We start from the raw sequence: 56,288 nt of genomic DNA on the forward strand, positions 1-56,288 counted from the left end.
CAACCTGTTCAACGGTACCGGTACCGGCGGGCTGGCCGACCTCGATACCTACACCAACATCCAGGACGTCACCGGCGGTCTGGCCGACGACATCTTTGTCGCCAGCGCCGCAGCCAACAAATTCGATGGCGGCGGCGGCACCCACAACCAGGTCGACTATTCCAATTCGACGGCGGCAGTGAAGGTCGACCTGTACAACAGCACGGGGACGGGCGGCCTGGCCGATCTCGATACCTATACCAACATCCAGGACGTCATCGGCGGTGCGGCCGACGACATCTTTGTCGCCAGCGCGGCAGCCAATAAATTCGACGGCGGTGGCGGCACCCACAACCGCGTCGACTATTCGAATTCGACCGTTGCCGAAACCATTAACCTGTTCGACAACACCGGCAGCGGTGGCGCAGGCAGTCTGGCCGCGGGCGATACGTATCTCAACATCCAGGATGCCACCGGTGGCGCTGGCGACGATACCTTTGTCGCCAGCGCCGTGGCCAACAGGTTCGACGGTGGGGCCGGTTCAGATACGGTCAGCTACGCCTCCGCCAACGACGGCAACGGCGTGACCGTGAATCTGAATACCAACGTCGGCACCGGCGGCTTCGCCGCCAACGACGTCTACGTCAGCATCGAGAATGTCATCGGCACGCAGTATAACGACACCTTTGTGGGCAATGCTTCTGCCAATACGTTCAACGGCGGATTGGGTTCGGATACGGTCAGCTACACCGGTTCGAGTTCACCCGTCACCGTCAATCTGAGTGTGGGTGGCGGCGCCGGTTCCGGCGGCAATGCACAGGGTGATACCTACATCAGTATCGAGAACGTCATCGGCGGCAGCGGCGCAGATACGCTGACGGGCGCCACCACGGGGGCGACTGTGCTGACCGGCGCCGGCGGTGGCGACACCCTGGCCGGTGTAGCGTCGAACCGTGCCAATACCTATGCCAGCTACGCCGGATCCACGGCGGTGACCGTCAATCTGAATTTCACCGACGGCACCGGCACCAGCGGCGGCGACGCGGCGGGAGACAAACTCAGTTTCATCGACAATCTGATCGGTAGCGACAATGACGATATTTTCATCGTCAATGGTCAGGCCAACAATCTGAACGGCGGCGCCGGATTCGATACGGTGAGCTACGTCAGTTCGAATGGCGGTGTGACGGTCAATCTGAACACCGGGATTGGTTCAGGGTTTTTCGCAGACGGCGATGTTTATACCAGTATCGAGAACGTCATCGGCAGCAGCTCAGCCGATACGCTGACCGGCGCCGGCACCGGCAAGACCATCCTGACTGGCGGCGGCGGCGGCGATACCCTGACCGGTGTGACGGCCAATCGCGCCAACACTTATGCCAGCTATGCCGGCTCGACGACCGGCGTCACCGTCGACCTGAATGCGACGGACGGCACCGGCACCAGCGGCGGCGATGCGGCGGGCGACAAGCTCAGCTTCATCGACAACCTGATCGGCAGCAGCTTTAACGATACCTTCGTCGCCAACGGTCAGGCCAACATTTTCGACGGCGGCGCCGGTGGCGTCGACACCGTGAGCTATCTGGCATCAGGTTCAGGCGTTACCGTCGATCTTTCAAACACCGCCGGTACCGGCACCAGCGGCGGATTCGCGCAGGGTGATAAATTCATCGGTATCAGCAACCTGATCGGCAGCAATTTCGACGACGTGTTTTTCGCCAGTTCCGCCGCCAATGCCTTCGAGGGCAGCAGTCACGGCACCAACGGCGATACCGTCAACTATGCGCGTTCGGGCAATGCCGTAGTGGTCGATCTGTTCCATCACACGGGTTCGGCGGGCGTGGATGCGGCAGCCGGCGCCGGTGTCTCGTTCTCCACGGGCGACACCTACAGCAATATCCAGAACGTGGTCGGCAGCAGCTTCAACGACACGTTCTATGCCGACAGCGTCGCCAACAAGTTCGACGGCGCCGGCGGCACCAGCGATACGGTCAGCTACGAGTTCTCCAACGCCAACGGCGCCATCATCGCTAATCTCGGCACGCATGCGGGCACCGGCGGAGATGCCAACGGCGACACTTACACCAACATTGAAAACCTGACCGGCAGCGCCTTCCTCAACAGCACGCTGACCGGCGACGCCGGCGCCAATATCCTGACGGCCAAAGGAACGGCCACCACCAACGCGCTCAGCGGCGGTGGGGCGGCGAGCGGCACCGATGTCTTCAATGTGGTGGATGGCGGGACCAACAGCGTGACGGTCGGCACCGGCCTCAATACGATCAACGTCAGCGCCGGTTCGCATAGCTCGCTCGGTGCGCAGAGCGACATGGTCAACCAGACGACGGGGCAGTCAAACATCTCCACCATCAGCGGCGGCGCCGGCACGACGACCTTGCACTTCGCCGACCTGGGCAGTTCCATCACTCTGGCCAATTTCTCCAACAAGGTCACCGGCATCACTACCCTGGACATGACCAGCGGCAGCGGCACCAATATCGTGATCACCGCTGACGATGTCATCAAGATGGGCATGGCCAGCGGCGCCACGTCGCACATTCTGACGGTCAAAATGAGCAGTAACGAGAGCTTGCAGATTGCGGCCAACGGATCGGACCACTATGTCTACTTCCCCGGCACCACGGACTATGCGTTTTACAACGCGTCCAACGTGGAAGTTGCGCGGATTCATTTGGCCTGACGCTTGTTGCCGGTTTGTTGCCGGCTTGTTCCGCTACCTGAACTGATCAGGTAGCGGAAGTTTCAACGTCCCAGTTCTTCATCCAGAAAACGCCAGATCGCCGGGTCCGTCATACTGGCGACATTGATGCGCATCTTGGTCGACGGCAGCTGATTCGGCGAGAACAGGCTGCCCGGCGCCAGCAGGAATCCCTGCGCCATGGCTTTCTCGGTCAGCACGCTGGTGTCGCGGCCGGCATCGGCCCACACGAACATGCCGTTCGAGGTCGCCGTGCCGGTTCCGAGACCGACTCTTTCCAGTTGCCGCACCACCTTGTCGCGCACGCCATTGAGGCGATTGCGCAGCCGTTCGGTGTGTTTGCGGTAATGGCCTTCCGAGAGAATCTTGTAGACCACGCGCTCGCCGATTTCAGTGGTGGTCAGGGTCGACAGCATCTTGCGATCGGCCAGGTGGCGCGCCAGGTCCGGCGAAGTGGCGATGAAGCCGACGCGCAGGTTGGCCGACAAGGTCTTGGAAAATCCCCCCAGATAAATCACCCGGTGCAGCTGGTCCAGCGCCGCGATGCGCGTGGCCGCCTGGCCGCCTGCGCCCGCACCGGTGTTGCCGGCATGCATGTCGCAATAGATGTCGTCCTCGACGATGGTGAAGTCGTGTTCCTCGGCGATGCGCAGGATCTGGAACGCCTTGGCCGCCGACAACGAGGTCGAGGTCGGGTTGTGCAGCACCGAGTTGATGACATACAGGCGCGGCTTGTGCAGCGCCGCCAGTTCCGCCAGCTTGGCGATATCGGGACCGTCAGCCAGGCGCGGGATGCCGACCACCTTGGCGCCCATCGCGGCAAACGAACCGAACATCAGGAACCAGGCCGGATCGTCGACGAAGATCACGTCGCCGGGACGCAGGAAATGGCGCGCCACGATGTCCAGTCCCTGCGTCACGCCGGAGGTCATGAGGATCTGTTCGGGCGCCGCGGAGATTTCCAGCTCGGCCAGCTTCAGCTGCAATTGCTGGCGCAGCGGCAGGAAGCCTTGCGGCGTGCCGTAGCTGAGCAGCAGCGACTGGTTTTGCCGGCCCACTGCGCGCAGGCCGTTGGCGATCAGGTCGCCATCCAGCCAATCGGGCGGCAGCAGGCCGCCACCGGGCATTTTTTGCGCCGGCATCTGACGGAACATGTTGCGTACCAGCCAGACTACATCGAGCTGTTGTGGCAGCGATGCAGCGTCGCTGCCGGGATTGTGGCCTGCAGCCGACACAACTGTACCGGTCATTGACGGATTGGCAACAGGCGAGCGCTCGCGTACGAAAAAGCCGGAACCGCGCCGCGATTCCAGAAAGCCCTGGGCCACCAGGCGATCGTAGGCCTCAACAACGGTGAAGCGCGACACACTGTGCAGGTCGGCAAACTGGCGAATGGACGGCATCCGGGCACCGGTGCGCAACAGTTTGTCGTCGATGCGCGACTGCACCGTGCGCACGATCTGGTCGACCAGCGAATCGCCGCTCTCGCGCGACAGCAGGGGCAGGGTAGTCGGCACCGCGGCTGGTGGCAGATTTTTGATACGGGCTGTATTGGTCATTTTACCGTGACAATGTAAGCAGTTATTTGGTTAAGTGTACTGGTACTGTACTGGGGATGTCGATTAGGATAGACCCATGTCAAGAGCGGCGTCAATCGTGAAAATCGATCGGGCCCCGGCTCTTGTTCAATTGACCAGAAACAGAATCACCCAAAGGAGACTTTCATGACCCATTTGTTGCCAACGCATGCCGAGATCGAGCAAGCCGCCCAGGCCGTATACGCCGCGATGCCGGCGACGCCGCAATATGCGTGGCCGCTGCTGAGCGAAGCGCTCGGCGCCGAGGCCTGGGTCAAGCATGAGAACCATACGCCGACCGGCGCCTTCAAGATCCGTGGCGGTCTGGTCTACCTGCAGAACCTGGCGCAGCGTCCGCGCCAGCAACAGGTGCGCGGCGTGATTTCCGCCACGCGCGGCAATCACGGCCAGTCGGTCGGTTTCGCCGCACGCCGCTACGGCATCCCGGCCACCATCGTGGTCCCGCAAGGCAACAGCCGTGAAAAGAATGCCGCCATGCGCGCGCTGGGCGTTGAGCTGGTGGAGTTCGGCCGGGAGTTCCAGGAAAGCCGCGAGCACGCCGCCATGCTGGCGCAGCAACATCAACTGCACATGATTCCATCCTTCCACCGCGACCTCGTCAGCGGCGTGGCGACCTACTGGATGGAGTTGCTGCGCGCACAACCCGACCTCGACGTATTGTTCGTGCCGATCGGTCAAGGCTCGGGCGTATGCGCTGCGGCTGCGGCGCGGCGCGCGCTCAATGTGCGCACCCGCATCATCGGTGTGGTGTCGGCGCATGCGCTGGCTTACAAGCTGTCCTTCGACGGCCGCAGCAAGATTGAATCGCCGGTGACCACCGTGATTGCCGACGGCATGGCCTGTCGCGTGCCGGACGAGGCATCGCTGGAAGTGATCCTGAATGAAGTCGATGAAGTGATCGCCGTCAGCGACGATGAAGTGGCCGCCGCGATGAAGTTGTATTTCACCGCCACCCACAATGTCGCCGAAGGCGCGGGCGCCGCGGCGTTGGCGGCAGCGATGCAGATCCGCCATCGCTTGCAGGGACAACGCATCGGACTGACGCTGTCGGGCGGCAACGTCGACCACGACATGTTCGCGCAGATTCTGTCGCGCCCCGATCAGGATGCGCAACTGACTGACATCAATTCCGACCTCAGCCAACAGAGGAGGGTGGCATGACTGCACTGACACGCGAACATCATCATCTGCACCTGGGCGCCGGCGCGCTGGCGTCGGGCAAGTTCGAACGCAGCCGTTTGCTGCTGGTGCGGCGCGGCTATGTCTGGGTTACCCAGGAAGGCCGCCCTGAAGATTTCTGGCTGCACGCCGGCGACGCGCTGATCGTGCACCCCGATCGCACCATCGTGGTCGAGGCCGTCATCGCCAGTGAAATCTTCATGGAAAACCGCAGCAAGCCGGGCGCAGGCTTGTGGTTCAAGGTGCGTTGCTTTGCGGCGCGCGGCTTGTTGCAGCGTGGATTTGCCCGGCTTGCGCGGCTTTCGCACATGACTGTCCGCCAGGGAGGACATTGATGGAAGCCTTGTTGCCGCTGGCCTCGTTCGCCTTCGTGACGTCGATCACGCCGGGGCCGAACAACATCATGCTGACGTCGTCGGGCGTGTGGTTCGGCTTCCTGCGTTCGATTCCGCACATGCTCGGCATCACCTTCGGTTTTGTCGTGCTGCTGGCGATCTGCGCTGCCGGCATCGGCAGCCTGGTTATCGCCGTGCCGGCCATTCACGTGCTGCTGAAGATCGCCGGCTCCGGCTATCTGCTGTACCTTGCATGGAAACTGCGCAACATGCGCTTCAGCCAGGAAGACAGCGCGCATGTGCGGCCGATGTCGTTCATGGGCGCGGCGCTGTTCCAGTTCGCCAATCCCAAGGCCTGGGTGATGGCCATCACGGGCGCGTCCGCGTTCCTGCCGCTGGTGCAGCCGGTGTGGCTGGCCATCGCCATCTATTGCCTGGTGTTCGGCGTCATCAATCTGCCGTGCGTCGGCGTGTGGGCCGGCGCCGGCGCGATGTTGCGGCGCTACCTGACGCAACCGCTATGGCGCACCGTGTTCAGCACGGTGATGGTGCTGTTGACCATTTATTCCGCTGTGGCGATCTGGCTGTAATTTAAAAAATAAATATAAAAAAATATAAAAGGAAACTGATGAACAACGAATCAAAAGGGATGTGGCTGGGTTTTGTCGGTGTGGCGATATTCAGCCTGACGCTGCCGTTTACCCGTGTCGCCGTGGCCGAGCTGAATCCGGCCTTCGTCGCGTTCGGCCGCGCAGTGGTGGCGGCGGTCTGCGCGGTCGGCATGCTGTGGCATCTGAGGGCGCCGCTTCCGACCTGGCAACAATTGCGTGGATTGCTGATTACGTCGCTGGGCGTGGTGGTCGGCTTTCCCTTGTTCTCCTCGATCGCCATGCACTACGTACCAGCCTCGCACGGTGCGGTGGTGGTGGGCTTGTTGCCGCTGGCGACTGCCTTGTTCGGTGCGCTGCGTTTTGGCGAGCGTCCTTCGACCGGCTTCTGGATTGCGGCCCTGATCGGCAGCGTCATCGTGATCGCTTTTGCGTTGCGCCAAGGCGGCGGCAGTTTCCATACCGCCGACTTCGCGCTGTTCGCGGCGGTGGTGGCTGCGGCCATGGGCTATGCCGAGGGCGGTCGCCTGTCGCAGAGCATGGGCGGCCAGCAGGTGATCTGCTGGGCGCTGGTGCTGTCGATGCCGGTGTTGCTGCCCGCAACGATCTGGCTTGGCGCCCACTATGGCGTGGACGCATCGCCGCAGGCCTGGATGTCGTTCGCCTACGTCTCGTTTTTCTCGATGTTCATTGGTTTTTTCTTCTGGTACAAGGGCCTGGCCCTGGGTGGCATTGCGCGAGTCGGCCAGGTGCAATTACTGCAGCCGTTCATGACGCTGGTAGGCGCAGCGGTGATCGTCGGCGAAACCCTGGATGCGAGCCATCTGTTGTTTGCGACAGCGGTTATTGCCGTTGTGGCAATTGGACGGCGCATGGCGATCCGGCGGGCGCCCGTCATCGAGCCGCAACTGAACCGGCGCTAATTCAATCCAGACAACGGTTTTAGTGAGGTTGTCCGTCACAACTCTGCGATATTTGCGATAATGGCGGACTACATTTTGTTTTCATTTCGAAACGTGCTGCCTTGCCGGGCGTCAATACATTGACGACGGCAAGCCGGCCACAGCAAACAGGAGCACCGCATGTCCGTCTACGAAAAACTCAAAGCCCTGAATATCGAATTGCCAGCCGTGGCCGCACCAGCCGCCGCCTACGTCATGTACGCGCAAACCGGCAATACCGTATTCCTGTCCGGCCACCTGGCCAAGAAGGACGGCAAGGTATGGGTTGGTCAGCTCGGCAAGGACACGACGACGGAACAGGGCAAGCTGGCGGCCCGCGCGGTGGCGATTGATTTGCTGGCGACATTGCAAGCGGCTTGCGGCGGCGACCTCACACGGGTCAAGCGCATCGTCAAGCTGATGAGCCTGGTCAACTCGACCGGCGATTTCACTGAACAACATCTGGTGACCAACGGCGCTTCCGAACTGATCGGCGAATTGTTCGGCGAGCAGGGCAAGCATGCACGTTCGGCCTTCGGCGTGGCGCAGATTCCGATGGGCGCCTGCGTTGAGATCGAGCTAATCGCCGAGATCGCCTAAGTCAACCAACCAGACCACTTTGTTGCCGGCCCGGCGGATGACCGGTCCCGGCACGTAACACGACCCTATTTTTGGCAGGCATCATGAAAATCGAAAACCCCAATCCGCTTCAGTGGAATTTCTCCAAACGTTCGCAGCAGCTGCAAAGCTCGGCGATCCGCGAAATCCTGAAGATCACCATGCGTCCGGAAATCACCTCGTTCGCAGGCGGTCTGCCGTCGCCGGCGACCTTCCCGGTCGAGCGCATGAAGGCGGCGTTTGACACCGTCCTGACCAACCAGGGCAAGATCGCGCTGCAATACGGTCCGACCGACGGTTACGGCCCGCTGCGTGAATGGGTGGCCAATTCTCTGTCCACCGACGGCGCCCGTATCCTGCCGGAACAAGTGCTGATGGTGTCCGGCTCGCAACAAGGCCTGGACCTGCTGGGCAAAGTGCTGATTGACGAAGGCAGCAACGTGATGGTGGAGACACCGAGCTATCTGGGCGCGCTGCAGGCGTTCTCGATCTACGGTCCGAACTTCATCTCGGTGCCGAGCGACGAGCAGGGCCTGATTCCCGAGGCCGTCGAAGAACTGGGCAAGGGGGCGCGCCTGCTGTACTCGCTGCCGAACTTCCAGAACCCGACCGGACGCACGCTGCCGCTGGAGCGCCGCTTCGCGCTGGTGGAAGCCTGCGCCCGCCTGGGCTTGCCGCTGATCGAAGATGATCCGTACGGCGCCCTGAGCTATCGCAACGATCCGCTGCCGAAGATGCTCAACATGAATCCGGCCGGCGTGATTTACATGGGTTCGTTCTCGAAGGTGCTGACACCGGGCATCCGTCTCGGCTACGTGGTGGCGCCGACGCCGCTGATCCTGAAGATGGAACAGGCCAAGCAAGCGGCCGACCTGCACACCGCGCAGCTGACCCAGATGGTGGTGTACGAAGCGGTCAAGGACGGCTTCCTGCAAACGCACATTCCGACCATCCGCAAGCTGTACGCGGATCAATGCCAGGCCATGCTCGACGCGCTGCAGACTTACTTCCCGGCCGGCACCAGCTGGACCAAACCGGAAGGCGGCATGTTCATCTGGGTGACGCTGCCGAAGCACATCGACAGCGGCGCCCTGCTCAAGGAAGCGGTGGAGCAGCACGTCGCCTTCGTGCCGGGCGCACCGTTCTACGCCAACGAGCCGCAACACAACACGCTGCGCCTGAGCTTCGTCACCGTGCCACCGGAAAAAATCCGCGCCGGCATTGAGCGCCTCGGCAAGCTGATTGCCGCCAAGCTGTAATGGAAATCGGCAACCTGCCGTTCGGCACCACCGACTGGAACACTGTCGAGTGTACCGAGCACAAGGGCGACACGGGCATGGCCACCTGGCGCACGCGCCAGTTCGGCCCGATCCGGGTGCGCATGGTCGAGTACACGCCGGGCTACCTGGCTGATCACTGGTGCAAGAAAGGCCATGTGCTGCTGTGTCTGGAAGGGGAGTTGCACACCGAGCTGGACGATGGTCGCACTTTCCTGCTCAAGGCCGGCATGAGCTATCAGGTGGCCGACAATGCGGAAGCGCATCGGTCATCCACGTCGACGGGCGCGAAGCTGTTCATTGTCGATTAAGTTGCAGCGCTGAACGAGTTGTCCAAAGAATCGCAGGGAAAGAAATTTCCCTGCGATTTTTTTACGCGCAGATCAAATCAATCCAGTTTTATCGTCTCACCGTGTTTGAGCACGGTAAATTCCTTTGCCGGCAATCCGGCTTTCTTCACCGCCTCGGCCAGCAACTGCGGCGGTTCGTCGAGCGGCTCGTCGGCCAGTTCGAAGGTCCCCCAATGGATCCCGATCGAGCGCTTCGCATGGACGTCCTTGTGGATCTGCACGGCCTGTTCCGGATCCACGTGCTGGCCCTGCATGAACCAGCGCGGCGCGTAGGCACCGATGGGGATCAGCGCGAAGTCGAAGCTGCCAAACTTGCGGCCGATGTCCTGGAAGTCTTTTGAATAGCCGGTATCGCCCGCAAAGAACAGCGAGAACGGACGTGGAGCGCCTTCAGCAGTCTTGATCACCCAGCCGCCCCACAGCGTCTCGGAGCGGTCGGTCAGGCTGCGCGCCGACCAGTGCTGTGCCGGCACGAAGCTGATGTCGAGCTTGCCGGCGCTGGTCTTGTCCCACCAGTCCATTTCGCGCACGTTGGTGATGCCGACGCCGGCCATCCATTCCTTCACACCGAGCGGCACCAGGAACAACGGCGGCCCGCCGGCCTGGCTATTGAGTTTTTCCACGCTGACCTGGTCGAGATGGTCGTAGTGATTGTGTGAAATCACCACCACGTCGATATGCGGCAATTGTTCCGGTGCGATGTTGAGCGGCACCTTGCGTTTGGGACCGATGAAGCTGAACGGCGAGGCGCGCTCGGAGAAGATCGGATCGGTGATGACGTTCATGCCGTTGATCTGCAGCAGCGCCGTCGCATGGCTGATCCAGGTCACGCTGGTGACGCTCTTGTTGGCTTGCAGCCACGCGATCTCGGGCGTGGCCATGGGGAAGTTGTAGTTGTTGGCCGGCGCTTTCGGCAAGCCTTGCGTGAGGCGTTCCCACTGCCATTTCAGCAGTGACGCGCGCGGTTCCTGCGGATACGTATTGCGGAAGCCGGACGGCGTGCGATTGGGTTTTTCAGGGTCGTAATACTTGCTCGCCGCGGCGCAACCGGCGCTGACCAGCGCCAGCACGACGGCAATGCGACGCAGGATGCTGCGGGAAGTTGTGGGCTTGCTGCTGGTTGTCGGCATGGGGGGAAAGGATGGCAAGGCAAGTTGATCAGGCTTGCCATGCTATCAGCTATCCAGGGCCGGGGTCGGGATCGGGATCGACGTGCAGCTTACAACGCGTACTGCGCGAGCCCGTGGCCGAACGACCAGTTCTCCTTGTTCACTTCGACCAGGTTGATGAGGATGTCTTCCGGGCGGATGCCGGGTTGCAGATTCAGGCGCTCGACGATGCGCACGTATAGCGCCTTCTTCTGATCGATGGTGCGCGTGTTGTTTACGGTCAGCTGGATGATCACGAGCTTGTCGCTGCGGGCGATGTTCATGTAGGTCTTGCTGAAGACGAAGTTCTCCGGATCGTATTCATCGATCACCATGAACTTGTCGTCTTCCGGCACGTTGAAGGTTTCGATCATTGCCTCGTAGAGATTGTCGAGGATAGCCTGGCGGTATTCGCGGGTCTCGCCGCGGCGGATGACGACTCGGGCAAAAGGCATGGTGTTCTCCTTGCAAAAGTGATGAATCACGGTGGGTATGCAGGCATCTTAGATCAGGTGTATCATTTTTAAAATGCATCTATGTATATTTCAATGATATTCATTTGAAATGATTGATGCCCATCCATAAGCAATCTCAATCAGTCCAAAAAATGGAACCGACCCAACGCCCGCTTGACCTTGACGCCGTCCAGGCCTTCGTTTTAGTTGCCGATATGCAAAGTTTTACGCGTGCGGCCGAGGCGCTGTACACCACGCAGTCCGCTATCAGTCTCAAACTCAAGCGGCTCGAGGATCGCCTTGGTCGTCGCCTGCTGGAACGCACGCCGCGGCAGGTGCGCCTGTCTGCGGACGGACTCGGTTTCCTCGACGCCGCGCGCAATTTGCTGACGGCGCACGAGAGGGCGCTGGGGCGCATGGAGACGTCGACGGTGCGGTTAAGCCTGGGTATCAGCGATCACGTCGCCGGCGACGGTTTGCCGGCCATGCTGGCGCAGATCAATGCTTTCGATCCGGGCGTGGTGGTCGAAGTGCGCATCGGCGCCTCCCGCGACTTGCTCGCCATGTATGACCGGGGTGAGCTGGAAGCCGTCATCGTGCGCCGCGATGGCGAACGCAGCGACGGCGAACTGATTCAGGAAGAACGCATGGGCTGGTTCGCCGCGCCGCAATGGCAGCCGCGCGCCGGTGAGCCGCTCCGGCTGGCGACGTTTTCTCCCAGCTGCGGTATTCGCGAACTGGCGGTGCGACGTCTGGAAGACGCCGGCATCCCGTGGATCGAAGTGTTCGTCGGCGGCGGTGTGCACGCCGTCTCCGCTGCGGTCACGGCGGGCCTGGCGGTCACTGCCTTGTTGTATCGCGTCAAGCCGGCCGGCGCGATCGACGTCGGCAAGAGCTTGAAGCTGCCGTCCTTGCCGCTTGCCCAGGTAATGCTGCATACCAGCGTGCGTGATGCGCGCGCCCAAGGCGTCTTGCGTACGGTTGTTGCCGCGATGAAAAACGACGGTCGTTGAACTTCGGACTTGAAAAATCGGCCTTGAAAATCAAGAGGAAAATTGGACGCCAAAAAAATAATCAAGGCCATCAAAAAAATCTCTTGAAAAGAAAAAGTGTGCACGTATATCGGTAACAAGGCAGCGGGAAATCAGTAGTACAAACCACCCGCCGGCCCAGCGAATGCTCAATGGAGGTTCGCGCTCATTTATCGCTTTTTCTTACAAGGATATTATTATGCGTACTCACGATTTTTCCCCACTCTACCGTTCCGCAATCGGCTTCGATCGCCTGGCTCAACTGTTCGACAACGCGCAGCGCGCGGATTCGCAACCGAGCTACCCGCCTTACAACATCGAGCTGGTTGCCGAAGACAAATACCGGATTACCATGGCCGTGGCCGGTTTCAGCAGCGCTGAAATCGACATCGAAGCCGAAAACGACACACTGAAAGTGGTCGGTCGCAAACAGAAGGAAGACCAGGCCGTCAACTTCCTGCATCGCGGCATCGCGGCGCGTGATTTTGAACAGCGCTTCCAGCTCGCCAACCATATCAAGGTGGTCGGCGCCCAACTGGAAAACGGTTTGCTGAGCATCGAACTGGTGCGTGAAGTGCCCGAAGCGCTGAAGCCGCGCAAGATCGAAATCAACGGCGACAATGTGCATCGCCTGGAACGCAACGCCGCTTAATCTCCGAGTAGTTGCTGTTGTAGTAGAGGTCCCTGTAGTTGCAGTTGAAGTTGAAGTTGAAGTTGCAATTGATGTTGAAGACGGTTGTAGCTGTAAATGTACCTGGAGCTGTAGAAGTACCTGCTGTAGAAGCACCGCCGGCGGCAACATTGCCGGCGCCCGACAAAGCCCGCTCCGTGCGGGCTTTGTCGCGTCTGTATGCTCAGCCGCGCTTAATGATCGATGCGCGACTGTTCGCGCAGATGTTCAATGAAAGCTTGCTGCACGCGTGTTGCCAGCCAATCGGCGCGGGTAGTGAAGCCGACTGTGCGCTCGGCCTGCGGCGGCGCGATGTTCAGCGCCACCACGTCGTTGCGGTAATTGCCGTACAGGATGTGCGATCGCGACAGCAGCGAGATGCAGTCGTTCTCTTCCAGCATGGCGATCATCATGGCCAGCGAACTGGTTTCCACCACCACGCGCGGCCGTTGCGGCAGCGTCTCCAGCATTTGTTCCACCACCGTGCGGCGCGGCATGTCCTTTTGCGGCACCACCCAGCCGTAGGCGGTCAGGTCCTTGCGCGTGATGGTCTTCTTGCCGGCCAGGGCGTGTCCGCGCCGCACCACTACCGCGTAGGGATCGGTGAACAATTCGGATTCGACCACGCTGCCTTCGAGCCGCGGTTCGCGCAGCGCGCCGACGATAATGTCGAGCTCGCCGAAGCGCAGATCGTTCATCAGGCGTGAATGTGCACCTTCGCGAATAGTCACCGCGACATCCGGATATTCTTCCTGCAGCCGGCCGATAGTGCGCGCCAGCAAGCGCTGCGGCAGCAGGGGCAGTACACCTACCGACACCTGACCGCCGGCGACGCCGCGCGCCGACGCCAGATCGACCGCGGCCTGGCTGATTTCATGGAGTGCGAGGCTAAGGCGACGCGCGAACTCGGTGCCGGTGGCGTTGGCCGAGACGCTGTGTACGCGCCGTCGGTACAAGGTCACGCCCACGGTTTCTTCCAGCTCGCGCGCGGCGCGATGCACGGCCGGTTGCGAAATGCCGAGCTTGCGCGCGGCGTCGACGGCGGAGCCGAGTTGGGCGATGGCGATATGGCAGCGGATCTGTGCATCGGTGAGGTGACGGCAGACGGCGGCGGCGTCGTGGCTGCGCGTCTTGGCGCCGTTCAGCACGGTGGCCACGGCGGCTTCGATCTGGTCCAGCATCCGGCGCACGCGCCGATGCAGCAGCGTGCCTTCCAGCGTCAGGTCGCTGCCGCCGTAGCCGCGCTCGAACAATACCGCACCGAAACTTTCTTCCAGCTTCTTGATGGCCAGACTGACCGCGGGCTGGGTCAGGCCGACCGCTTCGGCGGCGTGGCCGATGCCGCCTTCACGGCACACCGCATCAAAAAAAAGCAATCGCCGCAAGCGCACGGTATCGTCGGACATGTCACTTTCTCCTTCCGCAAAGAGCTAAATTTAAATGATAAAGCTTAATTTAAATTTATGTCTTGTTGCCTGTTTAAAATTAGATAAATCCGCTCGATTTCAATACACTTCGTTCACTTTCTCGATCTACCAACGTGAAACGCATATCGGAGCTTAACAATGTACGACATCGTCGATACACATACCCACGCCATCTCGCCAGACCATGACCGCTACCCGCTGGCGCCAGTCGGCGGCCGCCAGTCGGACTGGTCGGCGCATCGTCCTGCCGACTACGAAAGCCTGCTCACGGCAATGGATGCTGCCGGCATCGCCCACGCGATGGTGGTGCAGGCGTCGACTGCCTACGGCAATGACAACAGCTACGTGGTCGACGCCGTCAAGGCGCATCCGGATCGTTTTTGCGGCGTGTTTTCGATTGACGTGCTGGCGCCTGACGCGCTCGACAAATTCAAGTACTGGATCGCGCAGGGCATGAGCGGCCTGCGTCTGTTTTTGACCGGCACTACCATGCCAGGACAAGCTTCCTGGCTCGACGACGAACGTTCCTATCCGGTGTGGGAATATGCCCAGGCCAGCAATATTTCCATCTGCCTGCAGATGACGGCGGCCGGTATTCCCGCGTTGCAACGCATGCTCGGCCTGTTCCCGAAGATCCGCGTGCTGCTCGATCACCTGGCGCGTCCCGATCTGGCCGGCGGTGCGCCGTATGCGTCGGCGGACTCGCTGTTCGCACTGGCGGCCCATCCCGGCGTCTATCTGAAACTCACCAACCGCACCATCGCCGAAGCGGGGCGAGGTGCCTCGACGCCGCAGGATTTCTTCCCGCGCGTGGTGCAGGCGTTCGGCGCCAGGCGCATCGCCTGGGGTTCCAATTTTCCGTCGGCGGAAGGTTCGCTGGAGTCGCTGCTGGCCGAGGCAAAAGCCGGTTTGTCCATGCTGTCGGCGCAAGACCTGGCCTGGATCTTCGGCGACACCGCGCGCTCCATTTATCCGGAACTGACCAGGATGGGATCGGCAGCATGAAGATCGACAACGGCGTATTGCACCTGAACACCGCCATCAAGAAATATCCGCACACCGCCAAGTTGATGAGCGGCGAGATCACGGCGCCGGACGTGCGCCTGGACTGTCTCGATATCGAGCCCATCCATCGCGCATTCGCACCGATGGCGCGCAGCCAGGCCTATGACGTCAGCGAAATGGCCATCGCCACATATTTGCAGGCCAAGGCCTACGGCAAGCCGCTGGTGATCTTGCCAACCGTGCTGGCGGCACGGCTGCAGCAGGGTTGCATCGTCTACAACGCGCATCGGCGTCCGATGACGGTCGGCGATCTGGCCGGCGCCAAGGTCGGCGTGCGTGCCTATACGCAGACTACCGGCATGTGGGTGCGCGCGATTCTTGAGGGCACCTACGGCGTGCCGACCACGAAGATCGAGTGGATCACCTTCGAAGGCGGCCATCTGCAGGAATACCAGGATCCGTCCTTCGTCACGCGTGCGCCGGCAGGCAAGGAAATGTTGCAAATGCTGCTCGACGGCGAAATCGATGCCGCCATTTTCGGCAACGACCTGCCCAGCATCGAGGGCATCGTGCCCTTGATCCCGGACCCCGTCGCAGCCGATAAAATCTGGTACGACAAGCACGGTTTCGTGCCGGTCAATCATGTCGCGGTGATGCATCGCGCCGTCGCCGAAGCACATCCGGACAGCGTCAAGTCGGTGTATAAACTGTTCAGGCAAGGCAAGGCTGCAGCGATCAATCCGGCAGATCCGGGTGCCTTGCTGAAGCGCTTGCCGGATGGCATCGACGCCTTGCGCGGGCCGCTGGAAATGATCCTTGCCTGTTGCGAAGAGCAGCAATTGCTGCCGCGCAAGCTGGGCGTTGACGAGATCTTCGCCGACTGTCTCGAGTTTCTCGGCGACGAAGCGCACTGAGCGTTTTTTAAGAATGCAATCTGAAGTCGCCGCCCAAGAGCGACACAGTGAAAAACTGATTTACCCATTGAGGAGAGGACAACCGTGGACATGAAAGACATACCCGTCCAGGGACCAAAACGAAAGCGCCGGTTTTACGAGGACGTATCCTTCCAGGTGTTTTTCGGCATCATCATCGGCGTCGTCGTCGGTCACTACTGGCCCGACATCGGCAAGACCATGCAGCCGCTGGGCGACGCCTTCATCCGCCTGATCCAGATGGTGGTCGGCCCGATCATTTTCTGTTCCGTCGTGAGCGGCATCGCCAACGCCGGCGACATGAAGAAGGTGGGCCGCGTCGCGATCAAGGCGCTGATCTATTTCGAAGTGGTCACATCGGTGGCGCTGGTGATCGGCCTGGTTACGATCAACGTCCTGCAGCCTGGCGTGGGCATGAACATCGACGTGCAGTCGCTTGACACCAATGCGGCCAATTCCTACATCACGCAGGCACACCAGTTCGTCTCGACCAGCACCTTCCTGTTGAACCTGATCCCGAAAACCATGGTTTCCGGTTTCGCCAACGGCGACGTGCTGCAGATTCTGTTCTTCTCGGTGCTGTTCGGCTTTGGCATGGCGGCGGCGGGCGAGCGCGCCAAGCCGATGATGAATGTGATCGACAGCTTTGCGTCGGGCATGTTCTGGATCATCGGCCTGGCCATGAAGATTTCACCGATTGCGGCGTTCGGCGCGATTGCCTTCACCGTCAGCAAGTTCGGCGTCGGCTCGCTGGTGTCGCTGGGCAAGCTGGTGCTGGAGTTTTACCTGACCTGCGGCCTGTTCTTCATGCTGGTGCTGTTCCCGGTGACGTACTTCAGCGGCTTCAACCTGTTCAAGCTGATGCGCTACATCCGCGCTGAACTGTTGCTGGTGCTGGGCACCAGCTCATCGGAAAGCGTGTTCCCGCAGTTGCTCAAGAAGCTCGAGCAACTGGGCTGCGAAAAGTCGGTGGTCGGCCTGGTGCTGCCGGGAGGCTATTCCTTCAACCATGACGGCACCTGTCTGTATTTCGCCGCGGTTGCGGTGTTCCTGGCGCAAGCCACCAACACCGCACTGGGCTGGGAGCAGCAGGTCGCGTTGCTGGCGGTGCTGCTGGTGACCTCAAAGGGCGGGGCGGGCGTGGCCGGATCGGCGATTGCCGTGCTGGCGGCGACGCTGGCGGCGACCAATGCCATCCCGGTGGCGTCGATTGCCCTGATCCTCGGCGTGCATCGTCTGCTGTCGTCGGCCTTCGTGTTCGTCAACATCACCGGCAACGCTGTCGCCACGGTAGTCGTGGCAGGTTGGGAAAACGCACTGGATCGCAGTCGAATGACGGCGGAACTGGACGCTGGTTATGTCGAACCGGATATCGCCATCCACAAAACAGTCACCGCAAGCAGATGACCGCCCGGCGCCCGGCAGGCAACGATGCCGGGCGCTGCAAGAAAACGCCGTCCTTCGCTGCACGAAACTACACCATCAACAATACACCGAATGTCATATCCATTCGGGAGGGAGATCTCATGAAAAAATTTGCCAGCACCGTCGCTGCAGTCGCCATTTTCGCTCCATTATTGGGCACGATGGCTGAAGCGCAAGCTCAGACCAATGTCACCATTTTCGGCACCGTCGACGGCGGCGTGCGCTACCAGACCAACGCCAATGCCACCGGCGGCAGCAAGTTGTTCATGGGCTCGAACGGTTGGAACAGCTCCAACAAGATTGACATCGCCGGCACCGAAGATCTCGGTAGCGGCATGGAAGCGCACTTCCTGCTCGAGAACGGTTTCAACCTGGCTACCGGCAGCTTCGACAACACCACCAACACGCTGTTCAACCGGCAATCCTTCGTCGGCTTGAAAGGTGCGCTCGGGGCCATCGACCTCGGTCGCCAATACACCATTTCGCATGACTTCATCCTGGAATACGATCCGTACGGCTTCAACTACACTTCGCTGATACCGCTGACCCAGGCTTCCAGCGGCACGCGCTTCAGCAACGACGTCAAGTACACCGGCATGTTCGGCCCCTTCAAACTGGAGTTGGAAAACTCCTTCGGTGAAAACGCCGGCAGTTTCGCCAACGGCTCGGCGCATGGCTTCGGCCTGCAGTATTACGTCGGCGACCTGGTGCTCGGCGGTTCCTTCAATCGCCGCAACGTGCTGGTCGGCACCACCTATCGCGACGAGGATTATTATCTGATCGGCGCGGCCTGGAAATCCGGCGATTGGAAGATTTCCGGCGGTTACATGAAGGACACGCTGAACATGCAAACTACCGCGCTCGACACCGTCACGCGCAACACCTTCGGCGGCATCGCGTATTCCATCAGCAACAACCTCAAGCTGACCGGCGGCTTCTATCGCACCGCTGTGTCGACCGACAAGGCAATGCGCAAGGACATGACCATCATCGGTCTGGATTACTACCTGTCCAAGCGCACCAAGCTGTACACCGAAATCGACTACAACAAGTACCGCAAGACCGTGGTGTCGACGCTCAACGCCGCCGGCGCGCCGCACCAGACCGCATTTACGGTCGGCATCAACCATCGTTTCTAGTATTGTCCGGGCTGCGCAGAAAAATGCGGGTCCGGTGTTTGCACACAGGAGAGTTTCATGATCATCGATTGTCACGGCCACTACACCACGGCCCCCAAGGCCCTGGAGCAATGGCGTCAACGGCAGATCGCCGGCATCAAGGATCCCGCATCCATGCCGTCCGTTTCCGAGCTGAAAATCAGCGACGACGAACTGCGCGAGACCATCGAAAGCAACCAGTTGAGCTTGATGAAGCAGCGCGGCATCGACATGGTGATTTTCTCTCCGCGCGCCAGTTTCATGGCCCACCATATCGGCGACTTCAATGTGTCGGCGACCTGGTCGGCGATCTGCAACGAGCTTTGCTTCCGCATCAAGGAGCTGTTTCCTGATCACTATGCGGGCGCCGCAATGCTGCCGCAATCGCCCGGCGTCGATCCGCGCACTTCAGTGGCGGAGTTGGAAAAGTGCGTGAAGGAATACGGCTTCGTCGGCATCAACCTGAACCCCGACCCCTCGGGCGGCCACTGGACTTCACCGCCGTTGTCCGACCGTCACTGGTATCCGATCTATGAAAAGATGGTGGAGCACGACATCCCCGCGATGATCCACGTCAGCACCAGCTGCAACGCCTGCTTCCACACCACCGGCGCGCACTACCTGAATGCCGACACGACCGCGTTCATGCAATGCCTGACGTCGGACCTGTTCAGCGATTTTCCTACGCTGCGCTTCTTGATCCCGCACGGCGGCGGCGCTGTGCCGTATCACTGGGGACGCTTTCGCGGTCTCGCGCAGGAGCTCAAGAAGCCCTTGCTCAAGGATCATTTGCTGAACAACATTTTCTTCGATACCTGCGTCTACCATCAGCCCGGCATCGACCTGCTGAGCAAGGTGATCCCGGTTGACAATATCCTGTTCGCCAGTGAGATGATCGGCGCCGTGCGCGGCATCGATCCCGAAACCGGACACTACTTCGACGACACCAGGCGCTATATCGAGAACACGCCGCACCTCAACGCCGAGACGCGCTACAAGGTGTACGAAGGCAATACCCGTCGCGTGTTCCCGCGACTGGATGCGGACCTCAAATCGAAAGGACTGTAATCATGGCCGGACCAATGAACAACCTCGGCATCGTCAAACGCAACATCGTCCGCGCCGACAAGGCGGCGGTAGAAAAGCTGTCGCGCTTCGGCGTCGCCACCATCCATGAAGCCATGGGGCGCGTGGGATTGATGAAGACCTGCATGCGTCCGGCCTACAGCGGCGCCGCGATGTGCGGCACCGCCGTCACCGTGCTGCTGCAACCGGGCGACAACTGGATGCTGCACGTTGCCGCTGAACAGATCCAGTCCGGCGACGTCGTCGTCGCTGCTTGCACGACCGACAACGAAGACGGATTTTTCGGCGACCTGTTGGCGACCTCGTTCCGCTCGCGTGGCGCAAACGGGCTGATCATCGACGGCGGCGTGCGCGACGTGAAGGAACTGGCGGATATGGACTTCCCGGTATTCTCGCGCGCGATCAGCGCCAAGGGGACGGTGAAGGCGACGCTGGGTTCGGTCAACATTCCGGTGGTGTGCGCCGGTGCCGCGGTCAATCCCGGCGACGTCGTGATTGCCGACGCCGACGGCGTAGTGGTGGTGCCGGCGGCGGCGGCGCAACAGGTGGCCGACGCTGCCGAGGCGCGCGAGAACAACGAGAGCGACAAGCGCGCCCGTCTGGCCGCGGGCGAGCTCGGCCTCGACATGTACAAGATGCGCGAAGCGCTGGCGGCGGCGGGCTTGAAGTACGTCGACTGATGACGGCCGCCCCGATGCACAAGCCCGCCGTGCGCGGGCTTGTTGCTTTGTGCCGCCGCAGCCCCGCAGGTCTACGTGGCTCGACAAGAATAAAAACTATTCTGTATAATCGGCCGCAAATAACGCAACAGAACGTCCTGGGTTAAGCTGAAGTTGTTTTTCTTTGCTTCCTCCTTGCCGGCCTCCTGCTTCGTTACGTAAGCGTTCACGTCAACCAACGCGTCATTCACGTGCATGCCTGAAGGCTCAGGCAGCGATTCCGTCGCACGCACGTGTATAACGCCAAGGTGAAAAATTGACGATACGCTTACTTCTCCAGGACGGGCTTGCCCCCTCCGCAGTGACCTCCACTTTGCATTCCCCCGCAGCCGACGCTGCACCGACTGTCATGCCGATCTCCATGCCGATCGGCGACTGCGCGCGTCCATTCATTTCCATCCGGGATCGATAACATCATGACTACAACAACACAATCATCCAACGATAGCGTGGCCGGCGGTTTGCTGCCTCTGGTCGCCATCGTCTTCACCAGTTTCCTGTGCATCGGCATTCCGTTGCCGGCCTTGCCGCTGCATGTCAACGGTGTGCTCGGTTTCAGCGCCTTGACGGTGGGCTGGGTGGTCGGGATCCAGTCGTTCTCGACCATTTTTTCGCGCAAATTCTCCGGCTCGTACTGTGACCGCCACGGCCCCAAGCGTGCGGTTGCGGTGGGCTTGCCGATGGCGGCGGTCGCCGGATTGCTGTACCTGAGCTCGACGCTGATCGCCGATGCCGGGACCAGCCTGGTGGTGCTGTTCATCGGTCGCCTGCTCATGGGGCCGGCGGAAAGCCTGTTCCTGACCGGGACGATGACGTGGGGCATCGGCCGCGTCGGCATGCAGCGCACCGGCAAGGTGATGGCATGGCAGGGCATCGCCATGTTCGCCGCGCTGGGACTCGGCGCACCGATCGGCATCGCGATCCAGCAACGTTTCGGCTTTGCCGGCGTGGCGTTGACCACCATGGTGTTGCCGCTGATCGGCCTGGCCATTGCGGCGACGCTGCGCGGCTTGCCCGCGCTGGGCAGCAAGGGCGGCGGCGTGGCCATGTCGGAAGTGCTGCGCCTGATCTGGCGCTTCGGCCTCGCGCTGGCGCTGAGCGCCATGCCGTTCGCCATCATCACCAGTTTCCTCGTGCTGCTGTACGCCACCAATAACTGGTCGGGCGCGGGCATTGCGATCCTCGGTTTCTCGGCCGGCTACGTTGGGGTGCGCCTGTTCTTCGCGCATCTGCCTGATCGCATCGGCGGCGCCAAGGTTGGCGCGGTTTCGGTGGTGATCGAACTGGCCGGGCAATTGCTGTTGTGGCAGTCGCATGATCCCGTCATGGCGGGCCTGGGCACGCTGCTGACCGGTATCGGTTTCTCGCTGGTATTCCCGTCGATGGGCGTGCAGGCGATGGCGCGCGTGCCGGCGCATTCGCGCGGACTGGCGGTGGCGACCTTCATGGCTTTCATCGATCTGGCGGCAGGCCTGACCGGTCCGGTGGTGGGGGTGCTGATCGGTTATTTCGGCTATGGCGCGGCGTTCCTGGCTGGTGCGGTGGCGTGTGTACTGGCGCTGTTGCTGATGTTGTCGAGCATGGCGTCGGCGCAGGCATCGGCGGGACAAAAAACGTCAGGCTGATCTGTCCTTGCGTTCCAGCGGCAGCCAGAGCGTGAAGCGGGTGCCGCCGGACGCGGAGACCCACGTCACGGCGCCGCCCAGCGCTTGCGCGCGGCGGCGCTGATTTTGCAGGCCGCGGCCGGATGCCTTGGCGAGCGCCTTGTCGACGTCGAAGCCCTGGCCGTTGTCTTCGATCGTCACCGTGACGCCGCCGTCGGCACGTGCGGTGGCGACGCGGATGCGATCGGCGCGCGTGTGGCGCAGGATGTTGGCGATGCTTTCCTGCACAATGCGCAGGATGTGCAGCGCGCTGGACGGCTCCAGCCAATCCAGCGTCGGCAAGTCCTGTACTTCCCACACCAGCGCGATGTCGGTGCCTTCCAGGCGCGGCTCGAGGCGGAAGCGCAAGGTTGCAAGCAACAGCAGCAGGTCCGCTTCGACCGGTTCCATCGAGTCGATGGTCAGTTTGAGGTCGTCGAGACAATCCTTGAGAATCTGCGATACGTTGACGTCGCTGGCGCCACCGTGTTCCACCGAGCGGATTGCGCTGATCAGCGTTGAGCCGAGGCCGTCGTGCATGTCTTGCATGAGGCGCTGGCGTTCGTCGCTGATGGTTTGACGCAGAGCCGCTTCGCGCAGGCGGCGATGCGTCTCTTCGAGTTCACGTTCACGCGCTTCCAGGCGTTGCGCCAGCCCGGCATTGACCAGTTCGACTTCAGCGATGGCGTTGACGTAGCGGCGATACATCAGTGTGCCGAACATGGCGAAGGTGACGGCATTGGTATAGGCGCCGAGGAACCAGCCTTCCGGGCTGACGACGTTGTTGTGCAGCAGCCAGTCGGACATGCCCAGCAAGGTCGACACGGCAACTCCGAGCGTCAGCAGCAGACCTTCACGGGAACGATGCCAGGAACACACGCCGCCCGCAACGCTGACCGCAATGCCCATCATGACCGCGATTGCATACGCCAGCGGAACCAGCAGCGAGGTGCTCGGAAAGACCGGCAACACGCCCAGCAGAGGCAGCGACAGGATGCTGATGATCAGCGTGGTGCCGACGATGATGCGCGTAAGCCAGCGCAGCGGACGTCCGTGTAACTGGCAGAGGAAAAGATGGATCACCGTGAGCAGCCAGAACAAGGCGTTGGCGGTCAGCCAGGCGAACCAGTCGACCACGATGGGCAGGCTGACGTAATAATGCAGATGTCCCACGAACGAGACTGCGGCCAGGTTGAAGAACAGCAGGTAGCTGGTTTCATGGCGACGCCGGAACCAGACGAACAAGGCAAAAATCCCGACCACCATGAATGCGGCGCTGAGCGTGGCGGGTAACTCCCGTTGCAGCCATTGGCGCAGGTAATAGCGCCCCTGCAAGGTTTCGGCGGGACCCAGCCAGAGCGTCGACAAGCCGACCGGCGTTTCCGGCGCATGCTCCACGCGAATCAGGATTTCCTTGAGCGGCGCACCGTCGGCGGCCTGGTCCGGCAAGACCCAAAGCGGCGTGAACAGGCTGTTCCACAACTGGCCGCGTTGCTGCACGCGATGGACCAGGCGGCCGTTGAGATACACCGCGACGGTGCCGTCGGTTTTGATGCGGCTGCCGTACAGCGCCAGCGGCCCGGTCGGTGTGTCCGGTAGGTGCAGGTCCGCCAGCGCAAAGCGCATCCAGGTGGTGCGCACGGTGAGATTGGAGGCGGTGAGGGCGGCCACCGGCAGTGCCGACGGCAAGCTTGCGTGGCGCCACGAGGGCGGCAGGGTCGCACTATCGACCAGTGCAGGCGGCGGGTTGAAATTGCGGCCGTCGCCGTCCTGCCAGTCGACCTGCGTCAGCTGCAACGTGGTGTCGGCGCGCGGGGTAGCGCTCTGGACGTACCAGGCTCCCACTGCAATCAGCAGCGTCACGGACAGCAGCAGTGCGATGCCCGAGAGCAGGGAGGAGGGAATTTTTCTCGTGCGCGAATGAGTAGCGGACATGCGTCGGGCCGATTAATCGGGCAGCAGCCCGAGGGTCCTGGCTTCGTAGATGGCCTCCGTCTTCGAGGTCACCTTGAGCTTGCTGTAAATGCGGCGCACGAATGTGCGCACTGTAAACGGCGACAGCTCCATCAGCCGGGCGATCTCCTGCGCAGTGAAGCCACGGGTGATGTAGTCCAGTACTTCCTTTTCGCGCGCCGACAACAGCGTTGATGGTTCTGCCGACGCAACGGATGAGGAGGGCCCGGGGGCGACCCCGGCAGGCGCCGCTGCCCGGAAGCGCGCCAGCACCTGACGCGCGATGATCGGACTGATCGGGCTGCCACCGCTGGCGAGGCTGCGGATTTCGTCGACGATTTTGGCGGGAGAACTGTCCTTCAGCAGATAGCCGGCTGCGCCTGCCTCGATCGAACGCATGACATGGGTTTCATCGCCGAAATTGGTGCTGACCATGATGTTGCAGCTGGGCCAGCGGAGGATCGCTGCGTGGATCACATCGATGCCCGAACCGTCGGGCAAGCCCAGATCGACCAGCAGCACGTCCGCCGGTGGGCCTTGCAGCATCGCCAGTCCTTCGGCCCGGGTGCCGGCGATATTCGCCAGCCGCATGTCCGGCGCGGTTTCCAGCACCTTGCTCAACGCATCGCGAAAACTCGGGTCATCCTCGACGATGGCGACGTGGATGGAGGGCGGAACAAGGGAGTCGGAAGTGGATGACATGGCGCCGCTATTGTACGACGGCGCGCCGGCCCCGCCTGTAGCGCGTTTGCGCTACAGGCGGGCATATCGCAGCACCGGCTCAGTCCAGCTTTTCGTGGAAGTCGGAGGCGCCGCGCTTCCAGTAGGCGGACACGCGCATGGCTTCTTTCGGATGCTGCTTCTCTTCCGCCAGCACGGCGCGCACTGCTTTCATCACCACGGCCTCGCCGGCGGCCCAGACATAGCCCTCACCGGCCGGCAGCGTCAGCGCACGCACGGCGGCGAGCAACTCCTCACCCGAACGCACCCAGGTGACGTCGAGGTCGGCCTGGGTATCGAACTGGCGGATGTCGCCGTCGGAGGCTTCAATGATGGCGAAGACCTTGGCGCCAGCCGGCAATTCCTGGAGACGGCGCGTGATCGCCGGCAAGGACGACAGATCGCCCGCCAGCACATGCCAGTCGTAATCGAGCGGCACCACCATCGAGCCGCGCGGGCCGGCGATGACGGCGTCCATGCCGACCTTGGCCTGGCGTGCCCAGTCGGTGGCCGCGCCTTCGGCGTGCAGGGCGAACTCCAGCACCAGCTCTTTGCGCTGGGCGTCGTGGCCGATCGGAGTGTAGTCGCGCCGCACCGAGGCGCCGGACGCATCCGGGAAAACGAACTTGATGTGGTCATCGAATGACAGCGACGTGAAGTCTTCCAGCGCGTCGCCGTGGAAGGTCACGCTGAGCATGTTGGCGCCGGTGGCGCGGACGGCGGCGACTTTGACGTCGCGGAGCTTGATTTCATAACGGACGCGTTGCACTTCGCGGGAGATTGATTTGGTTTCCATGATGTGGGGAATTGGTTGATAATGTCATCATTATGAGAAAACAAGTTGATAAAGTCAATCAATCACCTGCCGCCGAAAGGGTCTTTGACGCCATTCACACGGTCATGCACCTCTATCGCTCCGGTCGCTCGCAGGCGTTTCGTGACGACGAGCGTGGCGTCACGCACATGGAAAGCCGCGTGCTGAACTACTTCGCGCATCATCCCGGCGCCACGCAAAAAGACCTGGCCGCCCATTCGGGCCGCGACAAAGCGCAGCTGACCCGGCTGGTGCGCAGCCTGCGCGACGGCGGCTATCTGGAATCAAAGGAAGACGTCACGGACCGGCGCAGCACCTGCCTGCAACTGAGTCCGCAGGGGCAGGCTTTGCATGCTGAACTGATGAAATCCGGTGCGCAGATACTGGAGCGCGCGGTCGAGGGTTTGTCCGTGCAGCAATGCGAAGAGCTGGTGCAGTTGATGGAGATCATCCAGACCAATCTGGAGAACGGACGCTAACTGGGCAGGTGCCTGCGGTTAAAGCGAGGCCGGCCGGGAAGACTCGGAATTGAAATCCCTTTCATGCTGCCAGCTCTTGTACACGAACTCCAGGCTGTACCCGTCCGGATCGAACACATTGCCGGCGTAGTAGCGCGGATCGTAATGCAGCCGCGCACCCGGTGCACCGTTGTCGGTGGCGCCGTTTCGCAGGGCGGCGGCGTAGGCCTGATCGACCATCTCGGTGCTTGAGGCGACAAAGCCGACATGAGTGTTGTTCGGCGCGTTATTCCCCTGTTTCAACCAGAAGAACACGCGGCCGTTCGCACCGAATCCCCTGAGATCGGGATGCCCCGGCGGACCGTCGCGCCCGTCGTAGTTGAGGCGCGCCACGATGCCCAGCGGCGTCAGCACCGCGTCGTAAAAAGCCAGCGAACGATCCATGTCGCTGACGGAAAGAAAAATATGATCCAGCATGTGAGTCTCCCGTTCAAATCATGTAGCCGCCGGCCACTTCGATCGACTGGGCGTTGATCCAGCGACCGTCTTCCGACAGCAGTGTAGCAATGACCGCGCCGACCTCGTCCGGTTCGCCGACGCGGCCGAGTGCAGTCTGTCCCGCCAGCATGGTTTCGAAATCCGGTGTGAGTCCACCGCCCAGTTCGGTGCGGATGGCGCCCGGCGACACCGCGTTGGCGCGGATGCCGCGCTCGCCAAATTCCTTCGCCATATAGCGTGTCAATACTTCCAGCCCGCCCTTGAATGCCGAGTACGGCGCCACGCCGGCCGTAGCCACGCGCGTGGTTGCGCTGGTCAGGTTGACGATGGAGGCGCCGCTGTCCAGCAAGGGAAGCAAGGTTTGCGTGAGGAAGAACGGGCCTTTCAGATGCGTGCGGAACAGACCGTCGAACTGTTCTTCGCTGACCGACTGCAGCGGTTCGAACAGGCCGTAACCGGCGTTGTTTACCAGGCCGTGCAGGCGATCGCTGCCCCAGGTTGCGAGCAAGCTTTGCACCAGCGTTTCGCGAAAGGCGGCAAAGGACGTGCTGTCGCTCACGTCCAGTTGCAGCGCGACCGCCTTGCCGCCGTCGGCTTCGATGCGGGCGACCACGTTGTCGGCGCTGCGCTTGTTGTCCTTGTACGTCAGGACCACGCCCATGCCGCGATGTGCGCAATGGAGAGCGGCGGCGGCGCCGATGCCGCGACTGCCGCCGGTGATGAGGACTGTTTTCATGATTGCTCCGTTAAAAGGATGTGAGGAAAAGTGATGAAGCCATGGTAGCCATCGACGTCGTGGAGGGCTCATCGATTCCTGCCTCAGACTTGCCTGATCCTGCTTTTTATCTTGCGCCCGCGATCGGCATGTGGTCAGATCATGGCCATGAAAACCCAACTGACCGAATTGCGCGCGCTGGCCTCGAAGGCCCAGAATCGCCGCACCGAAACTGGCATCCCGCGTGTGGCCATGGTGCGCGGTGCGGTACCGGAACACGAGCTGGCTGCGGTTTATGATCCGATGATCAACCTGATCCTGCAAGGCGGCAAGTCAATGACGGTCGGCGGCCGTACGCTGCACTACGACCCGGCGACGTATTTCGTCATGTCCATCGATTTGCCGGCAGTGGGTTCGGTCCACCCATCCAAAACTGGCGAACCCTACCTGGCGGTCTCGCTGACGCTGGACCCCATCGTGATTGCGGGTTTGTTGGCCGACGTGCCCGCACTGCCGTTGCCGTCCTCACATGGAATCGGTTTTTCGGTAGCCACGGTGACCGACGAGTTGATGGACGCCTGGGTGCGCATGCTCAGGCTGATGAAGCAGCCCGGCGACATTCCGGCACTCGCGCCGGTGTATGAGCGGGAGATCCTGTATCGGGTCCTGCAAGGTCCGAACGGCCGGCTGTTGCGCGACATCGCCACGCCCGACACCGCCATGGCGCGCGTCAACCGCGCCATCCGGCATATCCGCGAGCAGTTCGACCAGTCATTGCGCGTGCAGGATCTGGCTGCGCAGGCGGGGATGAGCGAGTCTGCCTTCCACCGTCATTTCAAGGCAGCCACGGCGCTGAGTCCGCTGCAATATCAAAAGCAGATCCGGTTGCTGCTGGCACGCAAGCTGATCGTCAGCGGCAGCACCAACGTGACGTCGGCGGCGTTCGCGGTGGGCTACGAAAGCGCCACCCAGTTCAGCCGCGAATATGCGCGCTTTTTCGGTGCGGCTCCGTCGCGCGATACTGCGCGTATTCTTGCCGGCTGACGGCGGATTGCAATAAACACAAGCCTTGGAAAATTCCGCAACAAAGCGGACAGCCGCGTGCAATAAAAAGATTGGCTTGTCCGTCCATCTTGGGCACTATCCTGTGAGCAGGTCGACCGGCCTGATCAACCAAGGGGAGTGGCAATGAAAAGAACAATCGCGCTATGTGTCCTGATGTTTTCGCTCAATGTTTTACCGGCCGGTGCGGAAGTCACACCATTCCCGGCCGGCATCAAGTCTCAGAAGATCTCCGTCAACGGTGCACTGCTGAATGTCCGTGTCGGCGGCCAAGGCCCGGCCGTCGTCATGCTGCACGGCTACGGCGAAACCGGCGACATGTGGGCGCCGCTCGCCATCAAGCTGATGAAGGACCACACGGTTATCGTGCCAGACCTGCGCGGAATGGGCCGTTCGGACCATCCGGCCGGGGGGTACGACAAGAAGAATCAGGCGCGCGACATCGCCGGCGTGCTCGATACCTTGAAGATCGGCAATGTCAGCGTGGTGGCTCACGACATCGGCAACATGGTGGCTTATGCCTTCACCGCCGAGAATCCTGCACGGGTTACCAAACTGGTGTTGATGGATGCGCCGGTCCCAGGTGTGGGCCCATGGGACGAAATCCTGAAAAACCCGCTGCTGTGGCACTTCCGTTTCGGCGGTCCTGACATGGAGCGACTGGTGAAGGGACGCGAGCGCATTTACCTGGATCGTTTCTGGAATGAGTTCTCGGCCAATCCCAAGAACTTCGACGAAGCGTCGCGTCGACACTATGCCAAATTCTATGCCTTGCCGGGCGCCATGCATTCCGGCTTCGCGCAGTTCGCCGCTTTCGATCAGGACGCCATCGACAACAAGGTTTATCTGGCAAAGGGACCGCTGCAAATGCCGGTGCTGGCAGTGGGCGGGGAAAAGTCGTTCGGCACCACGATGGCGACGGTGACGCAGTTTGCCGCGAGCAATGTTACCGGCGCCGTGATTCCCGGCGCCGGTCATTGGCTGATGGAAGAGCAACCGGAGGCGACGGTCAAGGTGATTGCCGATTTCCTTCAGTAAGGCGAACACGGTTTACCGACGGTGGCAAATCATCATCGCCATATGCAAAAAGCCCCGCATTGCGGGGCTTTTTCATTGTCACCAGGCTGCACGCCGGGAAGCCCCGGTGCAGCCAAGTGCTATCGCTGCAACATCAGCCTTGTGCGGCGTCGCGCGCGGCGACTTCTGCGCTGAGTTCTTCCAGCATGCTGTTGAGCAGCTTGGCGAAATAGATGCGATAAGTTGCTTCCATGTATTTGATTCGACGGATTTTCCGCATGGCATTCCTTTGTTTATTGATAAGATTCCAGGATCATCGCTGATGATCGGTGCCGGAGTATAACGCAACGGGCGGCAAGCCCATGCGTTCAGGCGGCCGGCGCGCCTGCGGGCGTCTCCAGGTGATGCAGCAGCTTGCCGACCATGCTGACCACGGTCAGGCCCACGATCACGAAGAAGATCGCCATCGGCGTGAGGCTGTGGAACGGCACGAAGCCGGCCAGTCCCATCATCAGCGACGACACCAGCAGCAGCGCGAAGCCGAGGATCGCGCTGGTCAGCCCGGCAATGTGCGGAAAGATGGAATTGCCCTTGGCCATCAGCGTCGGGTACATCGCCCCCGCGCAGAACGCCATGAACAGCACCGGCAGCATCAGTGTCCATACTTCCAGACCGACGGTCAGCGCCAGGATCAGCATCACGACCGCCGCGCCCGTCATCACGCGTGCACCGATGCGCAGGCGTTGTTCCGGCGTCGGCAGGCGCGGGTGATGAATCCGGTTTGAAATCCCGCCGAGGAAATACATCAGACCGATCGCCAGCGCCAGGTAGCCGAAGTAGGTCGGCGGCTTGTGCAGGGTCTCCTGCACCATGAACGGGCCGACGATGTTGAACACCAGCAGGATGCTGTAGCACAGTCCTTGCGCCAGGAAGCAACTCTGGAATACCGGGCTCTTGAGCACCATGACGGCATTCTTGAGCAGGGTTTTAGGACTCAGATGCACCGGCTGTTTCAGCGTCTCCCTGTAGCGCGTCAGCACCGCCCACATCACGAACGAATAGATCAGCAGGAAGGTCAGGCATGAACGCCACCCGAATGCGGTCTGCAGATGCGCGCCGATGACCGGCGCCAGGATCGGCGCCAGCCCCCAGGCGATCGCCATGTAGGTGAACGCATGTATCAGCGCCATGCCGGAGAACGAATCGGTGATGATCGCCTTGGCCAGCAGGTTGGTGGCGGCGATGCCGAAACCTTGCAGGCAGCGCGCCAGGATGAATGTTTCCAGGTTATTAGCCGTCAGTGTCAGCAGGCAGCCGCAGGTGAACATGAGCATGCCCAGCACCAGAATTTTCTTGCGGCCGTAGGCGTCCGCCAGCGGCCCGAAGAGCAGTTGTCCGAAGGCATACGCCATCAGGTAGATCGTCACGCTGGACTGGATCGCCTGCGCGGAGGTCTGGAAATACTGCGCCATCGTCGGCAGCGCCGGGACATAGATATCGATTGCCAATTGGCCCGCAGAGGCCAGCATACAAATGAAAAAGATGAGAAAGCGCGGGTGGTTCGCGGTGGTATTCATGAAAAAGGACAGCCGGAGGAGGGGTGAAAACCCTCTATTGTGACGGCTTGTCGCAGTCTCTGCTGAGCACGGGCCCGCGCGGCGAATCCCGCGCCGTGTCAGGGCCGCGATAGACGCTGTTTTTCGGCGTTCCGGTTTAGCGCAAGTCGGTGCGCAAATCCCGCACGCCGCGCCCCAGGCGCTGGCGCAGCAGGGCGCCGAGCGTCGCCCCGTCGGCGTAACCGACCTCGGCCGCGATGGCATCGAGGTCCAGGCCGCTGCCATGCAACAGCGATTGCGCACGTTCGACGCGCAGGTCCTGGAAGTAGGCCAGCGGCGATTTTCCCAGCACTTCCTGGCAACGGCGCTGCAACGAGCGAGAACTCACCGCCAGCGTGCCGGCGGCTGTCCCCAGCGAGAATCCTTGCTTCAGATGGGCGCGCGCCCAGCGCTCGAAACGCAGGATCAGAGGATCGGACTGCGCCAGATGATTGGGAATGATGTAGGGCGCCTGCTGCGACCTGATGTCGGCCAGCAGATAGCGCGACACCAGCCCAGCCAGCTCCGGGCTGGCCTTGCGCACCAGCCACAGCGCCAGGTCGAGGTGACCCATCGCCGCACCGGCAGTGACGCCGACGTCGGACGGCACCAGCATGCGCGATTCGTCGAGCAAGACATTCGGATAGCGTTGCCGGAACAGCGGCGCCAGCCACCAGGTCGTGGTCGCTTCACGCTGCTCAAGCAAGCCGGCATCCGCCAGCAGAAAGGTGCCGATGCAGGAGGCGGCGATCAGCACGCCTTGCGCATGCCACTTCTGCAATTGTTCCTTCGCCTGCTTCACGTCACGTCGTTCCAGTGCGGGAATCAGGGTCTCCGGCGTGCCGGTGCCCAGCGCAGGCACGATCACCCAATCAGGCCTTGCACGCGGCATCTCCGCCATCACCGGAATCCCCAGTCCCTGGGCGGTATGCACCTTCTTGCGCATGCCCACGATGGATACCTCGAACGCAGGCTTGCCGCCTTGCAGCGCTGAAAATTTATTGGCGAGAGCGAAGGTGTCGAGCGCTGCGGTCAGTCCCGTATCGAACACGCCTTCTAAAGCGAGGATAAAGATGCGCATGGCGTAAATGGCCTTAAAGTTGTCGTTTGCGACTATACATATTTTTCTTTGCGACGACTACACTCATCTTCGTTGCGTGGCGTAAATGATATTTTTAATGATATTTACGACAGCACGATTTCGCGAATGAACGCCCATTGCGGCGCACGCATTCGCCCAGTAAATCTGAAAACGGAGAGCACTTATGAAAGTCATGGCCATCGGAAGCATCGTCCAACTGCCTACGCCGGAACAACGGCAGGAGATCATGCCGAAGGAAGTCCCGCAAACCTTGCAGCTCTATCTCGACGGCAAAATCGAACAGTTTTGGTACGCTCAGGACAAACCGGGCGTCATTTTCCTGATGAATGTCGAGTCGGTCGAACAGGCCAGAACACTTGTCAACGCCTTGCCGTTGGCGAGCGGCGGCTTTGCGAAGTACGAGCTGATCGCGGTCGGCCCATTGGCGCCGCTGGGTGCGCTGATTCAGGGATAGCAAGTAGGTCGGGCGGCTCCCTCCGGACTCGTCCGACTGTCCTGGCAATCCATTGTTGTCCTCTCGCTGAATGAAAAAGAACCGACATGAAAACAATCCTTGCCTGCTGCATTGTTGCACTGACAGTATCGGCCGCGACAACGACGGCGTTGGCGCAAGCGCAGCCACAGCAGCTCGTTCCAGCGGTCCCCGCGACGAAAATTCTGGCCATCGGCACGCTGAATCCCGGCATCGATCAGGCCGCTGTGCGCACTATTTTGCCGACCGAAGTTCGCGAGACCGTCGGACTTTATCTGGCCGGCAAAATCGACCAGTGGTATTCGCTGCAAGACAGGACCGGGGTGGCGTTCATTCTCAATGCAACTGATCTGGAAGGCGCCCGTGACATGCTTGAAAAGCTTCCGCTGGGCCAGGCGCATCTCATGCGTTTCGAGTTGATCCGGCTCGGCCCGCTCAATCCGCTGCGGCAGTTGCTGGGAGTGACCCCGACGTCGCCCTGAGGCATTCGGACGCATCGCGAAAGATAAAAAAGATGCCGCATTGAGCGGCATCTTTTTTATTACTGCGTCTGACTTCGGTAACTACACCACCGCAGCCAGCGCCGTCGCCTTCAGCTTCGACTCGAGCGCCTTGCCCTTGCGTGCGCGCTTGCCGATATGCAGGCCCAGCGCGACGGCGGACAGCGTGACGTCTTGCGCCTTGCCGCCACGGCCGGTGCCGGACACCAGCACGCCCTTTTGCGTGATGGCCTGCGCTGCCAGCAGCTTCTCGTTCTTTTCCAGTTCCATCAGGATCACGCCGCGGCCGCCGCTGGCGAGGGTCTTGATCTCGTCCAGGCCGAACACCAGCAGGCGTCCTTGTCCCGACAGGCAGGCGATCGCACTGGCACCGGCCGGCATCGGACGTGGGGCCAGCGGCAGGTCGCCGTCGTCCAGCGTGATGAAGGCTTTGCCGCCCTTGACGCGGCTGAGCATGTCGCCGAGCTTGGCCGTGAAACCGTAACCGGCGTCGGAGGCCAGCAGCATTTGCGTATCGACCGGACCGGCGAAGTAGTGCAGCAAGCTGTTGCCGCTGCCGAGGTCGACCAGTGTGGTGATCGGCACGCCGTCGCCGCGCGCGTTCGGCAGCGAGTTGACGCCGACCGTGTAGATACGGCCGTTCGAGCCGAAGCCCAGCAGGTTGTCGACGGTGCGGCACTCGAACGCGCCGTACAGGCCGTCGCCGGCCTTGAAGGTGAATTGCGTCGCATCGTGACCGTGGCCGCCGCGGGCGCGCACCCAGCCCTTTTGCGAAATGATGACGGTGACCGGCTCGTCGATGACCTTTTGTTCGAGCACGGCTTTTTCGGCTTCTTCGATGATGGTGCGGCGGTCATCGCCGAACTGCTTGTCGTCGGCTTCGATTTCCTTGATGACCAGGCGCTTCATCGAGGATGGATTGTCGAGCAGGTCTTGCAGCGTCGATTTCTCGTTGCGCAGCTCAGCCAGCTCTTGTTGGATCTTGATGGTTTCCAGGCGCGCCAGTTGGCGCAGGCGGATTTCCAGGATGTCTTCGGCCTGGCGGTCCGACAGCTTGAACGCCTCGATCAGCGCCGGCTTCGGCTCATCCGATTCGCGGATGATGCGGATGACCTTGTCGATGTTGAGCAGGATCGCTTCACGGCCTTCGAGGATGTGGATGCGGTCCTCGACCTTTTGCAGCTTGAACTGGCTGCGGCGCGTGATGGTGACGAAGCGGAACGCAATCCATTCGCCGAGGATGTCGGTGAGACCCTTCTGGCGCGGACGACCGTCGCCGCCGATCATCACGAGATTGATCGACGAACTGGTTTCCAGGGACGTCTGGGCCAGCAGCGTGTTCATGAACTCGGTCTGGTCCTGGTTCTTGGACTTCGGTTCGAACACCAGGCGCACCGGCGCTTCGCGGCCCGACTCGTCGCGCACGGCATCGAGCATGGCAAGGATGCTTTGCTTCTGCGCCTGCTGTTCCGGCGTCAATGTTTTCTTGCCGAGCTTGATCTTGGGATTGGTCAGCTCTTCGATTTCTTCCAGCACCTTCTGCGACGACACGCCGGGTGGCAATTCGGTGATGACCGCCTGCCACTGGCCGCGCGCCATGTCTTCGATCTTCCAGCGCGCACGCACCTTGAGGCTGCCGCGGCCGCTCTGGTAAATCTCGGCGATGGTCGACGGCGGTGTGATGATCTGGCCGCCGCCCGGGAAGTCCGGGCCGGTGACGTGGGTCATCAGTTCAGCATGCGTGATCTTTGGATTGCGGATCATCGCGACGGCGGCGCGCGCCACTTCACGCAGGTTGTGCGAAGGGATTTCGGTGGCCATGCCGACCGCGATGCCGGAGGCGCCGTTGAGCAGCAGGAACGGCAGGCGCGCCGGCAGCAGCTTGGGCTCTTCGGTGGAGCCGTCATAGTTGGGCTGGAAGTCGACCGTACCCATGTCGATTTCATCGAGCAGCAGTTTACTGATCGGCGTCAGGCGCGCTTCGGTGTATCGCATTGCCGCAGCGCCGTCGCCGTCGCGCGAACCGAAGTTGCCCTGGCCGTCAATCAGCGGATAGCGCAGCGAAAAATCCTGCGCCATGCGCACCAGCGCGTCGTACACCGACTGGTCGCCGTGCGGATGCAGTTTGCCGAGCACGTCGCCGACCACGGCGGCCGATTTACGCGGCTTGGCGGTGGCGTTCAGGCCGAGTTCGTTCATCGCGTACAGGATGCGGCGCTGCACCGGCTTCTGGCCGTCGGCGACGTCGGGCAGGGCGCGACCCTTGACCACCGAAATGGCATAGTCGAGATAGGCGCGCTCGGCGAAGGTCGACAGCGTCAGCGATTCACCGTCGGGTGGCGCAGGTTGTTCAAACAGGTTGGCTTGTTCAGTCATGTGGCTGGGTTGCGTTGATGTCGTTTAGTGAATTATTCGAGGGACGTCGGCGGCGGCATGCTGCGCCGGCCCGGCAGGATGATTTCGACGCGGCGCGGTTTGTTGGTATCGGCGTTGCCGTTATTGTTTCCTGCACTGCCGCCCGGTTGGTACAACTGGTAGAACTGCGCCACCAGCTGGACGTAATTGCGAGTCTCGGGATACGGTGGAATCTGGTTGTTGTACTTCTGCACGGCGCGCTCGCCGGCGTTGTAAGAGGCGATCGCCAGCTCCAGCCGCTTCGGGAACAGCACCTGCAGGTCGCGCAGGTAGCGCGCCGCCAGGCGGATGTTGATGCGCGGATCGGTCAGTTTCTGCTGGATGGTCTTGCGGCGGTCGCCCTGCACGCCGTAGCGCTCGGCGGTCTCCGGCATGATCTGCATCAGGCCGATGGCGCCCTTGGGCGAGACGGCGCCTGGATTGAAGCCGGATTCGGCCGCCATGATCGCCTTCAGCAGGGCGGGGTCGACCGAGAATTCCTTGGCGCTCTGGTCCAGCATGGCTTCATACTTTTTCAGATTCGGATGCTGCAGCATCAGCTTCATCAGCGGCGACGACATGTTTCCCTTGGTCTCGACGCCGGGGATACCCTTGGCGATCTTGTCGGAGTCGAAGGTGGCGTCGCCGCGCATGAACAACTGATAGCGTTCGTCAATTTTTTCGGTCGACACATGCGCCATGCCTTCGGCGTCGATGTAGCCGTAGACGTCTGCGTGCGCAGACGCTGCGGTCAACGACATGCAAAACGCAGCCAAAACCGGCAACGCTCCCGAAAGGAAGCGGCGCCAGAGGCAGGGTTGAGAGATGTCGTTGCCGTTGTCCATCGTGTTGATTGCCTTGATGCTTTAAATATCCGCTTCCGCTTCGTTGCCGTGCTCTTCGATCCAGGCGCGGCGCGAGGCGGCTTCGCCCTTGCCCATGAGCATAGTGAAGCGCGCGTCCGAGGCAATCTGGTCCAGCTCGCCCAGGGTGACCGGCAGCAGGCGGCGGGTGTCGGGATTCATGGTGGTTTCCCACAATTGTTCCGCGTTCATTTCACCCAGGCCTTTGAAGCGCGAGATGCTCCACGCGCCTTCCTTGAGGCCGTCCTTGCGCAGCTTGTCTTCGATGGCTTCCAGTTCGCCGTCGTCCAGCGCGTACAGCTTCTGCACCGGCTTCTTGCCGCGTGCAGGCGCGTCGACACGATACAGCGGCGGACGTGCGATGCAGATGTGGCCGTGGTCGATCAGCTTGGGGAAGTGCTTGAAGAACAGCGTCAGCAGCAACACCTGGATGTGCGAACCGTCGACGTCCGCATCGGAGAGGATGCAAATCTTGCCGTAGCGCAGGCTGCTCAGGTCGGGGGTGTCGGTGTGAGCGTGCGGGTCGACGCCGATGGCCACCGCGATGTCGTGGATTTCATTGTTGGCGAACAGGCGATCGCGTTCGGTTTCCCAGGAGTTCAGCACCTTGCCGCGCAAGGGCAGGATCGCTTGAAACTCTTTATCGCGGCCCATCTTGGCCGAGCCGCCGGCGGAATCGCCCTCGACCAGGAAGATTTCGTTGCGAGTGATGTCGCTGGACTCGCAATCGGTCAGCTTGCCCGGCAATACGGCCACGCCGGAGGATTTTTTCTTCTCGACTTTTTGCGCCGAGCGCAGGCGGCTCTGCGCCTGCTTGATGACCAGGTCGGCCAGCTTCTTGCCGTATTCGACATGCTGGTTCAGCCACAGCTCCAGCGCCGGACGCGAGAAGGTCGACACCAGTCGCACGGCGTCGCGCGAGTTCAGGCGTTCCTTGATCTGGCCCTGGAATTGCGGATCGAGCACCTTGGCCGACAGCACGAAGGAGACGCGTGCGAACACGTCTTCCGGCAGCAGCTTGACGCCCTTGGGCAGCAGCGAATGCATTTCGACGAAGCTCTTGACCGCCGAGAACAAGCCTTCGCGCAGGCCGGATTCATGCGTGCCGCCGGCTGAGGTCGGGATCAGGTTGACGTAGGATTCGCGCACCACGTTGCCTTCTTCGGTCCACGCCACTACCCATGCCGCGCCTTCGCCTTCGGCAAAACCTTCGGCGTCGGGACCGGCGTATTGCTCGCCCTCGAACAGCGGGATCAGCGGATCGGCGCTGGTCGATTGCGCCAGCGATTCCATCAGGTAGCCGCGCAGGCCCTGGTCGTATTGCCAGGTCTGCACGTCGCCGGTCTTGCCGTTGATCAGCGAGACTTTGACGCCCGGCAGCAGCACCGCCTTGGAGCGCAGCAGGCGTTGCAGTTCCTGCTGCGAAATGGTGGGCGAGTCGAAGTACTTGGGATTCGGCCAAACGGAAACGCGGGTGCCGGACTTCTTGTCTTCGCGCGTGATCGGACGCGACTTCAGTTTTTCTATCAGGTCGCCGTCCGAGAACGCCAGTGTGTGCACTCCGGCTTCCCGCCAGACCGTGATTTCCAGACGCGAGGCCAGCGCATTGGTGACCGATACGCCGACGCCGTGCAAGCCGCCCGAGAAGGCATAGGCGCCGCCGCTGCCCTTGTCGAACTTGCCGCCGGCATGCAGGCGCGTGAAGACGATCTCGACCGTCGGCACGCCTTCTTCCGGATGCAGGCCGACCGGGATGCCGCGGCCGTCGTCCTCGACGCTGACGCTGCCGTCGGGGTTGAGCGTGACCATGATGTTCTTGGCGTGACCGCCCAGCGCTTCATCGGAGGCGTTGTCGATGACCTCTTGCAGGATGTGCAGGGGATTCTCGGTGCGGGTGTACATGCCCGGACGCTGTTTGACCGGTTCCAGTCCCTTGAGGACGCGGATGGATGATTCGCTGTAGTCGGACGGGGAAGTTTTTTTAGTTGCCATGCAGATGAAGGTCGAATCGGAATATCGGAGAGTCGGAGAATCGGATGATGAGGCGTAAGCGGCTGTTGCGCCGCCGAAGCTTTGCCAAATGCGCATTCTAATGAAAAATCGGCGACGGCAGGAAGTTTGCGGGCGGCGTTTGTAGATGGTTTGACAACTGTTCGCGACCGGCCAATTTGTTTCTGTACGGGAAAACGTACTCAAACGTGGTGTTATCCATCTTATTGGTGTAATTTGCCCGCAAATTCAGGGGGAGTGGCGCATGGATTGCATTTTTGATCAGGTTTTGTTCATTGAAGACGGCAAGGAAAAAGATCTGCTCGATCCAGCCCTTTATCCGTTTCTTTACAACAATCACGGCGAAGGCCGGCAATTGCAGCAGGCGCTGGGAACCCGCACCGACATCGCGCCCATCGATCCGGCGCTGCACGCGGGCGTTTCCTACGCCGATATCGGCCGCCGCACGCGCACCGTGACGCCAGATGAGGGCGCGCCGTACCAGATCGAGCAGTTCGACTTCCACGCGCATGAAGTGCACTACGAACCGCTGTGGGCGACCGAAGACAGCGCCCGCGCGTTTGGCGCGACGCTGCTGCGGGATGGACATTACGTTGAATTTCCCTTTTCGGGCCTGGTGATGGCCGACTACACCTACGGCATCTGGGCCGGTCATCAATCGCCTTACCTCGGGCACGGCCGCGGGCGCGAACTGTTGCCGATCAATCCGACCGACTTCGAGTATCACAACTTCCCGCACGTCTTCTTCTCGCGCGATCCGCATGTGCCGCTGGTGATCAGCGTGGCGCGCTGGCGTCCCTACGCCAACGAGATCGCGTTGGCCGACCTGTGGGTCGCGCCGGGCGACGCGCTGCTGCTGCCGCCCAAGCGCATGCCTCCCGCGCCCGCGCCAGGGCAAGATCCACGCAGCATCGTGCTCGACCTGCACGGCAACCGTAATTCCGCGCACGCCTGTCGTTACATCGACGGCAAGCAGCAGATCCGCACCACCACCATCCTCGGCAACCCCGCCACGATGTCGGCGCCGGATACGCGGCCGCATTATCACGAAGAGACGGCGCCGACGGTGCATGGGCGGTTGCTGCTGAAGTAGGACAGAGCGGCGCCGCTGCTGAATGCGCTATATTGGCGCCCACATCCACCGCCTCATCGACGTCACTCCATGTCCGACCAGAACTTTCCCTTCGCCGACCTGCTGACCCAGCGCAACTCCACGCGCCGCTTTCTCGACCGGCCTTTGCCGGACGGCACCTTGGCGGAGTTGCTGGCGCTGGCACGGCGTGCGCCCAGCGGCGCCAATCTGCAGCCGGGCGAATTCATTGCACTGGAAGGCGATGCGCGGGTGCGCTTGTCGGCGGCATTGGTGGACGCTTTCCGCGCGGGCAGGCAAGAGCCGGAAGATTATTCCTACTTCCCGCAACCGATGCCGCAGTCCTTGCGTCGCCGGCAGGTCGCAGCCGCCAAGGAACTGTACGGCGCCTTGCAGACCGGACGCGACGACCGCGCCGGGCGCGACCGGCAGTTCGAGCGCAATTTCAATTTCTTCGATGCGCCGGTGGCGCTGCTGGTGACGATCGATGCGCGCATGGGCAGCGGCTGCTACATGGATCTGGGCATGTGCCTGTACGGCCTGATGCTGGCGGCGGCAGCGCATGGGCTGGGCAGTTGCGCCATCGGCGCGCTGGCGTCGTATCCGGGGTTGATCCGCTCGGCGCTGGAGCTGGGCGACGAGAGCCACATCGTGTGCGGCATTGCGCTCGGCTACGCCGATCCGGATGCGGCGGAAAATACCGTGAGAACGGAACGCCTGAAGCCGGAAGAGTTTTTCAGAACCTTGCGCTAGCAGTCTTCAGCAACGTTCAACGACGGCGGCCGCGCCGAGGCCACCGGCCGCAGCAATCGCAGCCAGACCCACTGCACCGTGCGGCGCCTCCTGCTGCATGTCCGCCAATAATCTCACCAGACTGATTGCGCCCGATGCGCCGATCGGATGACCGCGTCCCAGTCCGCCGCCATGGCGATTGAGTTGCTCCGGGGAGATCTTCAACGCCTCGTAAAAAGCGATCGCCTGCGCGGCGAAGGCGTCATGCAATTCCACTCCCCACAGGTCGTCGATGCTGTTCGCGCCGCGCGCCAGCGCCGCCTGCGCGGCATCGATGGCGGCCAGCATCGGCGTTTCAGGCACGGCACCGACGCTGACGCCGGCTCGCCATGCGAAGTGCGGATGCAGGTTCAGGCGGCGTGCAGCGTCGCGCGTAGCGATTACCACGAAGGCGGCGCCGTCCGCGCTTGGCGAGATAGCGATGCGGCTGACGGCGTGACGTTGCCGGATCGCTTCATCGACGCGGCCGTCATCGGACACCGCGACCACCGGCATGCGCGCCAGATGACGCTGGTCGAGCGCGCGCGGGTAACTGTCCTGCGTTGCCGCGCCGACGGCGATGATTTCATTGTGGAGATGTGCGCGTGCAGCGACGGCGCGGGCGTGGCTTTGTACTGCCCAGGCGTCCTGCTGCTCGCGCGTGATGCAGGCCTTCAGTGCATGACGCGCGGCGGCCAGTAGCATACCGGGGTCGCGTGCCGGATCCGGCGCGAAGGCGGGGCTGTCGTAGGCGATCGCTGTTTCGCCCGCATGACGTGGACGGTGCTGGCGAATCGGCGCACGGCTCCATGCTTCGACGCCGCCGGCGATGACGACATCGGCGTTGCCGGCGGCCAGCATGCCGTGCGCGAGTGCGATGGCGTCGAGTCCGGCGCAGCATTGACTGTCGACCGACAAGGCTGGAATGCGGTCGGCGAAACCTGTGGCCAGCGCCAGCATGCGCGCGGGGTTGCCGCCTGCACCCATGGCGTTGCCGGCGATCACCGCGTCGACGGAGCCCAACGGGATGCCGAAGCGCTGCAGGATGCCTTGCGCCACGGGTGCGGCGATCTCATGCGCCTGCAACTGCGACAGCGCGCCGCCCAGCGGTGTCACCGCGCTGCGGCCCCAACCGAGGATGACGGCGTCATTCATAGCGTTGTCAGCGTCGGCCTGGCGGGATCGCCGAGCCGTTGCGCCAGTTGCTTGTGATCGGTCTTGCCGCTGGGCGTAAGCGGCCAGTCGCTGCAAGAGAGAAAGCGGCGCGGAATCTTGTAGGGTTCGAGGCGTTCGCGGCACCACGCGGTCAACGCTTCGGGGTCGATGTCTTCGTTCAGTTTCAGCAGCGCCACCACTTGCACGCCGCGCACCGCGTCCGCGATGCCTTGCACCGAGGCGGCAGCTACTGCCGGATGTGCGGCGAGCACGCTTTCGACTTCTTCCGGGAAAAGGTTTCTGCCATGCGCCAGCAGCATGCGTTGCTGGCGGCCCAGCAAATGCAGGCGGCCTTGCTCGTCGAGATGACCGACATCGCGCACCGACAGCCAGTTGCCGTCGCGCAGCAGCGCCGGTTGTTCGTCGCTGTCCCTGAGCGTGACGTAGTCGCTGAACACCATCGGACTGCGCACGTAAATCAATCCCGGCGTATCGGGAGTGGTCGCATCGATGCGTACCTCGACGTTGCGGAACGGCCGTCCGACGACGTGGTCGGGCAGGGCTGCATCGCTGTCGGTCCAGGCGATGAAGCTGGTTTCCGAGGCGCCGTAGAACTCGATGATGCGTGCCCGCGGAAACAGTTGTTGCAGTTCCGGCGTGCGGGCGCGATTCCAGGGCGCGCCGCCGATCATGAGCAACTGCACGCCGGGTAGGGGAGAAAGCTTGCGCCGCTGCGCCAGCTCCAGCATCAGGATCAATTGGCTCGGCACCGCCACCATCGCGCCGGCATCGCCGCGTGCCAGCGTATCGAGTGCAGGGCCCGGCGCGAAGCGCGACTGCAGTCGTACGCCCGCGCCGCTCCACAAGCCCAACAGTGCGCCGAACAAAAAGCTTGAATGCGACAGCCGCCCCGGTACCAGCATCGCGGCGGCAGCGCCCGGGCCGAAGCTTTCCAGGCAGATGTCGAAGCTGCTGGTCCACGAGCCATGGCTGCGGCGGAAGCCCTTGGGCAAGCCGCTGCTGCCGGAGGTGAAGCCGATATAGAACGGGGAAGAAGAAGTGGCTTCAGCCAGCGCAGCTTCAGCGCCGACCCCGGCCGCCACGCGCGCCAGGATCTGCTCACGCACCGCAGGCGGCCAGTCGGGATCGCTGACGGCCGCAGTGCGGCCGGCGACGAGGATGGCGAGGAAGCTGAGCAGTTGCGCGCCCGAGTCTGGAACATCGTCGACCCAGCAAACCGCGGAAGAATGAGATTGCCGCAACGCCGCCGCACGCGCAGCGACCTGCTGCGCCAATGCCGCGAAATCAAGACGGGTGACGCCGTCGTCGATCGCCACCGTGCGCGGCGTCGCTTCCGCCCAATGCGCCAGCGGCGCGTGGACGGTGTCGAACACAGGCATCAGTCGCGGTCCAGGCGCCAGGACGGCATGCCGCGCACGACGCTTTGCACGAGGATGGCGCAGACCGCGCACTTGACCAGATCGCCGGGAACGAAGGCCAGCACCGCCAGTGTCGCTTGCGTGGCGCTCAGGTGCGCCGCCAGCATGAGGCCGAGGATGCCGAAGAAATACATCACCACGATGCCGCCGATCAGCGACGACAGGAAGGCGGCGATCAGAAGGCCCTTGCCTTTGGCGTCCGGCATGCGCTTCATGAACTGGCGCATGGACACGCCGCAGACCACCGCGCCGAGCAGCCAGCCCAGCAGGAAACCGGCCGACGGCGCCACGAACACGGCGACGCCGCCGCGGCCGCCCGACAGCAACGGCAAGCCCAACGCCACCGCCACCAGGAACAGGCCGACGGTATAGAACGCACGCTTCGGTCCCAGCAGGCAACCGACCAGCATGATGCCCAGCGATTGCAGCGTGATCGGCACGCCGAACGGCAGGTCGATTTTGGGGATCAGGCCGAACACGGCGATCACGGCGGCGAACAGGGCAATATAGGAAAGCGAGCGGGTAGAGGTCATGGTTCCGGTAGTGGTCGTCATCGATGGATCTCTTCTGTTAAAAGGAAAAAAGTTTAGCCGCCCAGCCGCGTAGCGAGTGCATCGGCCACGCGTTCAGCGGTCTGCAGCGCGCGTATCGCCAGCGGCGCCAGCAGGCGCAGGCCGCCGCTGCGGCCGGTGCGGGCCCGATGGGCGTCGTCCAGGCGCTGCCATTGTGCATAAAAATTCTCGGCGAAGCGCAGCGTCAGTCCGATTGCCAGCGCAATGCGTCCGACCGGCAGGCCGAAACGGCGCAACGGCGACAGGATGGTCTCCAGCACGGTCAGCAAGTCGTCGAAGCGGGTCGTGATGGTCAGCATCAGCGCCAGCATGGCGGCGGCCATGATGCGCAGCGCGCTGATCAGTCCGATGGTCGGATTACCCATCGCCCAGTGAAAACCGGCGATCAGCGCCGACGCAATCAACAGGCCGCGCAGCATGCGCCACTGGCGCCAGCCGGCCGGACCGAGCGAGGCGTACAACGCCAGCACCACCGCCGCGGCGATGGCAATGCCGCGCACGTCGGCGGTCAGCATCAGCACGGTGCCGCCGAGCGACAGCGCGACCAGCTTGAGCCAGGCCGGTACGCCGTGCAGCCAGGTGCGCCGTGTCGAATAGAGGCTGCGCATTACGTCGCGTCGGCCTGCGCCGCGTGTTGCAGCACTTCTTGCAGGACTTCTGCGGTGGAATTCAGGACGGCGCGCTCGCGTACGTCCCTCGCGTAAGCGGCGCAGACGTCGCGGCCCGGACCGTCGCCGCGCAACTTGCCCTGTTCCAGCCACAGCACGCGTTCAAAGTCCTGCACGTGCTCCAGCAAATGCGTCGACAGGATGATTTGCTGGCTGGTCGCGGCGATCTGCGCCGACAGGCGCAACTGGCTCGGCAGGTCCAGCGCGGAATAAGGTTCGTCCAGCAGCAGCGTGGCCGGCGTGGTGATTTGCAGCGCCATCAGGCAAACCTGCTGGCGCTGGCCCTGGCTCAGTTCGCCGACGGCGCGATCGGCCCAGTCGGGCAGGCCGCGCGCGGCGAGGAAAGCACGCGCCTGTTGCCGCGCCTGCGGCTTGCCGATACCGGCTGCGGTCAGGCTGAAGGCCAGCTCTTCGGCTACCGTCGGGAAAATGATCTGGTCATCGGGATTCTGGAACATCAGGCCGACGTGCTGCGGCAGCTTGCGGCGCTCACTCGCCTCGTCGGTGCGGCAGCCGTGCACGCTTACGCGCCCGCTCTGCGGCTGGTCGAGTCCGCAGATCAGACGGAACAGGCTGCTCTTGCCGGCACCGTTGTCACCGACCAGGCCGATGCGCTGCTCGGTCAGGTGCAGGTCGATCTGTTCCAGCACGACGCGGTCGCCGCGCGCAAGCGTGGCCGATTCGAGCCGGATGCCGGGCGTTGCAGCACCCGCGGGAGGCAAAGTTTTCAGGGTCATAAGGTAATTCGGCCTGTGTCTGCCGTAGGGCCGCCATTATATGACAGTGAGGAGGGCGCGACGGCGGGCTTGCCTGAAGGAAACGGCGGGGCTCGTCCATGCCGGACGGAGCAGAAACAAAAAAGCCGGCTTGCACCGGCTTTTTCTTTACGACTTCAATGCAGTTTCCACCGCCAGCGCCATCGACAGCAGTCGCTGATCATGGCTGCCCGGCGCCGCCAGGCTCAGGCCCACCGGCGCGTTGCCGGGTACATGGCAGGGCAACGATATGGCGCAGCCGTCGAGGAAGTTGATCATGGTCGGATTGCGCAGGATCAGGCCGTTGGCGGCGTAGTAGGCGTCGTCGCTGGCTTGCAGGTCGACGATCTTCGGCGCGACGATCGGTACCGTCGGCATGATCATCGCGTCGAAACCGGCCAGTTGACGTTCCACTGCGGCGATCCAGCGGCGGCGGCTGTGGATGACGTCGAGCAGGTCGGCGGCGCCCATGTCCTTGCCGCGCTTGATGCGCGACACCACGCGCTGGTCGTAGGCCGCTTCGCGCTCGGCGATCAGCTTGCGGTGCCAGGTCCAGGCTTCGGCGGCGGTGAAGCCGCCCTTGGCGTTGATGGAGGCCAGCTCGCTGAAAGCGTCGATCTTGCTTTCGACGATCACGGCGCCTGCTGCCGACAGACGCGACAGTGCCGTTTGCAGGGCGGACGCAACCTGTTCGTCGATGCCGTCCAGCACCACGTTGGTCGGCATCAGCAGGCGCAGGCCGCGCAGCGGATGTGCGACCGGCGCGACATAGGTTTCCCCGGCCAGCACCGCATCCATCTTGGCGCAGCACGTGACCGTCGGCGCCATCGCACCGATCGAGTCTAGGTATTCGGACAGCGGCAACACGCCTTGCATGGAAACGCGGCGCGCGGTCGGCTTGAAACCGGTGAGGCCGCACAGCGCCGCCGGAATGCGGATCGAGCCGCCAGTGTCGGAACCGACGCCGGCTACGGCCATACCATCTGTTACCGAAATCGCTGCACCGGACGACGAGCCGCCCGGAATGCGGCCGCCGTCAATCTCACGCTGCCACGGATTGCGCGGCGTGCCATAGTGCGGATTGATGCCCAGGCCGGAGTAGGCGAATTCCGTCATGTTGGTGCGACCGACGATTACCGCGCCGGCGGCGATCAGGCGTTGCACCACCACGGCGCTCTCGGTCGCTGCAGGATAGCCGCGCAAGGCGACCGAGCCGGCCAGCGTGGTTTCGCCGGCGACGTCGAACAAGTCCTTGATGGAGACCGGCAGGCCGTCGATCGGTGAGCGCGTCAGGCCCGCTGCGCGCAGCGTGTCGGAGGCGCTGGCGGCGGCGCGCGCGCTGTCGGCGTAGAGCCGGGTGAAGACGCGCGCGCCTTCGCCGTCGGCTGCGGCGGCGAGGTCGAGGGCGCGTTCGGTCAGTTCGAGCGAGCTGCTGCGGCCGCTGCGCAGGTCTTCGCTGTGTTGGTGCAGGCTGGGGATCATGGCGTCAGGTATAAAAGTGATCAGGCTACTTCGGCAAGGATTTCCGATTCATAGGAGTGGCGCAGCGAACGCTGGCGACGCGGGTCGAACAACTCCATCGTGAACGAGGTCGCCGGACGGATGCCGCCGATGGCGCCGACCGTGCCGCAGGTCATGCCGCTGCCTTCGGGCAGGATGTCCTTGCCGCCTGTGAAGCCGGCGATGAGGTCTTGCGGCGTACGCAGGCTGGCCAGCGTGCCTTCCTGGTACAGCACTTCCTTGCCGTCTTCCTTGATCCAGGAACGGATCACCAGCTCATCCCAATAGTCGGCCACGTCGGCCAGTTTCCAGGCGGCGGCGGCCACGGGTTTGATGCAGGCTTGCTTGGAGAACGCCACGCTGTGGGCTTCCAGCTTGCGGTCGGTGTGGTCGGAGGCGATGCTGACATACAGTTCGCCGCCGGCGTTGAAGACGAAGGTCTCGACTTCGCCCGACGACTCGGCGCCGAGCACCTGCACCGTCGCCGATTGCGTGAGCTGGTTGCTGGCCACGCGGTAATACAGAGGCACCGCGCTCGGGCGCGGAATGCCCAGGGCGGCCAGTTCTTCGATGTGGTGCTCGATGGCGGCCAGGTCGCGACCGGCCCAGCCGGCGATGATCAGGTTGTCGATGTCGACGTTGAGGGTTGCTGCGTCAGTGTGGAAAGAGAGTTTCATAAGGCTGCTTCAGGTACGTGAATAAAGGGTGCGCCGCCGGGGCAGAAATGCAGGAACAGAATGGCGGCGCAGGGACAACTCAAAAATTGATCAGGCTTGCGTTTTCTTGACGAAGACGACCACCAGGAAGCTCGCCAAAAATTCCAGCGCGGCGACGAAATACAGGCCGGAGGACAAGGAACCGGTGCTGGTCTTCAGTGCGCCGATCATGTAGGGCGCGACGAAGCCGGCCAGGTTGCCGATCGAGTTGATCAGCGCGATGCCGCCTGCGGCTGCGGTGCCTGCCAGGAATGCCGCGGGGATCGACCAGAACACCGGGAACGCAGCCAGGATGCCGATGGCGGCGAGCGTCAGCGCGCACAGCGCCATGACGGCGTTACCCAAGGCGAGGCCGGTCAGGATCAGGCCGATGCTGGCGATCAGCGTGGCGATGGCGCTATGCATGCGGCGCTCGCCGGTCTTGTCGGAGTGGATGCCGTTCCAGATCATGGCCAGTGTGCCGGCGATGAACGGGATGGCGGAGATCAGGCCGATCTGCAGGTTGCCCTTGACGCCGATCTCCTTGATGATCGACGGCGTCCAGAAGGCGATGGTGGCATTGCCGCTGACCACGCAGAAATACACGGCGGCGCACAGCCACACGCGGTAGTTGCTACAGGCGTCCTTGAACGACAGGTGCTTGCTGGCGGAGGTATTTTCGGCGACCAGCGCCTGGGTGACGGCTTGCTGTTCAGCGACCGAGAGCCACTTGGCATTGGCTGGCTTTTCCGGCAGGTAGAGCAGCACGAAGACGCCGGCGATCAGCGAAGGAATGCCTTCCAGGATGAATAGCCATTGCCAGTTGGCGAGATGGCCGACGCCTTCCATCTGGCTCATGATGGTGCCTGCGATCGGACCGCCGACGGCGCCGGCAATCGCGAACGACGTCATGAACAGGCCGTTGACGCGGGCGCGGCGCTGCGCCGGGAACCAGTAGGTCAGGTACAACACGACGCCGGGGAAGAAGCCGGCTTCGAACACGCCCAGCATGAATCGCAGGATATAGAACGTCATCGGTGTGGTGACGTAGGCCATCGCCATCGAGGCCAGGCCCCACAGGATGGTGATGCGCGCCAGCGTCTTGCGCGCGCCGATTTTTTCCAGCAACAGGTTGCTCGGGACTTCAAACAGGAAGTAGCCGATGAAGAAGATGCCGGCGCCGAGGCCGTAGATTGCTTCCGAGAATTGCAGGTCCTGCAGCATCTGCAGCTTGGCGAAGCCGACGTTGACGCGGTCGATCCAGGCCAGCACGAACAGGAAGACCAGGAAGGGGATCAATCGCCAGGCGATTTTTTTATAGGTGACTTCCATGTCCACCGCCGCCCCGGGCGTGTAAATGGAATTCCCTGTCGGGGATGTTGCCGATGTCGAGGTCATGCTTGCCTTCTCCTGCTTTTGAGATTGATTGAGCGGTCGCTTCATTCTCACAGCACGAGAACATGCAGGACATGGAAATGTCTCGGTGAAATCGTGGCTGGAAAATGCCTGGCGGAAATCTGTCGTCTATCTTTGCGCCGGCATGTGCATCCGGCGCCATGAACGATCTTGTGATCTTGTGTGAATTCAGTATGCGTAGCGAGGGCAGCGCTGTCCAACAAGAAATTGTTGGCGCACATGATTGGAAAATCTTATGAGCAAAAATGGGTGGGGCGCTGCGCTCTTGTGGTGCTGCGACGCAAAACGCGTGCAGGCCTTGCCGGCGCTGACTTGGGGGTGGTGGCTACTGCGCCTGCGACGGCAACCGCGCGATCTCGTGTCCCCAATTGAGTGCGAAGTCGGCGGCGGTTTCCTGGGCGATGCGGGCTACGGTTTCGGTCAGCGGGTTCTCATTGTCGGAACGGAAACAGGCCAGCATCACCAGCGCCGGGAACTCGACGTCGACTCGCAGCGTATGCAGGATTTCTTCATTGAGCTCGCGCTGGATGATCGCCGGCGGCACCGCCGCCACGCCGAAACCGTCGGTGACCAGCCGGATCATGGTGGCGACCGAGGCGATGCAATTGACATGGAGTGCGCCGCGTTCGCTGCCGGAAAACAAACGCTCGATCACGGCATGCGGACCCGAGTTGCGCGCGAAGCTGATGATGGGGAAGGTCGCCAGGTCGGACAGGCTCAGCGTTTCGCTGCCGATGTTGAGCTTGGGGCTGCCGACCCAGCGCATCGGAAATTCGCACAGGTTGATGTTGGTGATGTGGGTGCCGACCACCGGCTCGGCCTGCAGCACGATGTCGAGGTTGCCCTTGCTGAACTGTTCGCGCAGATGAATGGTGGTGTCGCTGGCGATCTCGATCTGCAGACGCGGGAACATCTTGTGCACGCGCCCGAGGAAATCCGGGAACCAGCTGTGCACGATCGATTCGATCACGCCGATGCGGATCACGCCGGCATAGACTTGCTTGTCGGACATGTCGTCCTTCATCTCGCGCATCAGCTTGACCATGCGTTCGGCATACACCAGCGCCTTGCTGCCATCGGTGGTCAACGTCACTTCGCGCGCGCCGCGATCGAACAGGCGCACGCCGAAATCCTGCTCCAGCGTGGCGATGCGGCTCGACACCGCGGCTTGCGTGGTGTGCAGGCGCTCGGCGGTCAGGCGAAAATTTTTCAGCTTGGCCAGCCAGACGAAGGTTTCGAGGAAGCGGATGTTCATGGCCGTCATTCTCTCAAAGCCGCAGCTATTAAGCCAGCAGGCAATCCTGCCAGTGTTTTCGGTGTCGCCAGCGGCGCTTGCGGCGAAGGGATAGAATCCTCGCAGACTACTTCCGCAGCCAGCCTGCCGCCAGCAAAGAGGATTTCCATGCCAGTCACCGCCATCGATCATATCCAGCTCGCCATGCCCGTCGGCGGCGAAGACGCCGCGCGGCGCTTCTTCGGCGGCATCCTCGGCATGCCGGAGTTGCCCAAGCCGGCCGCCTTGCAGGCGCGCGGCGGTCTGTGGTTCCAGTGCGGCGTGCTGCAACTGCATCTGGGTGTCGACCAGGATTTCCAGCCGGCGCTGAATGCCCATCCCGGTCTGATCGTCGATACCCTGGCGCCGATGATCGTGACGCTCAAAGAGGGTGGCTTCCCGGTGCAGGAGGACGCGCCGATTCCCGGGTTTATCCGCATCTATACCGCCGACCCGTTCGGCAATCTGATCGAATTGCGCGAAGTTGTGCCGCGCTGAAGCCTGTTGCGGCATCGCCTCATCCCACCCCGTAAATAATTTCCTGTTGTTCCCGCTTGGACGGCCGTCGTTCTGCTTCACTGCAGCATGACGGTCTCGCTTCGCCCCGTTTTCACGCCGGCTGACGCACGTCCGTTTTCAGCGTAGTGAGCGTGGACGCGGGGCCGGGTTCATCCCATGGCCGGGTTTCCGCTTTGGTGCAATGCAGCCAGTTTTCTTCGATTTTCCTCTCTATCGCGGTGCATCTGCGCGCGCTAAAGGTGCAAGGATTTTTACTTTCATTTTTGAAAGGATATTTTCTTTACTTTTGAAAATAATGAAAATATATTTACATTTTTCGCAGCTTCCCGAATTCCGGCCGACGTCACATGTACAACTCAAAGACCACATCCTTGCAGGGCGGCGGCGCCGTAGCGCGCGTGTTGGGCAAGTTGTATCCGAATTTGTCGAAGGCGCATCGCAAGACCGCAGATTACGTGCTGGCCAACACTTTCCGTGCCGCCACCATGACCATCGACGAGCTGTCGGAAGCGGCCGGGATTTCTCTGGCGACCGCCAATCGATTCGCGCATGCGCTCGGTTTCGACGGCTATGCGCCGTTCCGCAATGCGCTGGTTGCCGACTTCGCCTCGTCGCTGGCGCCGGTGGAAAAGATGCGCCACGAAGTGCAGAAGAGCGCAACCAGCGTGGAAATTATTGCCGCCGCGCTCAGCAACGACATCCGCAACATCGAAGCCACGCGCCAAAGCCTGGTGCCCGAGCATTGCGACCAGGCCGTCGAAATGATCCTGAAAGCCGAGCGCATCTTCGTGATCGGCTTCGGCGCCAGCGCTTTCCTGGCCGGTATCATGGTGCACGCGCTGGAGCCGTTCTGCCGCACCGTGCTGTCGGGCGTGCATCCGGGCGGGCCGTCGCAGACCGGGCGCCAGTTCTTCAAGCTGGACGAGCGCGACGTCGTCATCGCCATGGCTTACCCGCGCTACGCCACCGATACGGTGCGCCTGGCGCGCCGCGCGGTCGAGAAGGGCGCCAAGCTGATCGCCTTCACCGACCTGCCGCATTCGCCGCTGGTGCCGCTGGCCGACGTGACCATTTATTCGCAGACCGAGCGGCAGCTGTCGCCGACCTCGGATGCCGCCGCGCTGGTGCTGATCCAGGCGATGTGCGACGCGGTGGCGCATCGCGCCAAGCGCTCGGTGCAGGCAGCATCTGAAATGACCGAATTCGTATTGCCATGGTTGTACCAGGCCGAGCAGCATGAGCCGGTGCGCATGGCGAAGAAAGCCGCCGCTGTCACCACCGCCAGCGGCAGGCCCGCAACAAGGAACAGGAAATCATGAACACCCCAGTCATCGCCATCCACGGCGGCGCCGGCACCATCACGCGCAGCGCGTTGAGCGCAGCCGACGAAGCCAATTACCATCGCGAACTCCACGCGATCCTGACGTCCGCGCAGGCGGTCCTGACCGCCGGCGGCTCGGCGCTCGACGCCGTCAGCGAAGCGGTGCGCCTGCTGGAAGACTGCCCGCTGTTCAACGCCGGCAAGGGCGCGGTCTATACCCGTGCCGGCACGCATGAACTCGACGCCGCCATCATGGACGGCGCCACGCTCAAGGCCGGTGCCGTCGCCAACATCACCTGCGTGCGCAACCCGGTGCTGGCCGCGCGCGCCGTGATGGACAAGAGCGCGCACGTTTTGCTGGCGGGTTGCGGCGCCGACGCTTTTGCGCGGCAACAAGGTCTGGACATCGTTGACCCAACCTATTTCCACACTGATGCACGTCACCAGCAATGGCTGCGCGTGCGCGAGCAGAGCGGCATGATGCTGGATCACGACGCGGCGGCGTTCACCTTCAAGGAATCCGCGCACGGATCGGCTGCAGGTGCTGCGATTGATCCTATTGATCCGGACAACAAATTCGGCACCGTCGGCGCAGTGGCGCTCGACATGCACGGCAACGTCGCTGCGGCGACCTCGACCGGCGGCATCACCAACAAGCAGGTCGGCCGCGTCGGCGACACGCCTTTGATCGGCGCGGGATGCTATGCGGCCAATGCGACGGCGGCGATTTCCGCGACCGGCACCGGCGAAGTATTCATGCGCACCGTTGCCGCCTACGACGTCGCGGCGCGCATGGCTTATGCCGGCGCAACCTTGCAGGAAGCCATGGAACAGGTGGTCATGCAGGTCTTGCCGGCCTACGAAGGACGTGGCGGCCTGATCGCCGTCGATGCGCAAGGCAACCTCGAGCTGACGTTCAACACCGAAGGCATGTATCGCGGTTATGCCCGTGGCGGCGACACGCCGGTCACGGCAATTTATAAGTAACGAAGGACGCAAGAAAATGGCCATGCACGATCAACAATCGCCGACCCCGGACATCAGCAACAGCGCACAGCGCGTGCTGACCGTCGACAATCTCGGCGTCACCTTCACCGGTTCCGAACGCACGGTGGAAGCGGTGCGCGGTCTGTCTTTCCACGTCGACAAGGGCGAGACGCTGGCCATCGTCGGCGAGTCCGGTTCCGGCAAGTCGGTGTCGTCGCTGGCCATCATGCGCCTGATCGAACACGGCGGCGGCCGGATTGTTTCCGGCAGCATGCAATTCCAGCGCCGCAACAATAGCGGACTGGACCTGGTCAAGGCGCCGCAATCGACCATGCGCAGCATCCGCGGCGCCGAGATCGCGATGATCTTCCAGGAGCCGATGACCTCGCTCAATCCGGTCTTCACGGTGGGTGAGCAGATCGCCGAATCGATCCGCCTGCATCAGCACAAGAGCCATTCCGCAGCCAGCGCCGAAGCATTGCGCATGCTGGAAATGGTGCGCATCCCGGAAGCCAGACGCGTGCTCGGCCGCCATCCGCACCAACTCTCGGGCGGCATGCGCCAGCGCGTGATGATCGCGATGGCCTTGTCGTGCAAGCCCTCGCTGCTGATCGCCGACGAGCCGACCACGGCGCTGGACGTGACCATTCAGGCGCAGATCCTGCAACTGATCCGCTCGCTGCAGGAAGAAATGCAGATGGCGGTGGTCTTCATCACCCACGACATGGGCGTGGTGGCGGAAATCGCCGATCGCGTGGTCGTCATGTGCCGCGGCGAGAAGGTCGAAGAGAACGACGTGCGTAGCATTTTTGCCGCGCCCGCCCACCCCTACACACAAAGCCTGCTGGCCGCGGTGCCGCGCCTGGGTGCCATGACCGGCACCGACACGCCGTCGCGCTTCGGCATCGCACCGAGCGCCGAAGCCAAACCGGACGCCATCGCCGAAGAACTGCAGGCGGCGTCGGAAATCGCCCAACAGCGCCAGCCCATCCTCAAGGTCACCGACCTGACCACGCGCTTCGACGTCAAGAGCGGCATCTTCGGTCGCGTCAAACAACGCGTCCATGCGGTCGAGCGCGTCAGCTTCGACCTGTATGCCGGTGAGACCCTGGCCATCGTCGGCGAATCCGGCTGCGGAAAATCGACCACCGGTCGCTCGCTGTTGCGCCTGGTCGAGATCAGCGGCGGCAAGGTCGAGTTCGGCGGCCGCAACCTGGCGGAACTGCCGCGTTCGGAATTGCGCGAGCTGCGCCGCGATATCCAGTTCATTTTTCAGGACCCGTTCGCTTCGCTCGATCCACGCCTGACGGTCGGCTATTCCATCATGGAGCCGATGCTGGTGCACGGCATGAAAGAGGGCGCACAAGAGCGCGTCGATGCGCTGCTCACCCGTGTCGGCCTGCTGCCGGAACATGCGCAGCGCTATCCGCACGAATTCTCCGGCGGCCAGCGCCAGCGCATCTGCATCGCGCGCGCACTGGCGCTCAATCCGAAGATCGTCATCGCCGACGAATCGGTGTCGGCGCTGGACGTCTCGATCCAGGCGCAGATCGTCAACCTGATGCTGGACCTGCAGGCCGAACTGGGCATCTCGTTCATCTTCATCTCGCACGACATGGCGGTGGTGGAACGCATCAGCCATCGCGTCGCCGTGATGTACCTGGGCCAGATCGTCGAGATCGGTCCGCGCCGCGCCATCTTTGAAAATCCTCAGCATCCCTACACGCGCAAGCTCATGGCCGCCGTGCCGGTGGCCGATCCGGAGCTGCGCCACCTGAAGAAAGGTTTGCAAAATGATGAGATTCCAAGCCCCATTCGCGCCATCGGAGACGATCCGCTGGTCGAACCTTTGAAGCAAGTCGGCCCCGGCCATTTTGTTGCTGCACATCGCATTTCCGCTGCTTTTTAGTTTGTTGTCGCTTCATTCATCACTTAGATCACTTAGAAACTCAGGAGCCTAACCATGACTACCCAAACTTCCCGTCGCGGCACAACTGTCCTCCGATGGATGGCACTCGGCGCCATCGGCACCACGCTGCAGTTCGCCGCGGTGCACGCCTGGGCCGCCAAGAGCGTCACGCTCGCGGTCGCCTCGACCTTCACCACGATGGATCCTTACGACGCCAACGACACGCTGTCGCTGGCCGTGACCAAGTCCTTCTACCAGGGCCTGTTCGCGTTCGACAAGGACCTCAAGCTGGTCAACGTGCTGGCAGAAGGCTACCTGGTCAGCAAGGACGGCCTGGAGTACACCATCCGCCTGCGCCAGGGCGTGAAGTTCCATGACGGCACCGTGTTCAAGGCCGACGCTGTCAAGGCCGTGATGGACCGCGTCACCAATCCGGACAACAAGCTCAAGCGCTACAACCTGTTCAACCGCGTCGCCCGCACCGACGTGCTCAACGACTACACCGTCAAGATCGTGCTGAAGGAACCGTTCTCGGCCTTCATCAACGTGCTGGCGCATCCATCGGCGGTGATCATTTCGCCGACCGCGCTGAAGCAGTACGGCAACAAGGACATCGCCTTCCATCCGGTCGGCACCGGTCCGTTCAAGTTCGTCGAATGGAAGCAGACCGACTACATGAAGGCGGAGAAATTCTCCGGCTACTGGAAGGCCGGCTATCCGAAGGTCGACGAAGTGATCTGGAAACCGGTGGTCGACAACAACTCGCGCTCGGCCATGATGCAGACCGGCGAAGCCAACTTCACCTTCCCGCTGCCGTATGAACAGGCCGAGCTGTTGAAGGGCAAGGGCGCGCTGGACATCGTGACCGGTCCGTCCATCATCCAGCGTTACATGTCGATGAACGTCAAGCAAAAGCCGTTCGACAACGTCAAGGTCCGTCAGGCCATCAACTATGCGATCAACAAGGATGCGCTGGTCAAGGTCGCCTTCAGCGGCTATGCCGCGCCGATGGACGGCGTGCTGCCGCAAGGCGTCGACTACGCAGTCAAGACCGGTCCATGGCCGTACGATGTGAAGAAGGCCAAGGCGTTGCTGGCCGAAGCCGGCTACCCGAACGGTTTTGAAACCGAGCTGTGGTCCGCCTACACCCACACCACCGCGCTGAAGATCATCCAGTTCCTGCAACAGCAACTGGCACAGGTCGGCATCAAGGTGAAGGTGCAGGCGCTGGAGGCCGGTCAACGTGTCGAGAAGGTTGAGAGCGCGCCGAATCCGGACACCGCACCGGTGCGCCTGTACTACGCCGGCTGGTCGTCGTCGACCGGTGAAGCCGACTGGGGCCTGCGTCCGCTGCTGGCTTCCGAAGCCTTCCCGCCGAAGCTGTTCAACACCGCTTACTACAAGAGCGACAAGGTCGACAGCGACATCGCCCAGGCGTTGACCGTGACCGATCGCGCCCAGAAGGCGGCGCTGTACAAGGATGCACAAACCGAAATCTGGAAGGACGCGCCATGGGCCTTCCTGGTGACCGAAAAAGTCCTGTACGCACGCAGCAAGAACCTCAAGGGCGTGTACGTGATGCCTGACGCATCGTTCAACTTCGATGAAATCGAACTGAAGTAAGCAACGTTGTATTACCTGTCGCAAGCGTAGCAAAGGTTCCGCCGTTCCCTCAACCGGATGGCGGAACCGGTATCACCGCAGTCACGCAGCACCGCATTTCAGAATTCCCGGCAGTCGCCC

General features: G+C 62.2%; 52 protein-coding genes. 29 read left to right on the forward strand and 23 right to left on the reverse strand.

What is annotated here, in order from left to right; genetic code table 11:
* Positions 1-2,680, forward strand: a 2,680-nt coding sequence (locus ACIROY_RS16955; RefSeq protein WP_402342586.1) for a beta strand repeat-containing protein, incomplete at its 5' end; no start/stop codon positions are given.
* A gap of 62 nt (positions 2,681-2,742) precedes the next feature.
* On the opposite strand, the gene ACIROY_RS16960 is transcribed toward ACIROY_RS16955, so the two are convergent.
* On the reverse strand, positions 2,743-4,257 hold the full coding sequence (locus ACIROY_RS16960; protein WP_402276763.1) for a PLP-dependent aminotransferase family protein: 1,515 nt from the start codon (positions 4,255-4,257) through the stop codon (positions 2,743-2,745).
* Positions 4,258-4,422: 165 nt separating this feature from the next.
* Between ACIROY_RS16960 and ACIROY_RS16965 the strand changes: the two genes are divergently transcribed.
* The 7 genes from ACIROY_RS16965 to ACIROY_RS16995 all read left to right on the forward strand — a co-directional run bounded on the left by ACIROY_RS16965 (position 4,423) and on the right by ACIROY_RS16995 (position 9,565).
* Positions 4,423-5,457, forward strand: a complete 1,035-nt coding sequence (locus tag ACIROY_RS16965) for a threonine dehydratase (protein WP_402276766.1) — start codon at positions 4,423-4,425, stop codon at positions 5,455-5,457.
* A complete protein-coding gene (locus tag ACIROY_RS16970) occupies positions 5,454-5,810 on the forward strand; it encodes a DUF2917 domain-containing protein (RefSeq protein ID WP_402342588.1) in 357 nt (118 codons plus the stop codon). The genes ACIROY_RS16965 and ACIROY_RS16970 overlap by 4 nt, the downstream gene beginning before the upstream one ends.
* Entirely contained in the window at positions 5,810-6,400 is a 591-nt protein-coding gene (locus ACIROY_RS16975; RefSeq protein ID WP_402276772.1) for a LysE family translocator, read from the forward strand. The genes ACIROY_RS16970 and ACIROY_RS16975 overlap by 1 nt, the downstream gene beginning before the upstream one ends.
* A gap of 38 nt (positions 6,401-6,438) precedes the next feature.
* A complete protein-coding gene (locus ACIROY_RS16980; protein WP_402276775.1) occupies positions 6,439-7,341 on the forward strand; it encodes a DMT family transporter in 903 nt (300 codons plus the stop codon).
* A 159-nt stretch (positions 7,342-7,500) separates the two neighbouring features.
* Positions 7,501-7,959: a RidA family protein gene (locus ACIROY_RS16985; RefSeq protein WP_053201751.1), complete on the forward strand. Its 459-nt coding sequence runs from the start codon at positions 7,501-7,503 to the stop codon at positions 7,957-7,959.
* A gap of 83 nt (positions 7,960-8,042) precedes the next feature.
* Positions 8,043-9,236 carry a PLP-dependent aminotransferase family protein gene (locus ACIROY_RS16990; protein ID WP_402276778.1) on the forward strand — a complete coding sequence of 398 codons (1,194 nt, stop codon included), beginning with the start codon at positions 8,043-8,045 and terminating at the stop codon, positions 9,234-9,236.
* Positions 9,236-9,565 carry a DHCW motif cupin fold protein gene (locus ACIROY_RS16995; protein WP_402276781.1) on the forward strand — a complete coding sequence of 110 codons (330 nt, stop codon included), beginning with the start codon at positions 9,236-9,238 and terminating at the stop codon, positions 9,563-9,565. The genes ACIROY_RS16990 and ACIROY_RS16995 overlap by 1 nt, the downstream gene beginning before the upstream one ends.
* Positions 9,566-9,642: 77 nt before the next feature.
* Here ACIROY_RS16995 and ACIROY_RS17000 read toward each other — a convergent pair whose 3' ends face one another.
* On the reverse strand, positions 9,643-10,734 hold the full coding sequence (locus tag ACIROY_RS17000; protein ID WP_402276784.1) for an MBL fold metallo-hydrolase: 1,092 nt from the start codon (positions 10,732-10,734) through the stop codon (positions 9,643-9,645).
* A gap of 89 nt (positions 10,735-10,823) precedes the next feature.
* Entirely contained in the window at positions 10,824-11,207 is a 384-nt protein-coding gene (locus ACIROY_RS17005; protein ID WP_402276787.1) for a tautomerase family protein, read from the reverse strand.
* A 152-nt stretch (positions 11,208-11,359) separates the two neighbouring features.
* Between ACIROY_RS17005 and ACIROY_RS17010 the strand changes: the two genes are divergently transcribed.
* Both ACIROY_RS17010 and ACIROY_RS17015 read left to right on the forward strand, forming a co-directional pair.
* A complete protein-coding gene (locus ACIROY_RS17010) occupies positions 11,360-12,220 on the forward strand; it encodes a LysR family transcriptional regulator (RefSeq protein WP_402276789.1) in 861 nt (286 codons plus the stop codon).
* Between the two features lie 217 nt (positions 12,221-12,437).
* Positions 12,438-12,890: an Hsp20 family protein gene (locus tag ACIROY_RS17015; protein WP_402276792.1), complete on the forward strand. Its 453-nt coding sequence runs from the start codon at positions 12,438-12,440 to the stop codon at positions 12,888-12,890.
* Positions 12,891-13,102: 212 nt separating this feature from the next.
* Here the strand turns inward: ACIROY_RS17015 and ACIROY_RS17020 are convergent, their stop codons facing one another.
* A complete protein-coding gene (locus ACIROY_RS17020) occupies positions 13,103-14,314 on the reverse strand; it encodes a LysR substrate-binding domain-containing protein (RefSeq protein ID WP_402276795.1) in 1,212 nt (403 codons plus the stop codon).
* Between the two features lie 159 nt (positions 14,315-14,473).
* Here ACIROY_RS17020 and ACIROY_RS17025 point away from each other — a divergent pair, with 159 nt between their 5' ends.
* From ACIROY_RS17025 to ACIROY_RS17055, 7 genes are all read left to right on the forward strand, one after another.
* Entirely contained in the window at positions 14,474-15,340 is an 867-nt protein-coding gene (locus ACIROY_RS17025; RefSeq protein ID WP_402342591.1) for an amidohydrolase family protein, read from the forward strand.
* The gene (locus ACIROY_RS17030) at positions 15,337-16,254 is read left to right on the forward strand and encodes a hypothetical protein (protein WP_402342594.1); all 918 of its coding nucleotides are present in this window, start codon (positions 15,337-15,339) and stop codon (positions 16,252-16,254) included. The genes ACIROY_RS17025 and ACIROY_RS17030 overlap by 4 nt, the downstream gene beginning before the upstream one ends.
* A gap of 90 nt (positions 16,255-16,344) precedes the next feature.
* The gene (dctA, locus tag ACIROY_RS17035; RefSeq protein ID WP_402276803.1) at positions 16,345-17,679 is read left to right on the forward strand and encodes a C4-dicarboxylate transporter DctA; all 1,335 of its coding nucleotides are present in this window, start codon (positions 16,345-16,347) and stop codon (positions 17,677-17,679) included.
* 119 nt (positions 17,680-17,798) lie between these two features.
* The gene (locus ACIROY_RS17040) at positions 17,799-18,836 is read left to right on the forward strand and encodes a porin (protein WP_402342597.1); all 1,038 of its coding nucleotides are present in this window, start codon (positions 17,799-17,801) and stop codon (positions 18,834-18,836) included.
* 57 nt (positions 18,837-18,893) lie between these two features.
* Positions 18,894-19,922: an amidohydrolase family protein gene (locus ACIROY_RS17045; protein WP_402276808.1), complete on the forward strand. Its 1,029-nt coding sequence runs from the start codon at positions 18,894-18,896 to the stop codon at positions 19,920-19,922.
* Between the two features lie 14 nt (positions 19,923-19,936).
* Complete coding sequence (gene ligK, locus ACIROY_RS17050; protein ID WP_402342740.1) at positions 19,937-20,620, forward strand: 4-carboxy-4-hydroxy-2-oxoadipate aldolase/oxaloacetate decarboxylase; 684 nt, start codon at positions 19,937-19,939, stop codon at positions 20,618-20,620.
* Between the two features lie 455 nt (positions 20,621-21,075).
* The gene (locus ACIROY_RS17055) at positions 21,076-22,284 is read left to right on the forward strand and encodes an MFS transporter (protein ID WP_402342600.1); all 1,209 of its coding nucleotides are present in this window, start codon (positions 21,076-21,078) and stop codon (positions 22,282-22,284) included.
* On the opposite strand, the gene ACIROY_RS17060 is transcribed toward ACIROY_RS17055, so the two are convergent.
* The 3 genes from ACIROY_RS17060 to ACIROY_RS17070 form a co-directional block, all read right to left on the reverse strand.
* Positions 22,276-24,237: an ATP-binding protein gene (locus tag ACIROY_RS17060; protein ID WP_402342603.1), complete on the reverse strand. Its 1,962-nt coding sequence runs from the start codon at positions 24,235-24,237 to the stop codon at positions 22,276-22,278. The two genes, ACIROY_RS17055 and ACIROY_RS17060, sit on opposite strands and share 9 nt — an antisense overlap.
* A 12-nt stretch (positions 24,238-24,249) precedes the next feature.
* Positions 24,250-24,957, reverse strand: a complete 708-nt coding sequence (locus tag ACIROY_RS17065) for a response regulator (protein ID WP_402276815.1) — start codon at positions 24,955-24,957, stop codon at positions 24,250-24,252.
* 79 nt (positions 24,958-25,036) lie between these two features.
* Positions 25,037-25,771: a siderophore-interacting protein gene (locus ACIROY_RS17070; RefSeq protein ID WP_402276818.1), complete on the reverse strand. Its 735-nt coding sequence runs from the start codon at positions 25,769-25,771 to the stop codon at positions 25,037-25,039.
* 11 nt (positions 25,772-25,782) lie between these two features.
* On the opposite strand from ACIROY_RS17070, the gene ACIROY_RS17075 reads away from it, so the two are divergent.
* Positions 25,783-26,268 (forward strand): MarR family winged helix-turn-helix transcriptional regulator, encoded by a 486-nt coding sequence (locus ACIROY_RS17075; RefSeq protein WP_402276821.1) that lies wholly within the window; start codon positions 25,783-25,785, stop codon positions 26,266-26,268.
* A gap of 18 nt (positions 26,269-26,286) precedes the next feature.
* Here the strand turns inward: ACIROY_RS17075 and ACIROY_RS17080 are convergent, their stop codons facing one another.
* Both ACIROY_RS17080 and ACIROY_RS17085 read right to left on the reverse strand, forming a co-directional pair.
* On the reverse strand, positions 26,287-26,724 hold the full coding sequence (locus ACIROY_RS17080) for a VOC family protein (protein ID WP_402276824.1): 438 nt from the start codon (positions 26,722-26,724) through the stop codon (positions 26,287-26,289).
* 13 nt (positions 26,725-26,737) lie between these two features.
* Complete coding sequence (locus tag ACIROY_RS17085) at positions 26,738-27,481, reverse strand: SDR family NAD(P)-dependent oxidoreductase (RefSeq protein WP_402342606.1); 744 nt, start codon at positions 27,479-27,481, stop codon at positions 26,738-26,740.
* A gap of 147 nt (positions 27,482-27,628) precedes the next feature.
* On the opposite strand from ACIROY_RS17085, the gene ACIROY_RS17090 reads away from it, so the two are divergent.
* Together ACIROY_RS17090 and ACIROY_RS17095 are read left to right on the forward strand one after the other, a co-directional pair.
* Complete coding sequence (locus ACIROY_RS17090) at positions 27,629-28,504, forward strand: AraC family transcriptional regulator N-terminal domain-containing protein (RefSeq protein ID WP_402342609.1); 876 nt, start codon at positions 27,629-27,631, stop codon at positions 28,502-28,504.
* 144 nt (positions 28,505-28,648) lie between these two features.
* Positions 28,649-29,560: an alpha/beta fold hydrolase gene (locus ACIROY_RS17095; protein ID WP_402342612.1), complete on the forward strand. Its 912-nt coding sequence runs from the start codon at positions 28,649-28,651 to the stop codon at positions 29,558-29,560.
* 347 nt (positions 29,561-29,907) lie between these two features.
* On the opposite strand, the gene ACIROY_RS17100 is transcribed toward ACIROY_RS17095, so the two are convergent.
* Together ACIROY_RS17100 and ACIROY_RS17105 are read right to left on the reverse strand one after the other, a co-directional pair.
* On the reverse strand, positions 29,908-31,116 hold the full coding sequence (locus ACIROY_RS17100; RefSeq protein WP_402342615.1) for a multidrug effflux MFS transporter: 1,209 nt from the start codon (positions 31,114-31,116) through the stop codon (positions 29,908-29,910).
* 136 nt (positions 31,117-31,252) lie between these two features.
* Positions 31,253-32,215: a GlxA family transcriptional regulator gene (locus tag ACIROY_RS17105; protein WP_402276837.1), complete on the reverse strand. Its 963-nt coding sequence runs from the start codon at positions 32,213-32,215 to the stop codon at positions 31,253-31,255.
* Positions 32,216-32,399: 184 nt separating this feature from the next.
* On the opposite strand from ACIROY_RS17105, the gene ACIROY_RS17110 reads away from it, so the two are divergent.
* Both ACIROY_RS17110 and ACIROY_RS17115 read left to right on the forward strand, forming a co-directional pair.
* On the forward strand, positions 32,400-32,690 hold the full coding sequence (locus ACIROY_RS17110) for a hypothetical protein (protein ID WP_402276839.1): 291 nt from the start codon (positions 32,400-32,402) through the stop codon (positions 32,688-32,690).
* Positions 32,691-32,776: 86 nt separating this feature from the next.
* The gene (locus tag ACIROY_RS17115; protein ID WP_402342618.1) at positions 32,777-33,190 is read left to right on the forward strand and encodes a hypothetical protein; all 414 of its coding nucleotides are present in this window, start codon (positions 32,777-32,779) and stop codon (positions 33,188-33,190) included.
* A gap of 81 nt (positions 33,191-33,271) precedes the next feature.
* Here ACIROY_RS17115 and parC read toward each other — a convergent pair whose 3' ends face one another.
* From parC to ACIROY_RS17130, 3 genes are all read right to left on the reverse strand, one after another.
* Positions 33,272-35,584, reverse strand: coding sequence for a DNA topoisomerase IV subunit A (parC, locus tag ACIROY_RS17120; protein WP_402276844.1), 2,313 nt, complete (start codon positions 35,582-35,584; stop codon positions 33,272-33,274).
* A 32-nt stretch (positions 35,585-35,616) separates the two neighbouring features.
* Positions 35,617-36,363 carry a lytic transglycosylase domain-containing protein gene (locus ACIROY_RS17125; RefSeq protein WP_402342621.1) on the reverse strand — a complete coding sequence of 249 codons (747 nt, stop codon included), beginning with the start codon at positions 36,361-36,363 and terminating at the stop codon, positions 35,617-35,619.
* Positions 36,364-36,468: 105 nt separating this feature from the next.
* The gene (locus tag ACIROY_RS17130) at positions 36,469-38,457 is read right to left on the reverse strand and encodes a DNA topoisomerase IV subunit B (RefSeq protein ID WP_402276850.1); all 1,989 of its coding nucleotides are present in this window, start codon (positions 38,455-38,457) and stop codon (positions 36,469-36,471) included.
* Positions 38,458-38,719: 262 nt separating this feature from the next.
* On the opposite strand from ACIROY_RS17130, the gene ACIROY_RS17135 reads away from it, so the two are divergent.
* A complete protein-coding gene (locus tag ACIROY_RS17135; RefSeq protein ID WP_402342623.1) occupies positions 38,720-39,568 on the forward strand; it encodes a hypothetical protein in 849 nt (282 codons plus the stop codon).
* 69 nt (positions 39,569-39,637) lie between these two features.
* Positions 39,638-40,318, forward strand: a complete 681-nt coding sequence (locus ACIROY_RS17140) for a nitroreductase (protein WP_402342626.1) — start codon at positions 39,638-39,640, stop codon at positions 40,316-40,318.
* A 6-nt stretch (positions 40,319-40,324) separates the two neighbouring features.
* Here ACIROY_RS17140 and ACIROY_RS17145 read toward each other — a convergent pair whose 3' ends face one another.
* From ACIROY_RS17145 to ACIROY_RS17185, 9 genes are all read right to left on the reverse strand, one after another.
* A complete protein-coding gene (locus tag ACIROY_RS17145) occupies positions 40,325-41,491 on the reverse strand; it encodes an acetyl-CoA C-acyltransferase (protein ID WP_402342629.1) in 1,167 nt (388 codons plus the stop codon).
* Positions 41,488-42,891 carry an AMP-binding protein gene (locus tag ACIROY_RS17150; RefSeq protein ID WP_402342632.1) on the reverse strand — a complete coding sequence of 468 codons (1,404 nt, stop codon included), beginning with the start codon at positions 42,889-42,891 and terminating at the stop codon, positions 41,488-41,490. The genes ACIROY_RS17145 and ACIROY_RS17150 overlap by 4 nt, the downstream gene beginning before the upstream one ends.
* The gene (locus tag ACIROY_RS17155) at positions 42,891-43,484 is read right to left on the reverse strand and encodes a biotin transporter BioY (RefSeq protein ID WP_402342635.1); all 594 of its coding nucleotides are present in this window, start codon (positions 43,482-43,484) and stop codon (positions 42,891-42,893) included. Before ACIROY_RS17155 ends, ACIROY_RS17150 begins: the two co-directional genes overlap by 1 nt.
* 32 nt (positions 43,485-43,516) lie before the next feature.
* On the reverse strand, positions 43,517-44,110 hold the full coding sequence (locus tag ACIROY_RS17160; RefSeq protein ID WP_402342638.1) for a CbiQ family ECF transporter T component: 594 nt from the start codon (positions 44,108-44,110) through the stop codon (positions 43,517-43,519).
* Positions 44,110-44,907 (reverse strand): energy-coupling factor ABC transporter ATP-binding protein, encoded by a 798-nt coding sequence (locus tag ACIROY_RS17165; protein WP_402342641.1) that lies wholly within the window; start codon positions 44,905-44,907, stop codon positions 44,110-44,112. Before ACIROY_RS17165 ends, ACIROY_RS17160 begins: the two co-directional genes overlap by 1 nt.
* A 147-nt stretch (positions 44,908-45,054) precedes the next feature.
* Positions 45,055-46,407, reverse strand: coding sequence for an amidase (locus tag ACIROY_RS17170; RefSeq protein WP_402342644.1), 1,353 nt, complete (start codon positions 46,405-46,407; stop codon positions 45,055-45,057).
* A gap of 20 nt (positions 46,408-46,427) precedes the next feature.
* Positions 46,428-47,102 carry a DUF2848 domain-containing protein gene (locus tag ACIROY_RS17175; RefSeq protein ID WP_402276874.1) on the reverse strand — a complete coding sequence of 225 codons (675 nt, stop codon included), beginning with the start codon at positions 47,100-47,102 and terminating at the stop codon, positions 46,428-46,430.
* Between the two features lie 90 nt (positions 47,103-47,192).
* Positions 47,193-48,452, reverse strand: a complete 1,260-nt coding sequence (locus ACIROY_RS17180; RefSeq protein ID WP_402277005.1) for an MFS transporter — start codon at positions 48,450-48,452, stop codon at positions 47,193-47,195.
* 409 nt (positions 48,453-48,861) lie between these two features.
* Positions 48,862-49,791 carry a LysR family transcriptional regulator gene (locus ACIROY_RS17185; RefSeq protein WP_402342647.1) on the reverse strand — a complete coding sequence of 310 codons (930 nt, stop codon included), beginning with the start codon at positions 49,789-49,791 and terminating at the stop codon, positions 48,862-48,864.
* A gap of 147 nt (positions 49,792-49,938) precedes the next feature.
* On the opposite strand from ACIROY_RS17185, the gene ACIROY_RS17190 reads away from it, so the two are divergent.
* The 5 genes from ACIROY_RS17190 (at position 49,939) to gsiB (ending at position 56,168) form a co-directional block, all read left to right on the forward strand.
* On the forward strand, positions 49,939-50,307 hold the full coding sequence (locus ACIROY_RS17190; protein WP_402276880.1) for a glyoxalase: 369 nt from the start codon (positions 49,939-49,941) through the stop codon (positions 50,305-50,307).
* Positions 50,308-50,675: 368 nt separating this feature from the next.
* Positions 50,676-51,647: a MurR/RpiR family transcriptional regulator gene (locus ACIROY_RS17195; RefSeq protein ID WP_402276883.1), complete on the forward strand. Its 972-nt coding sequence runs from the start codon at positions 50,676-50,678 to the stop codon at positions 51,645-51,647.
* On the forward strand, positions 51,644-52,636 hold the full coding sequence (locus ACIROY_RS17200) for an isoaspartyl peptidase/L-asparaginase family protein (protein WP_402276886.1): 993 nt from the start codon (positions 51,644-51,646) through the stop codon (positions 52,634-52,636). Before ACIROY_RS17195 ends, ACIROY_RS17200 begins: the two co-directional genes overlap by 4 nt.
* A 16-nt stretch (positions 52,637-52,652) precedes the next feature.
* Positions 52,653-54,545 (forward strand): dipeptide ABC transporter ATP-binding protein, encoded by a 1,893-nt coding sequence (locus ACIROY_RS17205; protein ID WP_402342650.1) that lies wholly within the window; start codon positions 52,653-52,655, stop codon positions 54,543-54,545.
* Positions 54,546-54,644: 99 nt separating this feature from the next.
* A complete protein-coding gene (gsiB, locus tag ACIROY_RS17210; RefSeq protein ID WP_402342743.1) occupies positions 54,645-56,168 on the forward strand; it encodes a glutathione ABC transporter substrate-binding protein GsiB in 1,524 nt (507 codons plus the stop codon).
* The last annotated feature ends 120 nt before the right edge of the window (positions 56,169-56,288 follow it).

The sequence above is a fragment of the Herbaspirillum sp. NPDC101396 genome, from assembly GCF_044767365.1.
Taxonomy (GTDB): Bacteria; Pseudomonadota; Gammaproteobacteria; order Burkholderiales; family Burkholderiaceae_D; genus Herbaspirillum.

What these genes read in the sequence shown, in the direction of transcription:
- ACIROY_RS16960 (WP_402276763.1), bottom strand. Translation starts at nt 4,257, where the DNA reads ATGACCAATACAGCCCGTATCAAAAATCTGCCACCAGCCGCGGTGCCG.
- ACIROY_RS16965 (WP_402276766.1), top strand. Translation starts at nt 4,423, where the DNA reads ATGACCCATTTGTTGCCAACGCATGCCGAGATCGAGCAAGCCGCCCAG.
- ACIROY_RS16970 (WP_402342588.1), top strand. Translation starts at nt 5,454, where the DNA reads ATGACTGCACTGACACGCGAACATCATCATCTGCACCTGGGCGCCGGC.
- ACIROY_RS16975 (WP_402276772.1), top strand. Translation starts at nt 5,810, where the DNA reads ATGGAAGCCTTGTTGCCGCTGGCCTCGTTCGCCTTCGTGACGTCGATC.
- ACIROY_RS16980 (WP_402276775.1), top strand. Translation starts at nt 6,439, where the DNA reads ATGAACAACGAATCAAAAGGGATGTGGCTGGGTTTTGTCGGTGTGGCG.
- ACIROY_RS16985 (WP_053201751.1), top strand. Translation starts at nt 7,501, where the DNA reads ATGTCCGTCTACGAAAAACTCAAAGCCCTGAATATCGAATTGCCAGCC.
- ACIROY_RS16990 (WP_402276778.1), top strand. Translation starts at nt 8,043, where the DNA reads ATGAAAATCGAAAACCCCAATCCGCTTCAGTGGAATTTCTCCAAACGT.
- ACIROY_RS16995 (WP_402276781.1), top strand. Translation starts at nt 9,236, where the DNA reads ATGGAAATCGGCAACCTGCCGTTCGGCACCACCGACTGGAACACTGTC.
- ACIROY_RS17000 (WP_402276784.1), bottom strand. Translation starts at nt 10,734, where the DNA reads ATGCCGACAACCAGCAGCAAGCCCACAACTTCCCGCAGCATCCTGCGT.
- ACIROY_RS17005 (WP_402276787.1), bottom strand. Translation starts at nt 11,207, where the DNA reads ATGCCTTTTGCCCGAGTCGTCATCCGCCGCGGCGAGACCCGCGAATAC.
- ACIROY_RS17010 (WP_402276789.1), top strand. Translation starts at nt 11,360, where the DNA reads ATGGAACCGACCCAACGCCCGCTTGACCTTGACGCCGTCCAGGCCTTC.
- ACIROY_RS17015 (WP_402276792.1), top strand. Translation starts at nt 12,438, where the DNA reads ATGCGTACTCACGATTTTTCCCCACTCTACCGTTCCGCAATCGGCTTC.
- ACIROY_RS17020 (WP_402276795.1), bottom strand. Translation starts at nt 14,314, where the DNA reads ATGTCCGACGATACCGTGCGCTTGCGGCGATTGCTTTTTTTTGATGCG.
- ACIROY_RS17025 (WP_402342591.1), top strand. Translation starts at nt 14,474, where the DNA reads ATGTACGACATCGTCGATACACATACCCACGCCATCTCGCCAGACCAT.
- ACIROY_RS17030 (WP_402342594.1), top strand. Translation starts at nt 15,337, where the DNA reads ATGAAGATCGACAACGGCGTATTGCACCTGAACACCGCCATCAAGAAA.
- dctA (WP_402276803.1), top strand. Translation starts at nt 16,345, where the DNA reads ATGAAAGACATACCCGTCCAGGGACCAAAACGAAAGCGCCGGTTTTAC.
- ACIROY_RS17040 (WP_402342597.1), top strand. Translation starts at nt 17,799, where the DNA reads ATGAAAAAATTTGCCAGCACCGTCGCTGCAGTCGCCATTTTCGCTCCA.
- ACIROY_RS17045 (WP_402276808.1), top strand. Translation starts at nt 18,894, where the DNA reads ATGATCATCGATTGTCACGGCCACTACACCACGGCCCCCAAGGCCCTG.
- ligK (WP_402342740.1), top strand. Translation starts at nt 19,937, where the DNA reads ATGAACAACCTCGGCATCGTCAAACGCAACATCGTCCGCGCCGACAAG.
- ACIROY_RS17055 (WP_402342600.1), top strand. Translation starts at nt 21,076, where the DNA reads ATGACTACAACAACACAATCATCCAACGATAGCGTGGCCGGCGGTTTG.
- ACIROY_RS17060 (WP_402342603.1), bottom strand. Translation starts at nt 24,237, where the DNA reads ATGTCCGCTACTCATTCGCGCACGAGAAAAATTCCCTCCTCCCTGCTC.
- ACIROY_RS17065 (WP_402276815.1), bottom strand. Translation starts at nt 24,957, where the DNA reads ATGTCATCCACTTCCGACTCCCTTGTTCCGCCCTCCATCCACGTCGCC.
- ACIROY_RS17070 (WP_402276818.1), bottom strand. Translation starts at nt 25,771, where the DNA reads ATGGAAACCAAATCAATCTCCCGCGAAGTGCAACGCGTCCGTTATGAA.
- ACIROY_RS17080 (WP_402276824.1), bottom strand. Translation starts at nt 26,724, where the DNA reads ATGCTGGATCATATTTTTCTTTCCGTCAGCGACATGGATCGTTCGCTG.
- ACIROY_RS17085 (WP_402342606.1), bottom strand. Translation starts at nt 27,481, where the DNA reads ATGAAAACAGTCCTCATCACCGGCGGCAGTCGCGGCATCGGCGCCGCC.
- ACIROY_RS17090 (WP_402342609.1), top strand. Translation starts at nt 27,629, where the DNA reads ATGAAAACCCAACTGACCGAATTGCGCGCGCTGGCCTCGAAGGCCCAG.
- ACIROY_RS17095 (WP_402342612.1), top strand. Translation starts at nt 28,649, where the DNA reads ATGAAAAGAACAATCGCGCTATGTGTCCTGATGTTTTCGCTCAATGTT.
- ACIROY_RS17100 (WP_402342615.1), bottom strand. Translation starts at nt 31,116, where the DNA reads ATGAATACCACCGCGAACCACCCGCGCTTTCTCATCTTTTTCATTTGT.
- ACIROY_RS17105 (WP_402276837.1), bottom strand. Translation starts at nt 32,215, where the DNA reads ATGCGCATCTTTATCCTCGCTTTAGAAGGCGTGTTCGATACGGGACTG.
- ACIROY_RS17110 (WP_402276839.1), top strand. Translation starts at nt 32,400, where the DNA reads ATGAAAGTCATGGCCATCGGAAGCATCGTCCAACTGCCTACGCCGGAA.
- ACIROY_RS17115 (WP_402342618.1), top strand. Translation starts at nt 32,777, where the DNA reads ATGAAAACAATCCTTGCCTGCTGCATTGTTGCACTGACAGTATCGGCC.
- parC (WP_402276844.1), bottom strand. Translation starts at nt 35,584, where the DNA reads ATGACTGAACAAGCCAACCTGTTTGAACAACCTGCGCCACCCGACGGT.
- ACIROY_RS17125 (WP_402342621.1), bottom strand. Translation starts at nt 36,363, where the DNA reads ATGTCGTTGACCGCAGCGTCTGCGCACGCAGACGTCTACGGCTACATC.
- ACIROY_RS17130 (WP_402276850.1), bottom strand. Translation starts at nt 38,457, where the DNA reads ATGGCAACTAAAAAAACTTCCCCGTCCGACTACAGCGAATCATCCATC.
- ACIROY_RS17135 (WP_402342623.1), top strand. Translation starts at nt 38,720, where the DNA reads ATGGATTGCATTTTTGATCAGGTTTTGTTCATTGAAGACGGCAAGGAA.
- ACIROY_RS17140 (WP_402342626.1), top strand. Translation starts at nt 39,638, where the DNA reads ATGTCCGACCAGAACTTTCCCTTCGCCGACCTGCTGACCCAGCGCAAC.
- ACIROY_RS17145 (WP_402342629.1), bottom strand. Translation starts at nt 41,491, where the DNA reads ATGAATGACGCCGTCATCCTCGGTTGGGGCCGCAGCGCGGTGACACCG.
- ACIROY_RS17150 (WP_402342632.1), bottom strand. Translation starts at nt 42,891, where the DNA reads ATGCCTGTGTTCGACACCGTCCACGCGCCGCTGGCGCATTGGGCGGAA.
- ACIROY_RS17155 (WP_402342635.1), bottom strand. Translation starts at nt 43,484, where the DNA reads ATGACGACCACTACCGGAACCATGACCTCTACCCGCTCGCTTTCCTAT.
- ACIROY_RS17160 (WP_402342638.1), bottom strand. Translation starts at nt 44,110, where the DNA reads ATGCGCAGCCTCTATTCGACACGGCGCACCTGGCTGCACGGCGTACCG.
- ACIROY_RS17165 (WP_402342641.1), bottom strand. Translation starts at nt 44,907, where the DNA reads ATGACCCTGAAAACTTTGCCTCCCGCGGGTGCTGCAACGCCCGGCATC.
- ACIROY_RS17170 (WP_402342644.1), bottom strand. Translation starts at nt 46,407, where the DNA reads ATGATCCCCAGCCTGCACCAACACAGCGAAGACCTGCGCAGCGGCCGC.
- ACIROY_RS17175 (WP_402276874.1), bottom strand. Translation starts at nt 47,102, where the DNA reads ATGAAACTCTCTTTCCACACTGACGCAGCAACCCTCAACGTCGACATC.
- ACIROY_RS17180 (WP_402277005.1), bottom strand. Translation starts at nt 48,452, where the DNA reads ATGGAAGTCACCTATAAAAAAATCGCCTGGCGATTGATCCCCTTCCTG.
- ACIROY_RS17185 (WP_402342647.1), bottom strand. Translation starts at nt 49,791, where the DNA reads ATGAACATCCGCTTCCTCGAAACCTTCGTCTGGCTGGCCAAGCTGAAA.
- ACIROY_RS17190 (WP_402276880.1), top strand. Translation starts at nt 49,939, where the DNA reads ATGCCAGTCACCGCCATCGATCATATCCAGCTCGCCATGCCCGTCGGC.
- ACIROY_RS17195 (WP_402276883.1), top strand. Translation starts at nt 50,676, where the DNA reads ATGTACAACTCAAAGACCACATCCTTGCAGGGCGGCGGCGCCGTAGCG.
- ACIROY_RS17200 (WP_402276886.1), top strand. Translation starts at nt 51,644, where the DNA reads ATGAACACCCCAGTCATCGCCATCCACGGCGGCGCCGGCACCATCACG.
- ACIROY_RS17205 (WP_402342650.1), top strand. Translation starts at nt 52,653, where the DNA reads ATGGCCATGCACGATCAACAATCGCCGACCCCGGACATCAGCAACAGC.
- gsiB (WP_402342743.1), top strand. Translation starts at nt 54,645, where the DNA reads ATGGCACTCGGCGCCATCGGCACCACGCTGCAGTTCGCCGCGGTGCAC.